This window comes from Bacteroidota bacterium, from assembly GCA_039821555.1.
In the GTDB taxonomy this organism is placed as follows: domain Bacteria; phylum Bacteroidota; class Rhodothermia; order Rhodothermales; family Rubricoccaceae; genus JBCBEX01.
In genome coordinates this window covers 119,027-159,858 of the sequence record JBCBNX010000007.1, presented here as the reverse complement: position 1 = coordinate 159,858, position 40,832 = coordinate 119,027, and the positions used below count along the sequence as shown (strand labels likewise).

33 protein-coding genes (1 of these 33 cut by a window edge) are annotated in these 40,832 nt (G+C 66.5%); 17 read left to right on the top strand and 16 right to left on the bottom strand.

Going from position 1 to position 40,832, the window contains the following annotated elements; all coding sequences use genetic code 11:
• The 8 genes from AAFU51_10690 to AAFU51_10655 all read left to right on the top strand — a co-directional run.
• On the top strand, nucleotides 1–336 hold a 336-nt coding region (locus tag AAFU51_10690; protein ID MEO1571726.1), incomplete at its 5' end, for a hypothetical protein.
• 47 nt (nucleotides 337–383) lie between these two features.
• Complete coding sequence (locus AAFU51_10685; protein MEO1571725.1) at nucleotides 384–3,266, top strand: sensor histidine kinase; 2,883 nt, start codon at nucleotides 384–386, stop codon at nucleotides 3,264–3,266.
• Between the two features lie 81 nt (nucleotides 3,267–3,347).
• The gene (locus AAFU51_10680) at nucleotides 3,348–3,707 is read left to right on the top strand and encodes a response regulator (protein ID MEO1571724.1); all 360 of its coding nucleotides are present in this window, start codon (nucleotides 3,348–3,350) and stop codon (nucleotides 3,705–3,707) included.
• A 128-nt stretch (nucleotides 3,708–3,835) separates the two neighbouring features.
• A complete protein-coding gene (locus AAFU51_10675; protein MEO1571723.1) occupies nucleotides 3,836–4,567 on the top strand; it encodes a hypothetical protein in 732 nt (243 codons plus the stop codon).
• A 253-nt stretch (nucleotides 4,568–4,820) separates the two neighbouring features.
• A complete protein-coding gene (gene acs, locus AAFU51_10670) occupies nucleotides 4,821–6,785 on the top strand; it encodes an acetate--CoA ligase (protein MEO1571722.1) in 1,965 nt (654 codons plus the stop codon).
• A gap of 308 nt (nucleotides 6,786–7,093) precedes the next feature.
• Nucleotides 7,094–8,326 (top strand): hypothetical protein, encoded by a 1,233-nt coding sequence (locus AAFU51_10665; protein MEO1571721.1) that lies wholly within the window; start codon nucleotides 7,094–7,096, stop codon nucleotides 8,324–8,326.
• Nucleotides 8,327–8,397: 71 nt separating this feature from the next.
• A complete protein-coding gene (locus tag AAFU51_10660; GenBank protein ID MEO1571720.1) occupies nucleotides 8,398–8,688 on the top strand; it encodes a DUF4212 domain-containing protein in 291 nt (96 codons plus the stop codon).
• A 33-nt stretch (nucleotides 8,689–8,721) separates the two neighbouring features.
• Complete coding sequence (locus AAFU51_10655; protein MEO1571719.1) at nucleotides 8,722–10,410, top strand: sodium:solute symporter family protein; 1,689 nt, start codon at nucleotides 8,722–8,724, stop codon at nucleotides 10,408–10,410.
• 106 nt (nucleotides 10,411–10,516) lie between these two features.
• Here AAFU51_10655 and AAFU51_10650 read toward each other — a convergent pair whose 3' ends face one another.
• Complete coding sequence (locus AAFU51_10650; protein MEO1571718.1) at nucleotides 10,517–11,623, bottom strand: hypothetical protein; 1,107 nt, start codon at nucleotides 11,621–11,623, stop codon at nucleotides 10,517–10,519.
• Between the two features lie 284 nt (nucleotides 11,624–11,907).
• On the opposite strand from AAFU51_10650, the gene AAFU51_10645 reads away from it, so the two are divergent.
• Nucleotides 11,908–13,224: a hypothetical protein gene (locus AAFU51_10645; GenBank protein MEO1571717.1), complete on the top strand. Its 1,317-nt coding sequence runs from the start codon at nucleotides 11,908–11,910 to the stop codon at nucleotides 13,222–13,224.
• Here AAFU51_10645 and AAFU51_10640 read toward each other — a convergent pair.
• From AAFU51_10640 to hemG, 8 genes are all read right to left on the bottom strand, one after another.
• On the bottom strand, nucleotides 13,221–15,497 hold the full coding sequence (locus AAFU51_10640) for a TonB-dependent receptor (protein ID MEO1571716.1): 2,277 nt from the start codon (nucleotides 15,495–15,497) through the stop codon (nucleotides 13,221–13,223). The two genes, AAFU51_10645 and AAFU51_10640, sit on opposite strands and share 4 nt — an antisense overlap.
• Before the next feature lie 43 nt (nucleotides 15,498–15,540).
• Complete coding sequence (locus AAFU51_10635; protein MEO1571715.1) at nucleotides 15,541–16,401, bottom strand: hypothetical protein; 861 nt, start codon at nucleotides 16,399–16,401, stop codon at nucleotides 15,541–15,543.
• 68 nt (nucleotides 16,402–16,469) lie between these two features.
• Entirely contained in the window at nucleotides 16,470–17,342 is an 873-nt protein-coding gene (locus tag AAFU51_10630; GenBank protein MEO1571714.1) for a hypothetical protein, read from the bottom strand.
• A gap of 23 nt (nucleotides 17,343–17,365) precedes the next feature.
• On the bottom strand, nucleotides 17,366–17,836 hold the full coding sequence (locus tag AAFU51_10625; GenBank protein MEO1571713.1) for a TonB-dependent receptor plug domain-containing protein: 471 nt from the start codon (nucleotides 17,834–17,836) through the stop codon (nucleotides 17,366–17,368).
• Between the two features lie 150 nt (nucleotides 17,837–17,986).
• Nucleotides 17,987–20,704, bottom strand: coding sequence for an amylo-alpha-1,6-glucosidase (locus AAFU51_10620; protein ID MEO1571712.1), 2,718 nt, complete (start codon nucleotides 20,702–20,704; stop codon nucleotides 17,987–17,989).
• 167 nt (nucleotides 20,705–20,871) lie between these two features.
• Entirely contained in the window at nucleotides 20,872–22,533 is a 1,662-nt protein-coding gene (locus AAFU51_10615; GenBank protein ID MEO1571711.1) for an alpha-amylase family glycosyl hydrolase, read from the bottom strand.
• A gap of 143 nt (nucleotides 22,534–22,676) precedes the next feature.
• Nucleotides 22,677–24,314 (bottom strand): alpha-glucan family phosphorylase, encoded by a 1,638-nt coding sequence (gene glgP / locus AAFU51_10610; GenBank protein MEO1571710.1) that lies wholly within the window; start codon nucleotides 24,312–24,314, stop codon nucleotides 22,677–22,679.
• 154 nt (nucleotides 24,315–24,468) lie between these two features.
• Entirely contained in the window at nucleotides 24,469–25,881 is a 1,413-nt protein-coding gene (gene hemG, locus AAFU51_10605) for a protoporphyrinogen oxidase (GenBank protein MEO1571709.1), read from the bottom strand.
• A 355-nt stretch (nucleotides 25,882–26,236) separates the two neighbouring features.
• Between hemG and AAFU51_10600 the strand changes: the two genes are divergently transcribed.
• The 7 genes from AAFU51_10600 (at nucleotide 26,237) to AAFU51_10570 (ending at nucleotide 30,469) form a co-directional block, all read left to right on the top strand.
• The gene (locus tag AAFU51_10600; GenBank protein ID MEO1571708.1) at nucleotides 26,237–26,425 is read left to right on the top strand and encodes a general stress protein CsbD; all 189 of its coding nucleotides are present in this window, start codon (nucleotides 26,237–26,239) and stop codon (nucleotides 26,423–26,425) included.
• Nucleotides 26,426–26,647: 222 nt separating this feature from the next.
• The gene (locus AAFU51_10595) at nucleotides 26,648–26,842 is read left to right on the top strand and encodes a general stress protein CsbD (protein MEO1571707.1); all 195 of its coding nucleotides are present in this window, start codon (nucleotides 26,648–26,650) and stop codon (nucleotides 26,840–26,842) included.
• Nucleotides 26,843–27,540: 698 nt separating this feature from the next.
• Nucleotides 27,541–27,873, top strand: a complete 333-nt coding sequence (locus AAFU51_10590) for an arsenosugar biosynthesis-associated peroxidase-like protein (protein MEO1571706.1) — start codon at nucleotides 27,541–27,543, stop codon at nucleotides 27,871–27,873.
• Nucleotides 27,874–28,010: 137 nt separating this feature from the next.
• Nucleotides 28,011–29,201: an arsenosugar biosynthesis radical SAM (seleno)protein ArsS gene (arsS, locus tag AAFU51_10585; GenBank protein MEO1571705.1), complete on the top strand. Its 1,191-nt coding sequence runs from the start codon at nucleotides 28,011–28,013 to the stop codon at nucleotides 29,199–29,201.
• An 8-nt stretch (nucleotides 29,202–29,209) separates the two neighbouring features.
• Nucleotides 29,210–29,647, top strand: coding sequence for a hypothetical protein (locus tag AAFU51_10580; GenBank protein ID MEO1571704.1), 438 nt, complete (start codon nucleotides 29,210–29,212; stop codon nucleotides 29,645–29,647).
• 23 nt (nucleotides 29,648–29,670) lie between these two features.
• Nucleotides 29,671–29,829 (top strand): type II toxin-antitoxin system HicB family antitoxin, encoded by a 159-nt coding sequence (locus tag AAFU51_10575; protein MEO1571703.1) that lies wholly within the window; start codon nucleotides 29,671–29,673, stop codon nucleotides 29,827–29,829.
• 187 nt (nucleotides 29,830–30,016) lie between these two features.
• Nucleotides 30,017–30,469: a hypothetical protein gene (locus AAFU51_10570; protein MEO1571702.1), complete on the top strand. Its 453-nt coding sequence runs from the start codon at nucleotides 30,017–30,019 to the stop codon at nucleotides 30,467–30,469.
• 205 nt (nucleotides 30,470–30,674) lie between these two features.
• Here the strand turns inward: AAFU51_10570 and AAFU51_10565 are convergent, their stop codons facing one another.
• From AAFU51_10565 to hutU, 6 genes are all read right to left on the bottom strand, one after another.
• A complete protein-coding gene (locus AAFU51_10565; protein MEO1571701.1) occupies nucleotides 30,675–31,616 on the bottom strand; it encodes a formimidoylglutamase in 942 nt (313 codons plus the stop codon).
• Complete coding sequence (gene hutI, locus AAFU51_10560; GenBank protein ID MEO1571700.1) at nucleotides 31,609–32,835, bottom strand: imidazolonepropionase; 1,227 nt, start codon at nucleotides 32,833–32,835, stop codon at nucleotides 31,609–31,611. The genes AAFU51_10565 and hutI overlap by 8 nt, the downstream gene beginning before the upstream one ends.
• A complete protein-coding gene (gene hutH / locus AAFU51_10555) occupies nucleotides 32,835–34,361 on the bottom strand; it encodes a histidine ammonia-lyase (GenBank protein MEO1571699.1) in 1,527 nt (508 codons plus the stop codon). Before hutH ends, hutI begins: the two co-directional genes overlap by 1 nt.
• 126 nt (nucleotides 34,362–34,487) lie before the next feature.
• On the bottom strand, nucleotides 34,488–34,787 hold the full coding sequence (locus AAFU51_10550; GenBank protein ID MEO1571698.1) for a GIY-YIG nuclease family protein: 300 nt from the start codon (nucleotides 34,785–34,787) through the stop codon (nucleotides 34,488–34,490).
• A gap of 182 nt (nucleotides 34,788–34,969) precedes the next feature.
• The gene (locus AAFU51_10545) at nucleotides 34,970–35,254 is read right to left on the bottom strand and encodes a hypothetical protein (protein MEO1571697.1); all 285 of its coding nucleotides are present in this window, start codon (nucleotides 35,252–35,254) and stop codon (nucleotides 34,970–34,972) included.
• Nucleotides 35,255–35,284: 30 nt separating this feature from the next.
• Nucleotides 35,285–36,982, bottom strand: coding sequence for a urocanate hydratase (gene hutU / locus AAFU51_10540; protein MEO1571696.1), 1,698 nt, complete (start codon nucleotides 36,980–36,982; stop codon nucleotides 35,285–35,287).
• A gap of 115 nt (nucleotides 36,983–37,097) precedes the next feature.
• Here hutU and AAFU51_10535 point away from each other — a divergent pair, with 115 nt between their 5' ends.
• Nucleotides 37,098–38,054 carry a TIGR01777 family oxidoreductase gene (locus tag AAFU51_10535; GenBank protein MEO1571695.1) on the top strand — a complete coding sequence of 319 codons (957 nt, stop codon included), beginning with the start codon at nucleotides 37,098–37,100 and terminating at the stop codon, nucleotides 38,052–38,054.
• 3 nt (nucleotides 38,055–38,057) lie between these two features.
• Here the strand turns inward: AAFU51_10535 and AAFU51_10530 are convergent, their stop codons facing one another.
• Nucleotides 38,058–40,832 carry the 3' portion of a C25 family cysteine peptidase gene (locus tag AAFU51_10530; GenBank protein ID MEO1571694.1) on the bottom strand. It continues 2,211 nt past the right edge of the window, so the window shows 2,775 of its 4,986 coding nt (coding positions 2,212–4,986); its start codon lies beyond the right edge, outside the window — the gene reads right to left on this strand; the stop codon is at nucleotides 38,058–38,060.

Here is a 40,832-nt window from a genome sequence, read left to right as displayed (position 1 = left end):
CTCACCGCCTCACCGCCTCACCGCCTCACCGCCTCACCGCCTCACCGCCTCACCGCCTCACCGCCTCACCGCCTCACCAGCCCTATGCGCCGCCAGCGACTGATCGCGCTCTTCGTGCTGGGCGCGCTGCTGCTCAACTACCCGCTGCTCCTGCTCGCCAACCGAGCGGAGTCGGTGCTGGGTATGCCCGTGCTCTACGTCTACTTCTTCATGGTCTGGGGCGCGCTCGTCGGGCTGGCGACGTGGACCGTCGAGCGACGCCGGGACCGCGACTCGGGCCGCCGCACGGCGCTGCGTGACACCACGCCGACGCGGCCGACTCGCGCCGTGCACTGACCTCGATTCTCCACCTGGGCTTGCCGGGCCCGCTCACCTAGCCTGCCGTGCTGAGTCCCAGCGTCGTCGTTGCCGCGAGCTTGCTCTACCTGGGGCTGCTCTTCGGCCTGGCCTCGCTCGCCGACCGGCGTGCGGACCAGGGGCGCTCGGTCGTGGGGCGCTCGTCGGTCTATGCGCTTTCGCTGGCGGTCTACTGCACGGCGTGGACCTTCTTTGGCTCGGTGGGGCGCGCTGCGACCGAGGGCGTTAGCTTTCTCACGATCTACCTCGGGCCCACGCTCACGCTCCTCCTCGGCGCGTCGCTGCTGCGCAAGATGGTGCGCATCAGCCGCTACCATCGCCTGACCTCCATCGCCGACTTTGTGGCGTCGCGCTACGGCAAGAGCCAACTGCTCGGCGGCCTCGTCACGGTCATCGCCGTGGCTGGCACGGTCCCGTACATCGCGCTCCAGCTCAAGGCGGTCTCCGGCACCTTCGGCGTGCTGACCGGCAGCAGCGTGCCCAGCACGGTCGACTTGCCCCTGTCGAGCGATACCGGGTTCTACGCCGCGGTCATCCTCGCCATCTTCGCTATCCTGTTCGGCACCCGTCACCTCGACGCGACGGAGCGCCACGAGGGCATGGTGGCGGCGATCGCGTTCGAGTCGGTGGTCAAGCTCGTGGCGTTCCTTGCGGTGGGCGTCTTTGTGACGTTCGCGATGTACGACGGCGTGGGCGACCTCTTCAGCCGTGCCGCCGCGCGCACCGACCTGCAGCACCTCTTCGTCATGCCGTCGGGGTCGGAGTCGTACGGCGAGTGGGCGGCGCTCCTGGTGCTCTCGATGGGCGCCGTGTTGCTGCTGCCGCGCCAGTTTCAGGTGGCCGTCGTCGAGAACGTCGACGAGCGGCACGTGCTTCGGGCGATCTGGCTCTTCCCGCTCTACCTGTTGCTGATCAACCTCTTCGTGCTCCCCATTGCGCTGGGCGGGCTGCTCTATTTCCCAGAGGGCACGGTCGACGCGGACACGTTCGTGCTCACGCTGCCGCTGGCCGAGGGCCACCCGTTGCTGGCGCTGCTCGTGTTCATCGGGGGGCTCTCGGCGGCCACAGGCATGGTGATCGTGGCGACGGTCGCGCTTGCCACGATGATCTCCAACGACCTCGTGATGCCCGCGTTGCTGCGCGTCCAGGGCGGGAGCTTCTCCGAGCAGGCCGACCTCAGCCGGTGGGTCCTGCGTATCCGACGGGGCGCCATCCTGGCCGTCGTGCTGCTGGGCTACCTCTACTTCCGCCTCGTGGCCGATGCCCAAGCCCTTGTGTCGATCGGCCTCGTTGCCTTTGCGGCGGCGGCGCAGTTCGCGCCGGTGGTGCTGGGCGGGATGTATTGGAAGCGAGGTACCTGGGCTGGCGCCGTGTCCGCGCTGGTCGGCGGCGTGCTGGTCTGGGGCTACACGCTGCCGCTCCCTGCGTTGGCCCAAGCAAGCGGTGTCGCGGAGGGCTTTGTGACCGACGGCCTCTTTGGCTGGGCTGCGCTACGCCCGCATGCGCTGCTCGGCCTCGACGCGTTCAGCCCGATCGCCCACGGCACGTTCTGGAGCTTGCTCGTCAACACCAGCCTCTACGTCGGCGTCTCGCTCTTCACGCGGCAGGGCGTGCTCGAACACGCGCAGGCTGTCTCGTTCGTCGACATCGACCGCTTTACGGATCTCAGCGCGCCTTCAGGAGCAGCGGGTGCCACGGCCGGGCGCTCCGTCTGGCGAGGCACGGCGCTCCTCGACGACCTCCGCGCGCTCCTGGGCCGCTTCCTCGGCCCGCGCCGCGCCAACGAGGCGCTGACGACGTATCTCGCCGCCCACCCGCTCGACGAGGTTGCCCTTGACGCTGATGCCTCGCTCACGGCCGATGCGGATCTCGTCCACCATGCCGAAGCCTTGCTCGCGTCGGCCATCGGCTCGGCTTCCGCACGGGCGATGATTGCCACTGTCGTGAGCGAAGAGCCGGTGCGCGTGGACGAGGTGCTAGCCATTCTCGACGAGCAGCAAAAGACGCTCGCCTACAGCCGAACGCTGGAAGAGAAGTCGGCCGAGTTGCAGCGGCAGACCGAGCGGCTGGAGGCTGCGCGGAACGAACTCATGGTCGTCAACCAGGCTTTGCGCGAGGTGGACCGCCTCCGCGACGAGTTCGTCTCGACGGTGACGCACGAGCTGCGTACGCCGCTCACCTCGATCCGCGCCTTCGCCGAGATCATGCAGTCGACGCCCGACCTCGACCCGGAGCAGCGCGCGGAATTCCTCGGCATCGTTGTGGCTGAGAGCGAGCGTCTGAGTCGCCTCATTGGCGACGTGCTCACGTTCCAGAAGCTCAACCGGCACGCCGTTCCTGATGCCCGGCCGTTGGACCTGGAAGCCGAGGTGCGAGAGACGGTGCGCGCCGTGCGACCACTGTTCAGCCGCCGGGGGGTGGTGCTCGATGTGAACGCCACCGTATACCCCTGTCACGTGGAGGGCGACGCCGACCAGATCCGACAGGTGCTCTATAACCTGCTCGCGAACGCCGCCAAGCACGCCGACCGCGCGCTGGGCCGCGTCCGCGTCTCCATCGCCGAGCTCCGGGACCCCAGCGGCGGCCGCCCCCTCGCCCGCCTCGACGTGTCCGACAACGGCTTCGGCATCCATCCCTCCGACCACGAGCGCATCTTCGACGCGTTCGAGCAAGCGCAACACCGTCCAGCAGGCCAGGGCGATGCGCCCGGTGGCACCGGGCTCGGGCTTGCGATCTCCCGCCGGATCGTGCAGGCGCACGGCGGCGAACTGTGGGTGGAAAGCGACCTCGGCGCGGGGGCTACGTTCTCCTTCACGCTGCCCCTACTCCTGGCTCAGAAAGACGGGACGCAAGCGGCGGTCACCACCCTAGGGCTCGAGCCTGCTGGACCGGGCCATGCCGCACCCTGACCTTGCGCCGTCGTCTCGCTTTGCATACCGTCTCCGTCAGCGACGCCTCTCCCCCGTTGTTTCACTGGCCGTGCCTCCCCCATGCCGTCCGTCCTCATCGTCGATGACGAGCCCAACATCGCCGTCTCGCTAGATTTCTTGATGCGGCAGGAGGGCTATGCCGTGCGCACCGTCCATTCGGGAGAGGCCGCGCTGGCTGCCCTCGTCGACGAGCCCGCCGACGTTGTCCTGCTCGACGTGATGCTGCCCGACCGCGACGGGTTGGACATCTGCCAGGCAATCCGCGCGAACGCCGCGTGGAAGCATACGCGGGTGCTGATGGTGAGTGCGAAGGGGCGCCCTGTAGACGAGGCTCGGGCACTCGCGCTAGGTGCCGACGGCTACATCGTGAAGCCTTTCGCCATCCGAGACGTTGTGGCACGCGTGCGTGCGCTCATGTAGCACGCGGCTCATGTAGCACGCATCAGGACGCGGCCGTCGGATTGCGTATAGCGCATCGTTTCGGCAAAACGAAACGCAGCAGGACGCTACCGCGTCTATGGGGCCGACGTTCACGCGCTCCCTTCCCGATGCCTGATCTCTCTGAGCCTGATCTTACTGCCTCCCAACCGGCTCTACGCGACGCGGTTGAGTCTGATCGGTCATACCGGGCGCGCCAACTCGATGGCATCGTGCAAGACCTCGCTGAAGGGTTGCGTGCCTCGCTCGGCTCGATCCGTGCGGCGATCGAGACGATGGCGGAGTATCCAGATATGGACGAGGCCGTCCGAGCCCAGTTCGCGGAGATCGTGCGGCAGGGGGCCGTCGAGGCGAGCGAGCGGCTGGAGGCGTCGATGGAGCGCTATGCCCACGCCGCCGCCGCAGAGCGCCCGATGCACGTCGTCCCGGCTGCGACGGTGCTTCACCGTGTCGCGGAGGCGCTCGCGTCCAACGAGGCGCTGGGCCCGTCGGGCGTGCGGACCGAAGAGCCGGGCGATACGCTGCTCATACGGGCAGACCGGGCCGCGCTCGTTGGGGTGCTGGTGTACTTCGCTGAGCGCGTACACTATGCCGTCCGTTCGCGCCCGCTTACCCTGCGGGTCCAAGCGACGGGGCAGTACGTCGCCTTCGACTTGCAGTGGGATGGGCCTCCCATCCAGCCGCACCGCTTGGAGCGATGGCTCGCGCAGCCCTACGATGATGCGGATTCCGTCCCGGATCGTGTTCCTGCAACCGTGTTGGAGCGGCACGGGGCCGAGGTGTGGGCGCAGGGCGGCGGGACGTACCCGTTGCTCCAAGTTCTACTGCCCCTCGAAGGCTAGAACTGACCAGAGCCGTCAGGTGTGAGGCGAACCCGGCCAGAAGCCCAGGTTATGTAGGGGAACCCCTTGCATACAATGTGAAGAAATCATGCGGATATCGCTTTTTGGTAATACAAACCGACGAAGCGCTTCCAGGTAACCGGTTTAATTCCTACTATTGCGGCAGCAAAGCCGCTGGAAGACCAGGTACGCGCCTGATTCTTTCATTCTTTTATTGCCAAACGGTAATATATACTCCTTTCCCCCAGGCGACATGGCAGACACGCTCACCGCTCCCACGACCTACGCGCCCCCCGAGGCCTTTGCCGCCAGCGCTCACGTCTCTTCGCACGCCGATTACGAGGCTCTGCACCAGCGCTCCGTGACTGACAACGAGGGCTTCTGGCGCGAGCAAGCCGGCCGCATTGACTGGTTCGAGCCGTTCCACACCGTCAAGAACGTCTCCTACGACCCGAAGAACGTCTCGATCAAGTGGTACGAAGGCGGCAAGCTCAACGCCTCCTACAACGCGCTCGACCGCCACCTCGGCACGCGCGGCAACCAGACCGCGCTCATCTTCGAGCCCGACGACCCGAACACGCAGGAAACGCTTCACCTCACCTACCGCGAGGTCTACGAGAACGTCTGCCGCCTCACCAATGCGCTCCGCGCGATGGGCGTCAAGAAGGGCGACCGGGTCACGGTCTACCTCCCGATGATCCCCGAGGCCGCCTACACGATGCTCGCCTGCTCGCGTGTCGGCGCGATCCACTCGGTCGTCTTCGCAGGATTCAGCCCCGACTCGCTCGCCACGCGCATCCTCGACTGCGACTCCGACTTCGTGGTCACCGCCGACCAGGGCCGCCGCGGCGGACGCACGGTCGCGCTCAAGCAAAACGTCGACAAGGCGCTCGAGCAGTGCCCGGACGTGCGCCACGTGCTCGTTGTCAAGAACACCGGCGGCGACGTCGCCTGGAATGACGCGGTGGACGTGTGGTACCACGACGCCGTCGACGGCCAGCCCGCCGAGGCCGAGCCGGAAGTGATGGACGCCGAGGACCCGCTCTTCATCCTCTACACCTCCGGCTCGACCGGCAAGCCCAAGGGCGTCGTCCACACGACCGGCGGCTACTGCGTCTACACGAGCCTCACGCACCAGTACGTCTTCGACTACCAGGACGGCGATGTCTTCTGGTGCACCGCCGACGTCGGCTGGATCACCGGCCACAGCTACATCGTCTACGGCCCGCTCATTAACGGGGCCACGCAGGTGTTCTTCGAGGGCGTGCCGACCTACCCGGACGCCGGCCGCTTCTGGGAGGTGTGCGAGAAGCACAAGGTGAGCCAGTTCTATACGGCTCCGACGGCGATCCGCGCGCTCATGGCCAAGGGCGACAGTTTCCTCGAAGGCCACGACCTCTCCAGCCTGAAGCTCCTCGGCACCGTCGGCGAGCCGATCAACCCGGAGGCCTGGCGGTGGTACCACGAGAAGGTCGGCGGCGAGCGCTGCCCGATCGTGGACACCTGGTGGCAGACCGAAACCGGCGGCATCATGATCACGCCGCTCCCCGGCGCGATCGACACAAAGCCCGGCTGCGCGACCGTCCCGTTCTTCGGCATCCAGCCGATGGTGCTCGACAACGACGGCTCCGTCAAAGAGGGCGCAACCGAGGGCATCCTCGTCATCGCCGACTCGTGGCCCAGCCAGGCGCGCACGGTCTACAAGAACCACGAGCGCTTCACCAACACCTACTTCACCGCGTATCCGGGCTACTACTTCGCCGGCGACGGCTGCCGCCGCGACGAGGACGGCTACTACTGGATCACGGGCCGCATCGACGATGTGATCAACGTGTCCGGCCACCGCATGGGCACCGCCGAAGTCGAAAGCGCCCTTGTGCTCCACGAACTCGTCGCCGAGGCCGCCGTCGTCGGCTACCCGCACGACGTGAAGGGGCAGGGCATTTACTGCTACGTCACGCTCAACGGCGGCGTCGCCGCGACCGAGGAACTGCGCAAGGAACTCGTCCAGCACGTCCGCACGCAGATCGGCCCGATCGCCAAGCCCGACTTCATCCAGTTCGCCCCCGCGCTGCCGAAGACGCGCTCCGGCAAGATCATGCGCCGCATCCTGCGCAAGATCGCCGAGAACAGCTACGGCAACCTCGGCGACACGTCGACCCTCGCCGATCCGACGGTGGTGGACGACCTCATCGACAACCGGCAAAACCGGGCCTGACCTCTCAGGCACCCGCTCCGTCCTGGTGGCAGCCGGGACGGGGCGCCGTCTCGCACTCGAGACCGTCTCGTTCCCGAGGCACCCGTCTCCCCCCGGAGGCAAAAAAGGACCGGCCCCCGTGGCAGCGAGGACCGGTCCGGTAAGAATCGCACGGTCGAATGGGTGGCAGCCCATCTGGATTAACCAGAGCCGTGCGTGCTCTCTCACACCCCAGCCACGATTCCCACCATCTCGGGAGGTATTTCATGACCAGGATGACACACGCCTCAGAAGGGCGCGCATCGGTTCGCACCGCACTTTTCGCTCTCTTGTTCCCGGCGCTCTGCCTCGCGGCCGTGCTCAGCGGCGCGCAGGAGGCGCAGGCGCAGGAGTTCAAGCTCGGCGGCTTCATCAAGGCGTCGTACTACTACGACACCCAGCAGCTCGTCGCTGCCCGCGAGGGAGACTTCCTGCTCTACCCGGCCTTCGCCACGAGCGCCGACGACGAGCCGAACGACACCGACAACCTCCTCTTCTTCCCGTTCTTCTCGCGGCTCTCGCTCGGCATCAGCGACCTGCCGGAGACCCTCGGCGCGAAGACGACCGGCTACCTCGAGACCGACTTCTTCGGGCCGGGCAACGACACGCAGAACACGCTCCGCATCCGCCGAGCAACGGTCAAGCTGGACTGGGCTACCCACGAGGTGCTCGCGGGCATGGAGTGGTCGCCGCTCTTCCTCTCGTCGTGGGCGCGCACCGTGGCCACGGAGGCCGGAGCGCCGTTCAACCCATTCGCGCGCGAGATGATGATCAAGCTCGTGCTCAAACCAGGCAACTTTCGCGTCACGGGCCTCATCTCCCAGCAGCGCGATGCCTTCCAAGAAATCCCGTTCACTCCGCCCGGCGGCGCGACGGTTCCCGGCGTGAAGCAGCAGCAGCAGGCTGGTCTCCCCGGCGTGATGATGGGGGTAGAGTATGTCGCTGAAGGCGGTAGCACGGTCGGTGTCAACAGCTATTACAAGTGGATCCGGCCGACGCTCACCAGCGACCGGTTTAGCGCGGGTACGGTTCAGGCCTACGCGAACCTCCTCACGCCCGGCCTCGAAGCGCGCGGCAACATCACCTTCGGTGGGGACCTCTCGGACCACCTCATGACCGGTGGCTATGCCGTCATTGGGCCGCTGGCGGACAACAACTTCGAGCCCCTCAACACCGTCGCGGGTTGGCTCGACCTACAAACGACGGGGGCGGTCAGCCTCGGCATCTTCGGCGGGTATCTCCAAAACCTCGGCACGGCCGAAGACGGCATCGACCCGACCACGGTGCAGTTCGTGGCGCGTGGCTACGGCGGGACCCCGATCGAGAACGTGTGGCGCGTGAGCCCGCGTCTGACCTACACCTCGGGCAAGGTCCGCATCGGTGCCGAAGTGCAGGCCACGGGGGCCAACTACGTCACTGGCGCGACGGTCGCGGACGTCTACGACGACAGCCTCACGCCCTCCGGGACCACGGAGGGCGTCATCAACATCCGCGGTGACCTCTCGGTCTTCCTCTTTTTCTAAGTCGACTCGTCATGGCTGCGTCGTGACCAGCGGCGCAGCCTGGTTTTCAACCACCTAACTCCTCTCTGGATATGGCTACCATGACCCGCCAGGCCTACTGGCAGCGCCAAGTCAAGCGCATTGCGATACTGCTGACGATCTGGTTTGTCGTCGCGTACGTGATGGGCATCTTCCTCGCCCCGACGCTCAACCAGTTCAGCTTCGGCGGCGTGCCGTTTGGCTTCTGGATGGCGCAGCAGGGCTCCATCTTCGTCTTCATCTCGCTGATCTGGATCTACGCCTACTTCTCGGACAAGGCCGACAAGGAAGCGGGGCTCAACGAGACGGAGGACACGATGTCCGCTGCAGGCGAAGGCCACTAATCACACCCTTTCCAACCTCAACCCCACGGAATCATGGGAATCCAAGAATGGACATGGGTCACTGTTGGCCTGACGTTCTCCGCATATCTCTACATCGGCTACCGCAGCCGCGTGGCCTCCACGAAGGGCTTCTACGTGGCTGGCCAGGGCATCTCGGCCATCGCCAACGGCGCGGCCACGGGTGCTGACTGGATGAGCGCCGCCTCCTTCATCTCGATGGCGGGCCTCATCTCCTTCCAGGGCTTCGACGGCTCGGTCTACCTCATGGGCTGGACCGGCGGCTACGTGCTCCTCGCCCTGCTCCTCGCGCCGTTCCTCCGCAAGTTCGGGCAGTACACCGTCCCCGACTTTGTGGCCGAGCGCTATTACTCGCAAGCCGCGCGCGTCGTGGCAGCCATTGCGGCCATCTTCGTCTCGTTCACGTACGTGGCCGGCCAGATGGGCGGCGTCGGCGTAGCGTTCAGCCGTTTCCTCGGCGTCTCGTTCGAGATGGGCGTGGTCATAGGCATGGTCATCGTCGCGTTCTTCGCGAGCCTCGGCGGCATGAAGGGCATCACCTACACCCAGGTGGCGCAGTACTGCGTGCTCATCTTCGCCTACACGGTCCCGGCCATCGCCATCGCGCTCGCGCTCTTCGGCAACCCGATCCCGCAGGGGGCCATCGGCGAAGCGCTGCCGATCCTCGACGGCCTGCAGACCGACCTTGGCCTCGATCCCTATTCGAGCCCGTTCGTGAACAACAACATGCTCAACGTCTTCTGCATCACGCTCTGCTTGATGGTGGGGACGGCCGGGTTGCCGCACGTGATCGTGCGCTTCTACACGGTCAAGAGCGTGTCGGCGGCGCGTTGGTCGGCGTTCTGGGCGCTGCTCTTCATCGGCATCCTCTACACGACGGCGCCGGCCATCGCCATCTTTGCGAAGACGGAGATGCTGCAGCAGTTCGTGAACAACGGGCCGCAGGGCTTCCTGGAACTCTCGTGGGTGCAGAACTGGGCCGAGACGGGCCTCATCGACACGGCGGCCATCGCGGCACTGCCTGAGGCGAGCGCGGCGACGGTCGGGCCGTTCCTCGGCGCGATCAACCGCGACATCGTCGTGCTGGCGACGCCAGAGATCGCTGGGCTGTCGGCGTTCATCGTAGCGCTCGTTGCTGCCGGTGGCCTCGCCGCCGCTCTCTCGACGGCGTCGGGCCTGCTGCTCGTCATCTCGTCGAGCCTGGCGCATGACATCTACGGCAAGCTCATCAACCCGAACGCGAGCGACAAGACGCGCCTCGCTGTCGGCCGCGGGATGATCCTCTTCGCCGTCGTGCTGGCGGGCCTGCTGGGCATCTTCCCGCTCGGCTTCGTGGCTGAGGTCGTCGCCTTCGCCTTTGGCCTGGCTGCGGCGAGCTTCTTCCCGGTGATCCTGCTGGGCATCTTCTGGAAGCGCGCCAACAAGCAGGGCGCGATCGCAGGGATGTCGGTCGGCCTCGTGTTCACGTTCGTGATGATCGTTCTCATGCGAACGCACATCGTGATCGGGGCGGAGCAGCCGATCCTGGATAGCTTCCTGGGCATTAAGGCGCAGGGCATCGGCGTGATCGGGATGGTGCTCAACTTCGCGCTGATGATCGGCGTGTCGCTGATGACGGCCCCGCCGCCGCCGCAGGTGCAGAACCTGGTCGAGCAGATCCGCTACCCGCGCACGATGTCGGAGGCGGAACTCGCCGAGGTCTAGGCCTCCCGAGCACGCGCGCCTCCAGGGGTGCCGTCCAGAGAGAAGGCGGCGGGGACGTGGTCCTCGCCGCCTTCGTCTGTTTGAGGGGTAGCGTCACGAACGCCGCTCAGAACACGAACTGCGCCTGGAGCACGACGAGGTGCTGGGTGGCGCGGGTCGGGTCGCCGGGTAGTTGGTTGGCGTAGGCGAGTGTGAGGCGCTCCTGGCGGTAGTCGAGGCCGCGCCGTTTGCTAAAGCTGTAGCTGGCCCCGGCGGTCACGAAGCCGTCGGCGTCCTCTTCTACGTCGTTGAAGAGCTGCTCCCAGCGCGCGAACACCTCCCCGAACTGAAAGACGCGCACCGCGCCGAAGGCCGCGTAGCCGAGCGCGTGCTGGGCCGGAGCCATGTCGGGAGCGCTGCCCCGCTCGAAGTACTGGATGCCGATCACTTCGCCTTTGAGGCGGATGGGCTGCGTGCCTGGATACGCGCCCCAGTAGACGTGCCCCGAGTAGCCGAGGTAGTCACGCCCTGGCATATCATCGTCGAGGGCTGTGTTCGGGTTGCGCGAGCCGTTGTAGCCGACGTAGCCGCCGACCTCGAAGCCAGGGACGGCGTCGGGTTCGTAGGCCACGAAGGAGCTCACCGCGAGCGGGGTCTCGTCAACTCCGCGGGTCACCGACGAGCCGCTGGGCGACTCCCGGAAGTTGCTCCGCGAACGGTCGAAGCTGCCCTCGCCGTTGTGAAGCAGCAGCTCAACGGTCACCTCGTCGGTCTGGTAGCGCGTCTCCAGCCCAAAGACGCGGCCTCGCGAGCCGATCGTGCCCCGCGACCAGCGCTCAGCGATGGCGGCGCGCTCGATGGCATCAATGCGGGTGTGGGACGTGAAGATGTACGCACGCGGTTGCGGTCCGGCAAGGTAGCCGAGTCGGAATCGCCAGCGCTCCGCAGCAAACCAGGAACCGTAGAGGTCCACGCTGTCGAGGTTGCCGCTGCCGAAGTCGACGTCGTAGTGGACGCCGAACTGCGCGAAGCGGGCTGTGGCCCGAAATCGGGCGCGACGGATGCCGAAGCCGATGCGCTGTGTGTCGTCGTCTGCGCCGTCAGCCGTTTCCGCGGTGACACCGGCCGAGAAGCGGGGTTGAAACGTGCCGCTCAGTCGTAGTCGAATGTCGCCTGCCGTCGTTTCCACGGCACGGGGCTCCTCTTGGGCGTGGGCCTCAGGAGAGAATGACACGGCCGCAAGCACGAACGCGGAGGCGACAGTGCATAGAAAACGAAAGGGACGTCGCATAGACAGAGAGAGGAGAGGGGGGAGTGAGAAAGCAATGAGCCGCGACAGAAGTGCAAAGCGCGCCAAATCACCGCAAAGGGCAGAGCAAATCAACCGAAAGGGGACGACGGAGGGTCCCCAGCGTGCTACGATTTTAGCGTCGCCGAACGCGGCTGGTGTTGCTGGGAATGCTACCTTCCAGCTCCTCAGGTCTTCCCCTAGTCTGACCGAACCCACGCTACCGATCCATGGCCGACTCTCCTGCATCTCGTACCGGCGCCAGCCGCCACCTCAGGATCATTGGTGCGCTGATGCTGGTCGCCACCGTCGTGTTTGTGGTCACGCGGCTCGACTCGTTTAAAGCGAAGCTGAGCGACATGGCGGCAGTGACCGAGGGCCGCGATGCCGCCGCCAACCTGACCTCGCCGGATAGCCTCCTTGCTTATGTGCTCCGCCATCCCGAGCAGGCATCCCTGGTGGTTTTCGACACCAACGCGCCAGACGACGGCCTCTTTGTGGGTGCGGAGGTCGAACGCCCGGTCACGGGACTGCCTACCCTGCTACTCGCGACCGCGTACGCGACGGACGTTGCCGAGGGCCGCCTCGACCCCGACGACGTCGTTCCATACGTCCGCGACTGGGCGGCGACCCTGGAGGCAGAACAGGTCGACTTGGGCGGGCAGCGGTTGCTGCCGGCTAGCCTCGGTGCCTTTGCCTTGCCGGCCATCGAGGGGGATCGCCACCTTGCCACGTTGGCCCAGATGGGGCTCGCCGACACGTTGGTTGTGCAGGAGGGCGAGGGCCGACCCCAGGACGTCATCGACGTGCAGATGCGCATGCCTGTGCAGCGGGTGGTGGAGGCTGCAGCCCGGTTCGGCGATCGGCCGAGTGCGGACTACCTGACGCTCCTCCTCGACCGACGCGCCGTAGCAGATCTTGCCCGCGACCACGCCCTCGGCCCGCCAGTACCAACGAGTGGGCTCTACCTCGCTTGGACGCCGACCTATCGCGGTGCGACGGCACAGGAGCGGTTGGACGGCTTCCTCGCGCTCTCATCCTCGCAGCAGGCTGACACCGCCTTCGCCGTCGCTGAACGGCTCCGCGAGGACGAGCCGTACGGTGCTCGGGAACGGGAGCGACTGCGCTTCGAGAGCCTCGGCATGACCGTCGAGCAGCAGCGCGATGCCGCCCGAGCATCGTTTCCGCAGGGCACGGCGAAGGCCTATGCGGACGTGCTCGCGGCCGTCGCCACGGGTGCTCTCGTGAGCGACACCGTGTCGGCAACGGTGCACCAGACGCTCGGCAACCCCATCGAGCTGTTTTCGTCCGTCGTCCCCGATGCCGAGGTGAAAGGCAAGGCTGGAGGCTTCACAGGCCTCTACTCCATCGGCGCGTATGCACGCCGTCCGGACGGCACGGCACGCGTGGCGGTCCTTCTCATGCAGGACCTGCCCACGGCTGTGTTCATCGAGACGGGACGGCAGGCCCTCGACCAGGGCCTCGTCGCGATCCTGCTCGGCAGCGACGCCTTTTTCGAACAAGCGAGAGAACGGGCGGCGAGCTAGTTGCCGAGTTCGTATTTCACGCCCAGGAATGGGAGCAGCGGGAGCTGGTCCACGCGCCGCACCGTGAAGATGTCGAAGTAGAACAGGTTCGCGCGGTCGTACACGTTGATCGCACCGACCTGGACGCTCAGATCGCCGGGGCCGAACTCGAAGGTGCGTGACACCGACACGTCGAGGCGGTGGTAGGCGGGGAGGCGGCCGTTGAACGGCTCGCGGTAGAGCACGCGCGGGATGCCGAACGTCTCCGTGACGTCGGGCAGTGGGAAGAAGGGGACGTACGTGTCGAAGCCAAATGGGCGCGTGAAGGGGAGGCCGGAGCCGTACTGCCAGCGAACGCTCGCTTCAAACCCGCCAAGTTCGAGGCTCGCGAGCGCGTTGACTTGGTGGCGGCGGTCGTGCGGCGGGTTGTAGGTCTGAGGGCCGACTGGCCCGTCGCCCGAGAGCGGGGCTTGCTGGATGGTGTACTCCGTCTCGGCGAGGCCGTAACCGACGAAGGCGTAGAACGGGCCGCGCTGCCACTCCAGGCGGGCGTCGATGCCATAGACGGTGCCCTCGGCGGGCGTGAGGCTGGTCGTGAAGCGCGCGAGGGCGCTCCAGATGGGCACGGCCAGGTTGCGCAGGCGCTTGCCATAGCCTTCAGCTACTAGCTTGAAGGGCCCAATCTGCTGCTGAATCCCAACCATGGCGTGCAGGGCCTCGGCCGGCTCGTCCGACACGTTGATCGCGTTGTCCGGGTCCTGCTCTTCCGCAAGCGGATTGGGGAGCCAAGCCAGAAACACCGAACCGGCGTCCCGCTCGTCGCTGATGCCGTTGACCGTCTGGCGGTAGACGCCGGCCGCCCCGCTGATCTGCGTCGGTCCGTCGACGCCCCAGGGCTGCCAGTTCATCCGGATTCGAGGCTCCAGGCTCGCCGGGTAGTCGCCGTAGAAGGTCGTGATGTTGAGGCCGGGCTGCAGCGTAAGGCCATAGCTCGCTTGCCATTCGGCTTCAACGTATCCGCCCGAGGCGAGCAGGCGCTTCTCGTCGGCTGAGATACCGACGAACTGGCCGCCGAGCCGGTAGTTGAGGTCGTCTGTGCGGGTGAAGAGGCCGCCGCTGAGGCGCAGGCGCGGGCGGAGGTGCGTCAGGTGCGCCTCGGCGTTGAAGAGGAGCGCCGACGACTCGCGTTCCGGGCGGGCCGAAGTCCCGACTGAGTTGCTGACATACGACACGCTGGCGCTCGTCTCGAACTCGTAGGGGACGTTGCGCGGAAGCAGCACGCAGCGTCCGCCCAGAGCCGCGTTGTTCCAGCCGAAGACATCGCCGTCGGGGTCGCGCGGGTCGACTTGGCCCTCGTCGAAGGTGTAGAGGCCCGTGAGGCTGCAGCGGCCCGTCTCGGCTTCGGCGCGGGTGAGCTTGACGTATACGTCGCCGAAGCGGAGGGGCAGGTCTTCGCCGTAGAGCGAGCCCGTCTGCTCGATCACGGAGGCCCGGACCGAGCCGATGACGGACAGGACGCCTGGCGTGATCGGTCCCTCGGCCTGAGCGGAGAGCAGGAACGGGCTGGCCGACCCCGACCCCGCGAAGCGCTGGTAGTTGCCCTCGCGCATGGTCACGTCGAGCACCGAGGCGATGCGTCCCGAGTAGCGCGCGCCGAAGCCGCCCGCGTAGAACTCGGTATTGGCGACGAGGTCTTCAGGGAAGGCGGAGAAGAAGCCGACGATGTGAAAGGGCTGGTAGACGAGAGCGCCGTCCATCAGCACGAGGTTTTGCGGCGGCGTCCCGCCTCGCACGTAGAGGCCGCCGCCTCGGTCACCGACGGCCACGACGCTCGGCAGCGCCTGGAGGTAGCTGGCGAGGTCACCGGACAGGTCCGGCGTCGGAATGCGGGCGAGGTCTTGCGGGCGAATCGACTGACGGCCCGCCTCGACGGACGCTGCGCCGCCGTCGGCCTCGACCTGCACCTCGCCCAGCGTCTGGCCGGGTACAAGCGCCACGGTGACATTGACAAAGGACTGCTGCCCCAACAACAGCGTGTCGATGCTCGTCTCGTAGCCAACGAACGACACGCGGAGGGTGTAGCGGCCTGCGAACCGACCCACGAGCTGGAACACGCCGTCGCCGTCGGTCACCGTTTGCGTCGGCGTCGCGTTCGGGTTCGCGAGGCTGAAGAGCCCGACGGTTGCCCCCGGCAGGGCAAGGCCGTTTTCCTCGTCGGTGACGAAGCCTCGCACCGAGTTGGTAATGGGTTGGGCCTGCACCGTGGTCGCGAAGGTCGCTACGAGGAGCGCCACGAGCACGGGCAGGCGTAGCCTAGACGCTGGGTCAGACACCCGATCAGCCATTGCACCCCGCTTGGTTCAGCGAGAACACGCCGCGCAGCGCGTCCCACTCCGTTCCTAAAGTCAAAATTCCACCTACGAAGCCGAGCCCTCCTTCCACGTTGTTCGTTTCGGACGACGGCAGCACGAGTTCCTCGATGTCGAACAGCTGGAAGTCGGGCCACTCGCTGGTGGTGGTGGCCAGCACAATCTCCGCACGCCGAAGACCGGGACAGACGGTTCCAACCGAGCCGGTCAGGGCTTCCTGGACATCGGCGTAGGCGTTGAAGGCGAGGGTCAGGCGTCCGTTCGGCGCCCGCGTGAGCTGGTCCGTATAGCTCAGCTGGAGCGTCGTGTTCGGGTTGGCTAGCTCGTAACGTATCTGAAGGTCCGCGACTTTGTCGACCTCGAAGATGGTGAGGGCCTGCGACATCGGCGGGTTGTCGGGCGAGGAGGCCAATGAGATGCCGGACTCTAGCTCGGGCGCGGGAATCTCGTTCGGCGTTCGGAACGTAGCGGACGCCGACGCTCCATCAGGTGCAGCGGCTGTAATCCGGTAGGACGTGCTCGCCGCGATCGGAGCAGCCGTCCAGAAGTTGTGGAGCCGCGCACCGTTCTCGTAGGTGAAAACGGAGTCGCGTAGCGTGACCGAAGTGCCCTGGTTCAGGTCGTCTAGCGTAATGGTCGCGTTGACCTCAGGGTCGGCGAACGCGGACTGCTGCAGTTCGCTCACGCGGACGTATTGCGTGTCGGCCGAGACGTCCAAATACCCCTGGATCGAGAACCGAGCTTCTGCGTCTTCGAAGGGGTCGAAGCTCTCCTCGCACCCGACAAGCAGCACGGCCGAGAGGACGATCGCGAAAAGGCGCACGGGCATGGAAGCAGGGGGAGAAAAGCGAGCCTGAAGGTAGGATGGAGAGCGGAGGGCGGCAAGCCGAAGGCGCCTTAGAGTTGGCAACTGGCTTGGTTGATCGAGAAGGCCAGCGTCAGCGCCAGCCACGGTCGGCGCTGCGTCGCGACGCCCCCGACGAAGCCCAGTCCTCCTTCCACGTTGGAGACCGTCCCGGGAAGGACCAGCCGTTCGAGGTCGATGAGCGCGAAGTCCGGCCAGGCGTCGGTGGTTGTGGCGATGAACACTGCTGCACTCTCCAGGCTAGGACAGAAGCCAGCGGTGCCGCCTGTGACCTGTTGCTGGACGTCGGCGTAGGCATCGAAGCCAAGTTGGAGAACGCCGTTGGGGTCACGCCGCACTTGATCGAGGTAGGAAACAGTGACGCGCGAACCCGTCTCCGCCAGCACATACTCGATGCGGAGGTCGGCCAGCTTCTCCACGCCCGGGATTGAGATTGCCTGCAGGTTGGGCGGGTTCATCGCGTTCGACGCCTCTGTGACTCCGGCGTTGAGAAATGGCTCTGGCGATGGTGCTGGCGTTTGGATCGTAGCGCTCGCGCTGGAGCCATCGGAGGCCGTCACCGAGAGCCGGTACGTCGACGACGGCGCAATGGGGACGGCCGTCCATGGTGCGTGTACCCGAGTGCCCGAGGTGAAGGTCAGCAGCGAGTCGCGCAACTCGGTCCTGGTAGCCCCGCTTACCTCCTCCAGCACGACGACGGCGTCCAGCTCGTCTGTGAGAAAGATCGACTCACGGAGTTCGCTGACGCGCACGAACTGGGTGTCCGCCGACACGTCCAGGTAGCCGAACACGGAGAACCGGACATCGGTCTCCTCGAACGGGTCAAGGGAAGTCTCGCAGCCGCTACTAGCCAGGGCTAGGGCGAGCAGGCCGCAGCTGAGGAGCAGGTAGGCGTGGACGGTCATCGAGCAACAGCGATCAACACGGCTCAGGTGCCCGAGCTGGGTCCTGCACGCTTGGTCGTGATCAGGATCACGCCGTTGGCCCCGCGCGCCCCGTACATCGCCGTGTCGGAGGCGTTCTTGAGGACCTCAATCGAGGCTACGTCCCGCGGGTTGACACCGGTGAGTGCGCCCGCCGACGACGGCCGAATCGGCATGCCGTCCAGGATGAAGAGCGGGTCGGAGCTGCTGTAGAGCGACGAGCTGCCCCCGCGAATCCGGATCACGAGGTTGCCTCCGGACTCGGTCACGCGGACGCCCGCAATCTGCCCGCGCAGCATCTCTTCGACCCGCGCGATCGGGCGCCCTTCCAGATCCTCGGCATCGACGCGGTCGGGGTTGTGCGCTTCACCCGAGCCTGGGGTCGTGCCCTCAGTAGTGGCGTCGGTTACGACGCAGCCCGTCCAAAGCACGCCCACTAGGGCAACGAGGAGGGCGGAAAACAACGAGGTACGCATGGCAGACCTGCAGGATGGTGGTCGAAGCAACCGAAGTGGACGTGCGTCAGCGTCGTAGCACGTCCGCCCCTGCCGAGACGATACGGCTTCCAGGTTGTTTCGCCAAGTGAAAGCCCTTCCAGAAGGCCATGGCGACGATGAGCGGTCTGCTCAGTCGCCGAGCGGTAGGGACACCGCGCGGCGCACGTAGTCGGGGCCTGTGCCCTCGAAGCTGATGGTGGCTTCGTAGTGCCGAGCCTCAGTCTCGCGCACGGCCACGCCGTCGGCACCGATGACCGTGCGGGGCGAGCGGATACCGAAAGCGTACGTCTCGCCGCCGACGCCTTCGAGGAGCAGGTTGAGCGCCCCGTCCTCGGCCCGGTCGCGGAGGATGCGCAGGCCCATGCTGCGCGCACCGGAGTCGGCAGGTTCGTGGCGCACGTAAGCGCCGGTCCCGCTGTCCGTCGCCACCGTGATCTCGGTGCGGTCCCCGAGGGGAATCGACGCCACAACGCGCTGCACATCGCCCTCGGTGACAAGGTCGCTTTCGAGGAACTCGCCGTTCACGAGGAGGCCTTCCACGATGGCGTCGAGAGGGAAGGCGGGGGCGAAGTCGAGTGTGGTGCTGCCGCTGCCCGTGTCGTGGACGAACACGAACGAAGTCGCATCGTCGTAGCGCTGCATCGTGATGGCGAAGCGCGCGTCGCCCACGGCGGCGTTGGTGAGCGCGAGGCGGTCCCAGTCGTGGGGCAACTGCGGCGCGAAGCGGAGCGTGGAGCCGTCGGCGGTAGCGTCGAGGCCGAGCATGCCGGTGACGGCGGGCGTGGCGACCATCGCCTCGCTCCAGACTTGGAGGTGGCTGCTGCGGCCGAACGCCGTGTTGAAGTCGCCGGAGAGGAGCTCGGTGACGTAGCCGAGCGCGTCCTGCCGCGTGAGCAGCGCGCTCGCCATGAGGCCCTGGTAGCCGACGTGCGGGCGCGCGTAGCTGTAGCCGCCCATGGATACCCAGCCAGTGAAGAGCGGCCACACGGAGCCGTTGTGGTACGAGAGCGGGTCGTAGCGCTCGCTCTGCGCGTCCAGGATGCGCGCGCCCCAGTCAGTGGCGACGTGTCCGCTGCCGAGCGCGTCAAGCGCCCGCTGCGCGCGGTCGTGGTCGAGCGTAGCCCACCAGAAGGGCACGCCCTGCATCGCGGTGTTCTCGGGCATTACAACGGCATCTTGCTCTGTGGCGATGCCGCCCTGCGAGAGCGCCGTGCCCGCCTGCGCGCCCTCGTCGGGGATCAGATTCGTTGCGTCGGGGAAGTGCGTCGTGACGGCGTAGAAGCCCTCGTCTGCGAGCCAGTATTTCGCTTCGGAGGCCGCGCGGGTGCGTTCGGCGTTGGCCCGCGCCTGCTCAGCCAGATCGCCTTCGCCCAACGCGTCGGCTATCTCGGCGAGGCTCTCGGAGGCTTCGATCCAGAGGCCTTGCATGTAGAGCTCCTCGTGCGGCGGGTAGAGCAGGCCGCCCTCGACCCAGCCGTGTCCCACGCCCGTGTTGTCCAGGAGGTCGTTGCCGTCGCGGTCGGTGCCCTCGGAGAACGCGTAGGCGGCCTTGGCCGAGTCCCAGTGCTTGCGGAGAAACGCATCGTCGCCCGTTGCGCGCCAGAGGTCGGCGAGGACGATGAGGTAGAGCGGTGTCGCGTCGGCGCTGGCCCACGGGTAGGGGTAGTCCTCGAACCACGTCAGGAACGTCGCGCTCTGGCTGATCTCGTGCGGGATTTTGCCGTCGGCACGCTGGAACTGCTGGAGGAAGTCGAGCGCGGTCTTGGTCGTCTCGAAATCGCCGTAGGCGGTGGTGGCGAGGGCCGTCCAGAGGGCGTCGCGGCCGAAGAACCATGCGAAGCCGGGGCGCTCGGAGTTGCCCGCCGTGCGGAAGCCCGCCACGAAGCCCGTGTCCTCGGTGCGTGCGTCCGGGGCCAGCACGTCCGATTCGAGGTCTAGGATCGTCGGGTTGGTCGCGAGCCCCTTGTCGATGCCGACCTTTGCCCAGGCAAACGCCTCGTCGAGCCGGTCATCGGGCGTGTCGAGGGTCAGCGTGTTCGCTTCGAGGTCGGCGTAGTGCTGCACGGTCTCCGCGTAGGCACCGGGGACATCGGCGAGAAGCTGATCATAGACCGCCTCCGCGTCGGCGCGGCCGGTAGTGCTGCCCGTGAAAATGATCGGGATGAGGCCGGCACGTGCGTCCTCCGGCGTCACGCGCAGCTCGAAGCGCGTAGGGAGGTCGGCAGGCTCCTCCTGGTAGGGCTGCTGCGACACGTCCACCGCGCCGGGGCTGCCGATGATGCCGTAGAACCGCTGCGTCTCCTCGCCGACGAAGTAGCGCCCCTGCGCCGCGTCGAAGCCGGAGAAGCCGGTCATCAGCCCGGCGGGCCACATGAGCGCTAGGTCGGGACGGAACGACACCGAGAGCGTGAGCGGGCGCACCGTGTCGATGTCGAGCAGCATCACGACGGCGGGCTCGTCAATCGGCGCGAAGAGCGTCTGTCGGATGGTGAACGCGGCGTGCGTGTAGACGAACGTCGTCGCCTCGGGGCGCACCTCCGTGCGCTCCATCGTCGCGAGGCCGTCAATCGGGATCGGGTAGTCGTCGATGGCGACGTCGAACTGCACCTCGCTGACGATCTGCTGCGGATACGTCCACACCTCGAACGGCTTGCCCTCGTAGCCGAACGCGCCCGCGCGGCGGCCGAGCACGCTGAAGAAGCCGAACGTCCCCGCCTCGGTCTGCCGCTCCAGCATCAGCCCGCTCTCGGGCATGTCGAAGCGCGGCACCTGCGCGAATGCCGGAATGGCGAGGAAGAGCGCAAGGAGGAAATGGGCGAGGAAGACGGGGGAGAGCAGACGGGTCATAATTGAGCGATGTCATCCTGAGCGCAGCCCGCAGGGCGGAGTCGAAGGATCTGCGCTTCAGCTTCCAAGTCGTGGTCAGAGCATCCAGGCGGTCGGAGATCCTTCAACTCGCTCCGCTCGCTCAGGATGACAAGGGGGGGACACTGTCTCAATCGTCCCATCGAACATCAGCCGAGCACCACGCCCTCGTTGGCGCCGAGGTGGAGGGTGCCGGTGAACGTGCGGCTTTCGCGCTCGCGCTGCGTGGAGGCGAGGACGTGGCCCGTGAAGCCGTCGGGCACAGCCACTTCCTGCATCTCGGGCGAGAAGTTGAGGGCGACGAATACGCGCGGCCTCTCGTGACCGTCAGTGCCGTCGTGCTCGCGGACGTAGGCGAACACGTCGTCAGGCACGTCGTCGCTGGGCGTGTAGCTGCCGACCTGGAGCGCGGGCGTCTCCTTGCGCAGCACGAGAAGGCGGCGGTAGAGGTTGAGCATCGAGTCGGGGTCGTCTAGCTCGGCGTCTACGTTGATGGACGCGTGGTCGTCGTGGAGCGGGAGCCAGAGGTCGTCGGGGGGGGCGTCGGAGAAGCCGGCGCTAGGGCTGTCGTCCCAGGCCATTGGGGTGCGGCAGCCGTCGCGGCTCAGCTCGGGGAGGCTGCGGAAGCCCCACGGGTCCTGCAGCTTTTCCTCGGGCACGTCTACCTCCGGCATGCCGAGTTCGTCGCCGTAGTAGAGCGTCGGCGAGCCGCGGAGCGTGAGGAGCAGCATCGCTGCGATGCGGGCCTGTGCGGCACCCACGCGGCTGCGGATGCGCTTCTCGTCATGGTTGCTGACTACGTAGTTCGGCCACGCGCCCTCCGGCAGTGCCGCTTCGAGGTCATCGACGGAGGCACGGATGCTCGCGGCCGTCCAGTCGGCGTTGAGCAGGGCGAAGTTAAACGGCATGTGCAGCTCGTCGAGCACGCCGGGCGTAGCGTTGCCGCCGAAGTAGCGCACCCACGCGGCGCGGTCGTACTCGTGAATCTCGCCAATCGTCACGCGCTCTGCTCTACCGAATGTCGGGGCGTCGTGCGTATCCACGAGCGAGCGGATCTCGCGGAAGACGCCGTGCACGTCCTCGTGGCCCTTGTCATAAAGGTGGACCTGCGAGTCGTACTCCCCGAGCGACTTGTGGTAGTCGGCCACCTCGGTCGCGAGCGGGTTGTCCCGCATCGCGGGGTCCTTCATGATGTAGTGCGCCACATCGATGCGGAAGCCGTCTACGCCGCGGTCCATCCAGAAGCGCAGCGCGTCGAACATGGCCGCCTTAAGCTCGAGGTTGCGCCAGTTGAGGTCGGGCTGCTCGCGGAGGAAACTGTGGAGGTAGTACTGCCCCGTCGCCTCGTCGAGCTCCCACGCGGAGCCACCGAAGATGCTGAGCCAGTTGTTCGGCGGGCCACCGTCGGGAGCGGGGTCGTGCCAGACGTACCAGTCGCGCTTCGGATCGTCCTTCGACGACCGCGCCGCCTTGAACCACGCGTGCTTCTCCGATGAGTGGTTCGGAACGAAGTCGACGATGAGCTTCAGCCCGAGTTCTTTCGCCCGCGCCGCCATCCGGTCGAAGTCGTCGAGCGTGCCGAAGATCGGGTCCACGTCGGTGTAGTCGGCCACGTCATAGCCGAAGTCGGCCATCGGCGAGCGGTAGAACGGCGAGAGCCAGACCGTGTCGACGCCGAGTGTGCCTGCGAGGTAGTCGAGGCGCTCGGTGATGCCGGGGAGGTCGCCGACGCCGTCGCCGTTGGCGTCCTGGAACGAGCGGGGGTAGATCTGATAGACGACGGCGGAGTGCCACCAGGGATGTGCGGCCATGGGGGGAGAGTGGCTACGTGGACGTTCTTGGAAAGATAGAACGCAGCGCCTTTGAACGGGACGGCGCTCCTGCCTCATCGCAGCAAAAAGGGCGACCCCACACTTGGTGGAGCCGCCCTTGGGCTTGGACGTTGGGAAGGCGGTTACGCCGTCTCCGCCACAGCCGGGAGGTAGAGCTGCTCGACGTAGTGTTCGAGCATGCGCTTGATCGAGAACTCCTCGCGCGTGGACTGGATGCTGTTGTGCATCATCTGCTTCCACTGCGGGCGGGCGTCGTAGTAGGTCGGGACGACCTCACCGAGCACCACCTTGTAGAGCGACTCAACGTCGTGCGCGTCCTGGATGGCTGGCTCGGGGCTCTCGAAGCCGTCGCCGATCTGCCAGCCGTTGACGCCGTGGTCGCAGGCCTCGGGCCACCAGCCGTCGAGGATTGAGCAGTTGAGCACGCCGTTCATGGCGGACTTCATGCCGCTCGTGCCGCTGGCCTCCTTCGGACGACGTGGGTTGTTGAGCCACACATCCACGCCGCGCGTGAGCGCCGCGCCGATCTCCATGTCGTAGTTCGGGAGGTAGACGACCGAGTTCGGATACGTCTTCGTCATCGCGATCAACTCCGAGACGAGGGCCTGGCCGCCCTTGTCCTGCGGGTGTGCCTTGCCGGAGAAGACGAGCTGGATCTGGCCGCTCTCCAGCGCCGGGCCGATACGCTCCAGGTCGTTGAAGATCAGGTTAGCGCGCTTGTAGGTCACCGCGCGGCGGGCGAAGCCGATGAGCAGCTTGTTCGCGTCGAGCGTGACGCCCACACGGCTCTCGATGAGGTTGATGAGCGCACGCTTGTTGTCCTGGTGCGCGTCCCAAAGGCCGTCGAGGTCGTCAGCGGCGGCGGCGTCGAGCATGCGGTCGTCGACCCAGGTCGGGCGGTGGATGCCGTTCGTGATCGCGTGGATGTGCGGGCGGCCCTCGACGTGGCTCCACATCTGGTTGGCGGTCACGCCGTGGAGCTGCGCCACACCGTTGGCCTTGGAGGCGAGCTTGAGGCCGCCGACGGTCATGCCGAACGGGTTGCCGCCGAGCGCTTCGAGCTTGTCGGCGCCGAGGCCGAGGTCGGCACCGAGGCGGACCAGGCGGTCGATGGGGTGCACCTCGTTGCCCGCAAGGACCGGCGTGTGCGTCGTGAAGACGACTTCGGCTTTCGTCTCGGCGACGGCCTCGTCGTAGCTCGCGCCCTTGTCCATCTTCTCGCGGATGAGCTCGAAGGCGGCGAGGAGCGCGTGGCCCTCGTTGAAGTGGTAGAGGTCGATGTCGAGGCCGAGTGCGCGGATGGCGCGGACGCCGCCGATGCCGAGGATCATCTCCTGGGCGACGCGGGCGTCTGGGCTACCACCGTAGAGGACGCCCGTGAGCAGCGGCTCCGGGTTGCCTTCGACGTCGGTGTCGAGGAGGTAGAGCGGGACGGTGCCGAAGGTGTCGCAGAGCCAGACCTTGGCGCGGATGTCGGTGCCCGCGACGGGGACGGTCACCTCGACGCCGGTGTCCTTAAGGAAGCTGTAGTCGTAGTCCGGGAAGACATACTCCTGCGAGTTGTCGTCCTGGAGCACCTGGCGGCCGTAGCCGTGCTTCCACTTGATGCCGATGCCGATGATCGGGAGGTTGCTGTCTTTGGCGCCTTTGAGGTGGTCCCCGGCGAGGATGCCGAGGCCGCCCGAGTAGGTCTTGAGCTGGTCAGAGAGGCCGTACTCCATGCAGAAGTAGGCGACGTTTGGCAGCGAAGTCGAGGCCATGTGAGTCCTTGTACGGATGGGGGTATCAGGAGGGATGTAAGCGTTTACACTCCGGGTCGGCGCAGAAGATAGCATCGTCGCAGACGCGAGCAAGACGGGCGGCTGTGATGCTTTAACGCTTCAAAAACACCAGATCGGGGCAGAAACGATGAGGTTAGGCGATCCATGCTTCGGCTGCACGCCAGCCCGAAGCCAGCGCATCGCCGACGGACACGCCGTGGCGGTAGTTGCCTGCAAACTGCAGGCCAGGATGCCGCGCTTCGAGTTTGGTAAGTGCGTCCAGCACGCCGTCGTACCCGAGGTGGTATTGCGGGATGGCGTGCGTCCAGGAAAAGCGCTCGACGAACACCGGAGCGGCACGCACGCCGAGGAGCGCCGCGAGGTCGCGACGGAGCCGGGGCAGCAGCGCCTCAGTAGACTCAGCAGCAAGTGCAGGCTGCCGCATGCCGCCGACGAAGCACGTCAGCAAGATGTGGCCGTCCGGCGCGCGGTTGGGAAAGAGCGACGACGAGAACAGCGCGCCCAGCAGGTCGAACCGCTCTGCGCTCGGCACCAGCACGCCAAAGCCGTCGAGTGGGTGCGTGACATCCTCCCGGCGAAAGCCGAGTGCAACGAGGGCGATGGGCGCGTAGGTGACGGCGGCAAGGGGCGTGATGTCCGCACTGTGAGGCCACGCGAGGTTGCTGAGGCGGTGCAGCGGCAGTGTGCAGACGACCGCGTCGAAGCGCTCCGCAAACGTTTCGCTCCCGGCCGTTGTTGACACGGACCAGCCTTGCTCGTCGCGGTCGAGTCCCGACACGCGGCGTTCGTAGCGGATGCAATCGTTTGGTAAGGCCGCTGCGAGCGCGTCGGGTAACGCCTGCATGCCGCTCCGAAACGAGAAGGAGCGCGGCAGGTGTCTCTCGTCTGCGTTCACGGACGACCGCGACGATGCCTTGTGTGCGGAGGCCATCCCCCGAAAGAGCGAGCCGTGCGACTGCTCCAGGCCGTGAAGTCTGGGAAACGCATGGCGCAGCGAGAGCTGGGCTGGGTCGCCGGCGAAGATGCCGCCGATGAACGGGTCGACGGCATAGTCCAGCACTTCGCGGCCTAGACGACGTCGCACGAACTCGGCCACGCTTTCGTCGAGGGGATCTTGCTTTCGTACAAGCGGCTCGGCAAGCAAGCGAGCCTTGGCACGACGCGAGAGCAGCTTCGTAGTAGCCAGCCGGGGTGGCTTCAGCGGGGCCGCGATGGGCGTGCCGTTCCGTACGATGTAGCGGTTCTGGGCGGAAGGCCCCGGCTCCACGATCTCGTCGCTTAAGTCCAGGCGCTCCACCAGGTCGGCCACGAGTGGCGGCTTACCCTGCATCGAGTTGGCACCGACATCGACCTGGTAGCCGTGGCGGCGGAGGGTTTGGATCACACCGCCGGGGGCTGACCGCGCCTCGTATACGGTAGGGCGATGGCCCTCGTCGGCCAGACGGAGCGCTGCTGCCAAGCCGCTCACGCCCCCGCCGAGCACCGCCACGCGACGAGGCTGGGACGCTGAATTGGGTTGGGCAGAGCGGGACGAGAGCGTCGTCATCAGGCGGACAGCGAGAGACTTGAACGTTTCGAAATGGGAACGAAGAGAGAGTGAAGGGAGGTGTCTTGAGTGAGGGGTGTGCGGCGTGCCCTACCGTTGTCCTCAACTTTCAGTTTCCGCCGAAAATCGCCAAGTAAGCCGGATTCTGATAGACGACGCAGGACAAAAGAGACGGGCAAGTTCCTCTTCCGTTCGATAAAAAACCGCGTTATGCGCGTGAGACGGGCCTTGGGTTCCGGAGCATTCTGAAAACAGTCCAGTATATTGTCAGGGCAAACCGCCCCACCCGAGCCGACTAGCGGTCCTCCCAGACATTTGCGTCGGCATTTTTGCCTCACCAACTCACACGATTCTTATGAGTAAGGCCCGCATGGAGCAGAACTGGCAGCGCGTCAAGGCCCAGATCCAAGCTGTTTGGGGTGAAATTGACGATACCGACCTCAAGAAAGCGCGCGGCAACCTCGGCAAGATGGTCAACCTCATCCATGAGAAGACTGGCGAGGACCGCATGGTCATCATGCAGAAGATGAATGCCGTGCTCTAGCGCTGCCGTGCCTTTGCGCAATGGCGCCCACGAATGCTGTCTACAACGCCCAGGGTTCACGCGAGCCCTGGGCGTTTTGGTGGGCCGTAGTTATTGCGGCTATCGTGCCCAAGCAGCGTCAAAAAGAAAGCTGGATCGGGCAGGGTCGAAATAAAATGAAACAAAGCGTGCTTTCTACCATTCTATAATCCGCTATTGCATTAAACAGACTACACGTGACCCATGGCTACCGCAGCAATGAATGAGAACTGGCGCACCCTTCGCGATCAGATCAAGGGTGTCTGGGGCGACACCGAGTTCAGCAACCGCAATCTGAAACGGACGCGAGGTAGCCTGCAGAAGATGGTGAACCTCGTGCACGAGCGCACGGGCGAGTCTCGCCCGGAAATCCGCAGCAAGATTGCTGGACTGCTCTAGCGCCCCGTGCAAATTCTCCGCGCGTGGCTACTGGTACGCCACGTGCGCCGGCAGGCCCGATCGCCTCGGGTCTGCCATTTTTTTGCTTTACGGTATTGCTCTGTGTCCGCTACGCGCCCTCTAGCAGCGGGTACCAGTGTGGTACGGCGTACCTGCAGCCCAGCAACACGTAGCCCTGCGCCACACGGTTGCCACATAAAACCAATCGGTGTGCTGTGCAGCGCCAGTCGACGTGGCATGGTGCGGACAGAGCCCACAAACGGCTCGGCAGTGTGGGAACGCTGGTCGGGAACAAGGGGGCAAACGGGCACCGTCACGGGAAAAGGAAGCCGGTGCGACCGTCAGACCCCACCACAGAACCCTCGATCGCACCGGCTAGCATCCCCACCGTAGAATCGGGATGTGCACATATAGACACGTCAGCCTATCTGGTATAACCATCGCTCCGCATTTTTTTGACCGGGCGCGACAGAAACACCAGATACCAGTCAAGGAACAGGCCGTAAGAGGAAACGGGCTCGCGTAGTCCATAGGGGCTGGACGCATACGCCTAGTCCTTGTCCGTCGGAGTCTTACGTTGCTCTGCGCCAAAGCAACGGGCGATATGCCCTGGAATACCCGTACAGCGCAGCTGTATGCCCGCTATCTTGAGCGCCGATCGCTGTTCCACCACCTTTATTACGCACCCGCTTCGTTTGATGGAGACCTACTACAAACCCGAAGACCTTGGCAAGTTTGGCGACATCGCGCAAGGCAACGCAAAACTCGCGCAGTCCTTCTTCAAGTACTACGGCGAAGTCTTCGAGGACGGCGCACTCACCGCCCGTGAGAAGGCACTCATCGCGCTCGCCGTGGCCCACGCCGTGCAGTGCCCGTACTGCATCGACGCCTACACCTCGGAGTCGATGGAGAAGGGGGCCGATCTCGAACAGATGACCGAAGCCGTCCACGTGGCCTGTGCCATCCGCGGCGGTGCGTCGCTCGTCCACGGCGTGCAGATGCTCAATCAAGTCCACGCCAAGATGATGTAGGACTGCTGCGTGTCTCGGGGTGCGTACTGGCTCTAGCCACGACCACGCCAGACGAAACCCGCAACACATCAAAGCTCCGATGCTGACCCCGTTGCCGTCCCGCTAGTGTTTTCGGCGCGCCACCCACCACCGTCCTGATGCAACCGCTCCCCGTCCTCACGCCCGATCTCGCCGCCGCCGTCGCCGACGGGCCGAAGCGCACCACCAGCCTCGTCGCCCGCCAGACGCCGCTCGCCCATCCTGACGAGCAATTGCGAGTGCTCCGCGCCGTGGACATCGACGGTGGGCCGACTGGTACCGGAGACTTCGGTGCCGACCTCGCGGCCTCGGGGTGGCTGCCGCTACGTCCTGCGCCGCTAGAGATCTTCCAGGTCAACATCGGCAAGCTGTGCAACATGACGTGCCGCCACTGCCACGTCGACTCCGGCCCGGACCGCACCGAGGAAAACATGGACCGCGCGATGGTGGACGCGTGCCTCGCTGCCATCGACCACATCCTGGCCGCCGACAAAGCGCACGGCGGCGGCCACCTCCACACGGTGGACATCACGGGCGGCGCGCCGGAGCTGAACCCGCACTTCGTCTACTTCGTCGAAGCCTGTGTCGAACGCGGTCTTCACGTCATCGACCGGTGCAACCTGACGATCCTGCGCGTCCAGAAGTACCGCCACCTGCCCGCGTGGATGGCCGAACAAGGCGTCGAGGTGGCGTGTTCGCTGCCACACTACCGCGAGCTCAACACCGACGCACAGCGGGGCGGCGGCACCTACCGCAAGTCCATCGAGGCGCTGCGCGCGCTCAACAAGGTCGGCTATGGCCAGGGCGACCCGAAGCGGATGCTCACGCTCGTCACCAATCCTGTCGGTGCGTTCCTCGCGGGCGGCCAGGCGTCGATGGAGACCGAGTGGAAGGCGGCCCTAGAACGCAACCACGGCATCACGTTCGACCGCCTCTTCGCGCTCAACAACATGCCGATCTCGCGCTACCTGGAGTGGCTCATAGAGAAGGGGCAGGTCGAGGCCTACCTGGAGCGCCTCGTCAACGCGTTCAACCCTGCCGCCATCGACGGGCTGATGTGCCGCAACACGATCTCGGTGAGCTGGGACGGCCGTCTCTTCGACTGCGACTTCAACCAGATGCTGGAGATGGAGGCCGACGTGGAGGCCCAGCAGCCTGAGGCACGCGGCACGCTCATCAAGGACACCGACCGGATGCACGTCACCGACTTCGACCTCGCGGCGTGGCAGGCGCGCCCCGTGAGCGTGGCCCGGCACTGCTATGGTTGCACCGCCGGGGCCGGCTCCTCCTGCGGTGGCGCGACGACGTGAGTAGCACGATGCCTGAGCCTCCAGAACTCGTCTCGACACCTGAATGCCAGGCACAGGTTGCAGAGATTGTGAATGACTTTGAGGATGGGAGCCTCTCCGTTGAGGACGCTGCTTCTAGGATCGAGATCGTAACAGGAAGACCTGTAGACCCAAACGTACTGCGTGGGTATTGGGGCTCCGAATCGCTCGAGGAACTTGCTCGCCGCCTGTGCACCGAGCCAATTCAGGAGTGGGCAGATATACCGGAGGAGCAGGCACTCTCACTCATCCAGCAGATCCTCGATGATCCCGTGGACGACGCTCTCTTTGCGCGCAACGTAGCGGCGTTGGAGAAACGCTTCCGAAAACCGTCCGGGACACTCTCTGACCTCATCTTCCACAACGACAACACCGACCCAGCCTGGATCCTGGAGCAGATTCGCGTCGATACAGTGAAGTACCTGTAGCCTCCTTCCATGGGCAGAATACCATGAGACACGAATTCAGCGCCGTTGTCGAGCGGGATGAAGACTGGTTCATCGCCTTCGCACCGGAAGTACCAGGCGCGAACGGGCAGGGCCGCACGCGCGACGAGGCGCTTGCGAGTCTGTCCGATGCCATCGCGCTCATTCTCGAAGATCGTCGCTAGGATGGGCTGCGCGGTGCCTCGGATGATGCCGAACGCACCACGGTGACGGTAGCCGTGCGAAGCAGCGCGCCCTCCTGAAGCCCAGCTTTTTCCTCAGGCGGGGTGGGTCCAACTCCTCGCGGGACACGACGACATAGCCCGACGACCCTGTACGGCTCGACTTCGCGCGTAGGGGAGTGTCCCCCTCATGTCGCCCGCTGCTATGCTCGGTGCCCACCACGCCTTCCACGAATGGGTGGAGGTCCCGCCGTACCACGTCGCAGTCCATGACGCGCGGGATGGCATCGTGTGGGACGACAGCGGGGCCGAGCCTCGGACGGTGCGGAGCGTGCTAGTCGAGTACGCCAACTATACCGACGCACCGCTCTCTTACCGGCTCGCCCAGTGGATGCTCTACGACACCGAGGGGTATGCCTACGAGGCGGAACTCCGTACGGCGCTCTATGCCGCGGAGGCCCTGAGACGCTTGAAGGAGGGCGTCACCCTCACCGGCCAGAGCGTGAAGGGATGGGTGGCCTTCGAGGTACCCGACCAGGCACGGCTGGCGTACCTCCAGTTCCGCCCCGGCTACCTTCCGACCGCGTCGCTTGCTTTCGCCTCGATGGCGCTCGCGCTTCTTGAACACGCCCCCTCGCAATGAAACCGCCCATCTGTGCTGTCTGCCGCCGCCGCAGGCCCAAGGCTACCGGATTCCGACTCGTGCGGTTCTCCGACTACGAGCCATTGCCGCCCCGCATGGTTGGCCACCCGAAGGGCCTGCACTGGTTTTGCAGCGACCACGTCGAGGCGGCCAAAGCGCTCGCGGACAAACCGTGGAGCGAGGCGCGGGCGCTGCTGCGAGAGAGCTAGCCCCGCTCCGCAATCCCTTTCAGGAATGTCCAGACCGAAAGCGCGGCGAGGCGGGCCGTACGCCCATCGACATCGTAGGTCGGATTCATCTCGACGAGGTCGAACGAGGCAACGTGTGGGGAACGCGCCGTCTCGTAGGCTGCGCGGAGCCAGAGCGACGCCGACAGGCCGCTCGCGTTGGGCGCGCTCACACCGGGTGCGTGTGCCGCATCCACAGCATCAAGGTCGAACGTGGCGAGTGTCGGGGCACGGGCCTCAGCGGCGATCCCCATGACGCGTGCGGCATCCAGTTCATGCTGCCAGACGAGGCCGCCGTGCTCGCAGACGAAAGCTGCATGCGCGCGTGCGGTGCGGTGCGGTTGCAGGCCGGCGACGCGGTAGCGCGCGCACTGTCCTGCCTCAATGGCCTGCCGAAACGGCGAGCCGGAATGCGCACCTTGCGGATAGGGTCGCACGTCGGCGTGGGCGTCAAAGTTGAGGATCTCGGGCGTGAGCCCAGCACCGACGTAGCCGAGGACGTGCCCGTACGCCGTCTCGTGACCGCCGCCAAGCACGATAGGCACGATGCCGTCGGCGAGGATCGGCGTGAGGACATCGCCGAGGCGCTGCTGGTCGGCCTCCACGTCGCCGGTCACGCGTACGTCGCCGAGGTCGGCGGTGCGGTCGAGGAGCGCGGCGAACGCATCGTAGTTGGACGCGTCGGGCGTCATCGCGAAGAGCGCCTCCCGAATCGCGGCAGGGCCTGTGGCTGCCCCGGGGCGCCCCCCGTTGCGACGGACGCCCTCGTCCGACGGGAAGCCGACGAGCACGACACGAGTACCGCCCAGACGAGCATCGGGGAGGTCGCGCTGCCGCCCTAGCCAACGGCCAAGACGCGGGTCATCGGGAGCGCCCCATGGGGCCGACACGGAGACAGGAAGGAGGTCGGGCTCAGCCATCGGCTTCCCAGACGGTTTCGCCGCCGATCACGGTGCGCACGCAGGCGTTCGCGCGGAGGTGGTAGAGCCAGTGGTCCACGTCCGGCGCGTCGATCACGGCGAAGTCGGCGCGCTTACCCGGTTCTAGCGAGCCGACCTCGGCCTCCATGCCGATGGCGCGAGCCGCATAGACGGTAGCGCCCTTCAGCGCCTCAGCCGGAGTCATCCGCTGCAGCGTGCATGCGAGCGTGAGCGCGAACGGCAAGTGGTAGCTCGGCGCGCTGCCCGGGTTGAAGTCGGTCGCCACGGCCACGGCCACGCCCGCGTCGATGAGGCGCCGCGCGGGGAGTGTGGCGACGTGGAGGTAGAGCGTCGCCAGCGGCAGCGAGACGGCGACCACGCCTGCCTCAGCCATCGCCGCAATGCCGTCGTTGGAGACGCATTCAAGATGGTCGGCACTCACGGCGCGCACCTCGGCGGCGAGGGCGGCCCCGCCGGTATCGGTGAGTTGATCGGCGTGCAGCTTCGCGCGGAGGCCGTGCCGTCTTGCAGCAGAGAAGATCGTCCGCGCTTCGTCGGGCGTAAACGCCGTGTCTTCCACGAACACATCGCAGAAGCGCGCGATGCCTTCGTCGGCGACCTGCGGGAGGATCTCGTCCGTGATGAGCCGCACGTACGCGTCGCGATCATCGGCATACTCCGGCGGGACGATGTGCGCGGCGAGGCACGTCGATACGATCCGCGTCGGCTGCGTCTCGCTGAGCCGTCGGTACACCCGCAGCGTTTTGAGTTCGTCGGTGACGGTCAGCCCGTAGCCTGATTTCGCCTCGACGGTCGTGACGCCAAGCGTGCGCATCGCGTCGAGGAAGCTTGCCGCACGTGTCACGAGGTCAGCTTCGCTCGCCGCCCGTGTGGCCCGGACCGTTGAGGCGATGCCGCCGCCCGTGCGGGCGATGTCGAGGTAGCTCGTCCCGCGAATGCGCGCCGCAAACTCGTCGGCCCGCCACCCACCAAACGCGAGGTGGGTGTGACAATCGACCAGGCCGGGGGTCACGAGCCGCCCGCCTGCCGATTGCCGCTCCCACGCGGCGTACTCGGCCGGGAGCTTAGCGCGCGGCCCAGCCCACTGGATCGTGTTGTCGGCCCACACGAGCGCCGCATCGGGAACCGTGTAAATCGCTGCTTGGCCGCCGTCGGCACGGCACGTCGCGAGCGTGGCGATGTCGGTGAGGACGGGCATCAGCGTAGCGGGCCGACTTCGGCCTCGACGGTGCGTACGAGGTTGCCCGACTGGAGGAGAGCGAGGCAGCGGGTGCCGTCGCGCTGGAAGTCTTCGTCGGCCTCGCGGTGGGAGACGTGGTCGCGGAGGAGGCGGTGGGCGACCTCAACGCCGCGCCCGGGCCGCAGCGGCGCGCGGTAGTCGAGCGCCTGCGCCGCCGTGAGGAGTTCGATGGCGAGCACCCGCTCCACGTTGGCGAGCACGTCGAAGCACTTCAGCGCCGAGACGCTGCCCATCGACACATGGTCCTCCTGCCCGCGGCTCGACGGGATCGAGTCGACGGAGGCGGGATGGCAGAGCACCTTGTTCTCCGAGACGAGCGCCGCGGCGGTGTACTGCGGCATCATAAACCCGGAGTTCAGCCCCGTCTCCTTCATCAGGAAGACCGGCAGTCCGTCGTTGCCTTCGACGAGGAGGTAGACCCGCCGCTCGGCGATGCTGGCGAGTTCGGCGAGCGCGATGGCGGCATAGTCGAGCGCCAGCGCGAGTGGTTGCCCGTGGAAGTTGCCGCCTGAGACGATAGGTGGGTCTCCTTCACTGAAGACGAGCGGGTTGTCCGTGACGCTGTTGATCTCGACCTCAATGACGGAGGCCGCATGGGCTAGGGCATCGCGGCTGGCCCCGTGGACCTGCGGCACGCAGCGGAGCGAATACGGGTCCTGCACCTTGCCGCAGTCGCGGTGGCTCTCCAGGATCTCGCTGCCCGCGAGCAACTGGCGCACGTTCTCAGCCACGAGGCCTTGCCCGCGATGCGGACGCACGGCCTGGATGCGCGGATCGAACGGCGTCGCAGAGCCTTGCAGCGCTTCGAGCGACATCGCCGCGAGAATATCAGCGGCCTTGACGAGGTGATGCGCCCGTTCCAGCACGAAGGCCCCGTAGGCGCTCATCATCTGGGTGCCGTTGATGAGGGCGAGGCCATCCTTGGCCCCCAGCGTGAGCGGGTCGAGATCGTGTTCGGCGAGGACCTCCTCAGCGGGTCGCGCGTGTTTTCCGTCGTCATCCCAGAACCGGCCGCGCCCGAGAAGTGGCAACGCGAGGTGGGCCAGCGGCGCGAGGTCGCCCGACGCCCCGAGGCTGCCCCGGCTCGGCATCACCGGCACGAGGTCGCACTCGGCGAAGGTGAGCAGCCGGTCGAACGTCGCGGGAGAGACCCCCGAGTGGCCGAGGCCGAGGGCGTGCACCTTCAGCCGCAGCATGAGCCGAGCAACTTCTTTGGGGACGCGCGGCCCGACGCCCACAGCGTGCGAGACGATGAGGTTGTGCTGGAGCCGTTCGAGGTCGGCGTCCGAGACGCGCACCCGCGCCAGCGCGCCGAAGCCGGTGTTGATGCCATAGTACGTCGCCCCGCTCCCGAGCGCGCCCTCCACGACGTCTCTTGCTGCCGCCACCCGCCCCGCGTCGGCTCGCAGCGCTGCGATGCTGGCATCGAGATCTGCGTACAGATGCGGAATGGTGAGCACAGAGGTGTTTGTATAGATGACCATAGCCGGAAGTCAGTCATCCCCGCGGACGCGGGGACCCACTCGTTTAGCAAAACAAGGATTCAGCGTACCCACGCCACGAAAAAGCACGATACCGCATAGTCCACCCCCTCACAGCACCCCATAGCTCTAAAGCACCCGGTCCGCGATCAACTCGTATAGATCCCGCCACCCCGGATTCGCCTCCTCGATGAGTTCCAGCTTCCAAGCGCAGTTCCACTTCTTCAGCCGACGCTCCCGCACCATCGCGTCCTGGATGTCGTCATATTCCTCGATGTACACGAGACGCGTCACGCTATACCTCTTCGTGAAGCCGGGGATGCTGCCCTGCTTGTGCTCCCAAACACGTCGCGCGAGGTCGCTCGTCACCCCGACATACAACGTGCCGTTGCGGCGGGAGGCGAGGATGTAGACGGTGGCAGGTTTCATGAGACCCAGAGCAAGGAGAGCGACACTAACTCCGAGGTGATCTCAGAAGCGAGTTGAGCGAATCGTGCTAGACACGACCATCAAAAGCAATTGGCAAGAAGCCATTCTCGTGGGTCCCCGCGTGCGCGGGGATGACTCAGGTGTGTGGTATCGTGAACAGTTATGGCCTCCGGCGTCTGTGTTCAAGACTCCGAGATCGCCGTCTCGAATGCCGTGCTGAAGTCTTCTCCGAACACGGAGTCCACCGCGCGCACTCTTGACAGGCTTTCCTCGATGTCGAGCGAGCCTCCCTCTAGCACGGCGAGAGCCTCATTGTGCAGAGCATAGGCAAGATGCGCAGCCATGCGGACGCGCTCGTCACCTTGGTCTGCGCTCCCGATATAGCCCGACAGCAGTACTCTGATCTCGAAGATGGCCTGTGCAAGGACACGTATCTGAGCGGTCGCGGAGTTGTCAAGCTTACTCACGTCAGCGTTTGCTTAGGTGATGTGTAGGACTTACTCTGGCTCGGACGGCATCGCCCCATTCACCATCGGCAGGTCGACGCCGCGCTCGTTGGCGGTGTCGATGGCGAGGTCGTAGCCCGCGTCGGCGTGGCGCATGACGCCAGTGCCGGGGTCGGCGGTGAGGACGCGCTCCAGGCGACGAGATGCGCTCGCGGTGCCGTCGGCCACGCAGACCATGCCGCTGTGCATCGAGTAGCCGATGCCGACGCCGCCGCCGTGGTGGAGGCTCACCCAACTCGCGCCGCAGGCCGTGTTGAGCAGCGCGTTCAGGAGCGGCCAGTCGCCGATGGCGTCGGAGCCGTCCAGCATCGCCTCGGTCTCGCGGTTGGGGCTCGCGACGGAGCCCGTGTCGAGGTGGTCGCGCCCGATCACGAGCGGCGCCTCAACCTTGCCCTTCTCGACGAGCCAGTTGAACCGCGCCCCCATCTCGGCGCGCTCGCCGTATTCGAGCCAGCAGATGCGGGCGGGGAGGCCCTGGAAGTGGACGTGGTCCTGCGCCTTGCGGATCCACCGCGCGAGGGCGTCCTTCTTGGGAAAGGCCTCCAGGATCGCCTGGTCGGTCGCGGCGATGTCAGCCGGGTTGCCGGAGAGCGCGGCCCAACGGAACGGCCCCGAGCCCCGGCAGAAGAGGGGGCGGATAAACTCCGGAACGAAGCCAGGGATGTCGAACGCCTCGGTGCGACCGCGACGGTCGGCGACTTGTCCCCGGAGGTTGTTGCCGTAATCGAACACGATGGCGCCAGCGTGTTGCAACGCGAGCATCGCGTCGATGTGGGCCTCCATGCTGTCCAGGACGGCGTTGTCGTAGCCCTCGGGGTCGCGGACGCGAAAAGCGTTCCCCGTATCGAGCGTGTGTCCGGCGGGGAGGTAGCCCACGCGGAGATCGTGCGCGCTCGTCTGGTCGGTGACCACATCGGGCACGACTCCGCGCCGTACCAGCTCCGGCAGCACCTCGGCTACGTTGCCCACAAGCCCGACCGAGAGCGCCTCGCCTTTCGCCTTCGCATCGAGGACGGCGCTGAGCGCGGTGTCGAGGTTGGTTTCCATGCGGTCGCAGTAGCCCGTCTCGACGCGACGCAGGATGCGCTGCGGATCGATCTCGATGCTGAGGAAGGCCGCGCCGTTCATCGTTGCCGCGAGCGGTTGCGCGCCACCCATGCCGCCGAGGCCCGCCGTGACGACGAGTCGGCCTTCGAGCGTCCCGCCAAAGTGCTGGCGCGCGCACTCGGCAAACGTCTCGTAGGTGCCCTGGAGGATGCCCTGTGTGCCGATGTAGATCCATGACCCCGCCGTCATCTGGCCGTACATCGTGAGACCGAGCGCTTCGAGGCGGCGAAACTCATCCCACGTCGCCCACTTCGGGACGAGGTGGCTGTTGGCGATCAGCACGCGCGGGGCCTCGTCGTGCGTACGAAACACACCGACCGGCTTGCCGCTCTGGACGAGCAGCGTCTCGTCGTTCTGGAGCCGCTTCAGCGTTGCAACGATGGCGTGGTAGCTCGGCCAGTTGCGCGCGGCCTTGCCGCTGCCGCCGTAGACCACGAGGTCGTCAGGGCGCTCGGCCACCTCGGGGTCGAGGTTGTTCATGAGCATCCGGAGGGCGGCTTCCTGGTGCCAGCCCTGGCACGAGAGGGCGGTCCCGCGCGGCGCACGGATCGCCGGGGCGAGCGTCGGCTCGGTCGTCAGCATGGGAGGGAGGAGTCGGTTGGGGGAAGCCCCAACGTACGGCGGCAATCCCGCGAAAAACCATAGGTGCGGCGCATGCGCTATCCTCCGGGCCTGTCCCCCTCGCTTCCCCCCTGTCATGAAGGTCATCCTAGCCGGAGGCAGCGGCCAACTCGGCACGCTCCTCGCCCGCGACTTCCACGCCGACGGGCACGAGGTCGTCGTGCTGAGCCGGTCGCCGGGCAGCGCTGAGCCGTGGCGCGTGGTCGGCTGGGACGCGCAGTCGCTCGGGGCATGGGCAGCCGAACTCGACGGCGCGGATGCGGTGGTGAACCTCGCGGGGCGCAGCGTCGACTGCCGCTACACGCCCGAGAACCGCCGCCTCATGATGGACTCGCGGGTCGCCTCGACACGGGTCGTCGGCAAGGCCATCTCGCAGGCGAAGGCCCCGCCGCCCGTGTGGCTCCAGATGAGCACGGCGACGATCTACGCCCACTGCTATGACGCGCCCAACGACGAGGCGACCGGCCTGATCGGCGGCACCGAGCCCGACGCGCCTGCGTCGTGGCGCTTCAGCATCGACGTGGCGCAGGCGTGGGAGCGCACGCTCGCCGAGGCCGACACGCCGCACACCCGCAAGGTGGCCCTCCGCGCTGCTGTGGTAATGAGCGCCGACCGTGGCGGCATCTTCGACACGCTGCTCGGACTCGTCCGCCGCGGCCTAGGCGGCACCTCGGGCGACGGGCGGCAGTACGTCTCCTGGCTCCACGGCGACGACTTCGTGCGGGCCGTCCGCTGGCTGATTGAGCAAGACGAGATCAACGGCCCCGTTAATCTCGCGGCACCGCACCCACTGCCGAACGCCGCGTTTATGCGGGCGCTGCGCGACGCCTGGGGCACCCGAATCGGCCTGCCAGCGACTGCGTGGATGCTCGAAGTCGGCGCGTTCTTCTTGCGGACCGAGAGCGAACTCGTCCTCAAGAGCCGCCGCGTCACACCGGGTCGCCTGCTGGCGCACGGCTTCACGTTCGAGCACCCAACCTGGCCTGAAGCCGCCCGCGCACTCTGTAGAGACTGGCGAGCGCGCCATGCTTGACGGCTACCGGATCACAGCAATCTTGCCGATGGGGTCGTTGCTCGGCGTGAGGTTTTGCCCATCGGCGCGGAGGAAGACTTGGTAGAGGTAGACCCCACTCGCCACGAGGTCACCGTCCTCGTCGCGCCCGTCCCAGGCCACATCGTTCCAGCCGATGCGGGCGCCCGGAAGGCAGTTGCTCGCGTCGAGGCACTCCAGCGGACGAAGCTCGCGGATGAGGCGGCCGTTGATGGTGTAGATCCGGATGCGCAGGTCCTCCACGAGCGCGGCGTCAGCCCCGCGCAGGCGGAACAGGAAGCGCGTGGACGACACCATCGGGTTGGGGTAGGGGAAGACGCTCTCCAACTCCATCTCCGACTGCACGCGGAAGTAGGCGCGGTAGGTCGTCGAGTCCATCGGGGCCGGGCCGCCGATCTCGCGGTCGAGCACGTTGGCGATGCGGGCTGGGTTGCCGGTGGCGTCGCGCGCCTCGATGGTGAGCGTGTGCAGCGTGTCCGAGAGCGACGTCGTGGGTTCAAAGGTGAGGCGGGCCTCGTTCTCCTCGCCGGTGGCAGCCTCGAAGATCACGGCAGCGGGATCGACCTCTTCGTCGTTGAGGGTGAGCGAGAAGGCTCCGGGGTCGTCGAGGCGGAGGAACGGGTTCGAGTCGGTGAGCGAGACCTGGATGCGTGGCCTCGCTGAGACAAACGGAATCGCTGGGTCCTGCGTGTTGAAGACCCGCTCCGGTCCGTTGCGGACCTCCGTGCCGTCGATCATCACGCGCAGCATCGGCTCGGTAGCGTCCGCCGCGACCCGGAAGTCGCCCACGAGCGCGTTGTTGTAGGTCAGCGACTCCGTGAGCGTCGGCTGGCTCGCCTCGGCCTGGATGCCGTTCTGCCCAACACGCCCCACGGTGACGGCCTCGACGGGTACCATGACGACCGAGTCTGGCAGTACGTCGCGGCGACTCGTCACCAGGATTTCGATCTGCTCGTTGTCCGGGTCGGTGAGCGTCGCGCGGACCCGCACGGAGTCGGGGGCGACGAGGCTGAGGTTGCGCACCGGGACCTCGAACCGGAGTGGCTCGCCCTCCGCGAGGGCCTCCGTCGGCAATGCGAAGAGATCCGGGTCGAGGACGAGTTCGGGAACGGGATCGTAGATGACCTGCCACTGGCGTAGCTGCGGGGTGCTCTGCTGGCTCACGTCGGAGAGCGTCGCCCGCAGCGTCAGGAACGGGTGCGCCCGTGCGTCGATGCCGCTCAGGTCAGCCGTGGGGCTCCGGAGGTCGCCAATCAGCACCGAGCCGTTGGCGGCGAGCACATCGACGGAGACGAACGCGGGCTGGCTTCCCACGTCCGTGTCGAGCGTGAGCGTGCGCCACGCCTTCGCCGGGCCGATGCGTGGGCTCGTGAGCTGACCCGCTGGGTTCTGGAACGTCAGCGTCGTGTCGAGGAGCACGAAATCGGGCTGCTCCGGTCCGTCGGGGACGACCCGCTCCCAGGTGGTGCCCGGCTCGTCCTTCTGCGTCACGAGCAGGAGCATGTCCTCGTAGTTGAGCGACGGCGCCGCCTCCGATCCGAGCGACTGCAGAAGCGTCTTGAGGGCGTCGGGCACGGGGCCGCTCTGGAAGAGGTTGCGCGTGCGCACGAAGATGTAGTCCCCTGGCACAGCGACCCGGTTGACGAGCGAGTCGAGGGTGACGAGGGCGGCTTCCTCCTGGCCGGCGGCGTAGGGCGCGCCGTAGCCGGAGCCCCGGACGGTCCCAAACGTGCCGTCAATGATGAGCACGCCAAAGCCGGGCGTCAGACGCAGGATGGGCGAGCCGCTGTTGACCACGAACTGCCCCTTGCGCGACGTGTCCTCTGCCTCGGCGTTGGTCTGCACGTTGACGCGGTAGTCGCTGAAGGCCCAGGCGTCGTCCTCGCGTACGAGGAAGCCATCGGTGGCGACCGCGTCGAAGAGGTCGCCGGTCATCGTCCAGCGGCCCGGTACGTCGCTGGTCTGAACGAGCAGGCGTCCGCCTACCCAGTTGTTGACCTGGTCGGGGGCGTCCAGGCGAGCGCGCCAGTAGGCAGGCTGACCGTCGGGCAGCGCCTCTGCCGGGCTCCAGTCGGCGTGCGCGTTGCGGATGGGGATCGATGTCGAGCTCTGCTTCGCGGGCGAGTCGAAGGTGGGCACCCGGTCGATCTCGAAGAGGACGGCTGCGCCCTGAGCGGCACGGGGGCTCGCCAGCGACACGCGGAGGCGCGGCTGCCGGGCATCGACCGTCGCGAAATCCTGCGGGAAAACGACCGCGAGGCCGTTCGAGAACACGACGTGCGGCTTGCGGCTGACGAGGTTGTTTGTCTCGTCGAACTCGCTGATCTCGCTCAGCGCATCCGCCGTCACAGAGACGAAGTGCGTACCCGCGTCGCCCTCGGCGAGCGGCAGCGGAATCGCAAACGTGGTGTCGATGCCGAACGGGGCCAGCCGGCGGCTGACGAGGGTGTCGCCGCGGCTCGGGCGCTCCTGGCGGACCGTGACGGTGAGTGAGTCGAGCGGGACGAGCCCGCGGTTGCGCACGCGGACATCGGCCGTGAGCATACCGTCTTCGACGAGGGGCGCGGCCGGGCTGATGCGGAGGTCCGCCTCGGCGACAGCAAGGTCGGGCTCGCTCGGCAGGACGATGCGCGAAGCCGGGTCGCCGATGAGGCCGTACTGAAGCAGGTGCTTCACGGGGTAGTAGGACACGCCGCCGAAGCCAAACGTGGTGGCGTAGCGGCGCTTGGCCTCCTGGAGGGCCAGCCCGAGCGCGCGCGT

What these genes read in the sequence shown, in the direction of transcription:
- AAFU51_10680 (MEO1571724.1), top strand. Translation starts at nt 3,348, where the DNA reads ATGCCGTCCGTCCTCATCGTCGATGACGAGCCCAACATCGCCGTCTCG.
- AAFU51_10675 (MEO1571723.1), top strand. Translation starts at nt 3,836, where the DNA reads ATGCCTGATCTCTCTGAGCCTGATCTTACTGCCTCCCAACCGGCTCTA.
- acs (MEO1571722.1), top strand. Translation starts at nt 4,821, where the DNA reads ATGGCAGACACGCTCACCGCTCCCACGACCTACGCGCCCCCCGAGGCC.
- AAFU51_10660 (MEO1571720.1), top strand. Translation starts at nt 8,398, where the DNA reads ATGGCTACCATGACCCGCCAGGCCTACTGGCAGCGCCAAGTCAAGCGC.
- AAFU51_10655 (MEO1571719.1), top strand. Translation starts at nt 8,722, where the DNA reads ATGGGAATCCAAGAATGGACATGGGTCACTGTTGGCCTGACGTTCTCC.
- AAFU51_10645 (MEO1571717.1), top strand. Translation starts at nt 11,908, where the DNA reads ATGGCCGACTCTCCTGCATCTCGTACCGGCGCCAGCCGCCACCTCAGG.
- AAFU51_10635 (MEO1571715.1), bottom strand. Translation starts at nt 16,401, where the DNA reads ATGCCCGTGCGCCTTTTCGCGATCGTCCTCTCGGCCGTGCTGCTTGTC.
- AAFU51_10630 (MEO1571714.1), bottom strand. Translation starts at nt 17,342, where the DNA reads ATGACCGTCCACGCCTACCTGCTCCTCAGCTGCGGCCTGCTCGCCCTA.
- AAFU51_10625 (MEO1571713.1), bottom strand. Translation starts at nt 17,836, where the DNA reads ATGCGTACCTCGTTGTTTTCCGCCCTCCTCGTTGCCCTAGTGGGCGTG.
- AAFU51_10620 (MEO1571712.1), bottom strand. Translation starts at nt 20,704, where the DNA reads ATGACCCGTCTGCTCTCCCCCGTCTTCCTCGCCCATTTCCTCCTTGCG.
- AAFU51_10615 (MEO1571711.1), bottom strand. Translation starts at nt 22,533, where the DNA reads ATGGCCGCACATCCCTGGTGGCACTCCGCCGTCGTCTATCAGATCTAC.
- glgP (MEO1571710.1), bottom strand. Translation starts at nt 24,314, where the DNA reads ATGGCCTCGACTTCGCTGCCAAACGTCGCCTACTTCTGCATGGAGTAC.
- hemG (MEO1571709.1), bottom strand. Translation starts at nt 25,881, where the DNA reads ATGACGACGCTCTCGTCCCGCTCTGCCCAACCCAATTCAGCGTCCCAG.
- AAFU51_10600 (MEO1571708.1), top strand. Translation starts at nt 26,237, where the DNA reads ATGAGTAAGGCCCGCATGGAGCAGAACTGGCAGCGCGTCAAGGCCCAG.
- AAFU51_10595 (MEO1571707.1), top strand. Translation starts at nt 26,648, where the DNA reads ATGGCTACCGCAGCAATGAATGAGAACTGGCGCACCCTTCGCGATCAG.
- AAFU51_10590 (MEO1571706.1), top strand. Translation starts at nt 27,541, where the DNA reads ATGGAGACCTACTACAAACCCGAAGACCTTGGCAAGTTTGGCGACATC.
- arsS (MEO1571705.1), top strand. Translation starts at nt 28,011, where the DNA reads ATGCAACCGCTCCCCGTCCTCACGCCCGATCTCGCCGCCGCCGTCGCC.
- AAFU51_10580 (MEO1571704.1), top strand. Translation starts at nt 29,210, where the DNA reads ATGCCTGAGCCTCCAGAACTCGTCTCGACACCTGAATGCCAGGCACAG.
- AAFU51_10575 (MEO1571703.1), top strand. Translation starts at nt 29,671, where the DNA reads ATGAGACACGAATTCAGCGCCGTTGTCGAGCGGGATGAAGACTGGTTC.
- AAFU51_10570 (MEO1571702.1), top strand. Translation starts at nt 30,017, where the DNA reads ATGTCGCCCGCTGCTATGCTCGGTGCCCACCACGCCTTCCACGAATGG.
- AAFU51_10565 (MEO1571701.1), bottom strand. Translation starts at nt 31,616, where the DNA reads ATGGCTGAGCCCGACCTCCTTCCTGTCTCCGTGTCGGCCCCATGGGGC.
- hutI (MEO1571700.1), bottom strand. Translation starts at nt 32,835, where the DNA reads ATGCCCGTCCTCACCGACATCGCCACGCTCGCGACGTGCCGTGCCGAC.
- hutH (MEO1571699.1), bottom strand. Translation starts at nt 34,361, where the DNA reads ATGGTCATCTATACAAACACCTCTGTGCTCACCATTCCGCATCTGTAC.
- AAFU51_10550 (MEO1571698.1), bottom strand. Translation starts at nt 34,787, where the DNA reads ATGAAACCTGCCACCGTCTACATCCTCGCCTCCCGCCGCAACGGCACG.
- hutU (MEO1571696.1), bottom strand. Translation starts at nt 36,982, where the DNA reads ATGCTGACGACCGAGCCGACGCTCGCCCCGGCGATCCGTGCGCCGCGC.
- AAFU51_10535 (MEO1571695.1), top strand. Translation starts at nt 37,098, where the DNA reads ATGAAGGTCATCCTAGCCGGAGGCAGCGGCCAACTCGGCACGCTCCTC.